We start from the raw sequence: 55,309 nt of genomic DNA, 5'->3' as shown, positions 1-55,309 counted from the left end.
CCCGCCCAGCAGTGACGGGGCGTCGGCGGCGTCGCGCGCCTCCTGGGCCGCCCAGAAGGCGCGGGCCTCGGCGAGTTCACGCTCCCGCTCCTCGGCGAGTGCGTCGGCGACCGCCGCGCGTATCTCCTCGGCGGGTGTGCCGGAGTTCCGGTTCTGCTGTTCGGGCACGGTCGCGAGAAGGCTTCGTCCTTCCGCCAGCTCCGTGCGCAGGGCTGTGACCTGCTTGCGCAGCCCGTGAACAGCGTGCAGAGCGGCGGCGCCGACGGCCGTGGCAGCGGCGGTGGTCAGCAACAGGGCAAACGGCATGGCGCTCACTGACATACTCCCGGTTTCAATCGACACCCCCGACTTCCTACATCAGCTTGTCCTGTGCCGACACCTGCTGTCAGTGCATTACGTCACGAATTGGACAGGACTTTGGGCCCGGTGTTTAGTCCTGTGGCTGGTGTGACCTGCGAAAACGACTCTCCCCCGGGATGCAGATCACATCCTGGGGGAGATTCGGTCACGATCGGACCTCGGGCCGGTTCGAGCGGGCCCTCGCGCGGGAGGGCGGGGCGGGCGCAGGCGCCCGGAAGCGCGTCCGCTCCGGGCGGTCCGCCCCGGCCTTCGGCCGGGGGTCCCCCACGCTCCGCTCCGGCTCAGCTCAGCCGCTCCGTGCTGATGGTCGCGCTGGGCTTCGCCTCCGCTGCGGGCAGGTGCCGCCCTCGTTCCTCGGACGACCCCTACCCTCCGCTCCGGCTCAGCTCAGCCGCTCGATGACCATGGCCATGCCCTGGCCACCGCCCACGCACATCGTCTCGAGGCCGAACTGCTTGTCGTGGAACTCCAGGCTGTTGATCAGCGTGCCGGTGATGCGGGCGCCGGTCATGCCGAAGGGGTGGCCCACGGCGATCGCGCCGCCGTTGACGTTGACCTTGTCGAGCGGCAGGCCGAGGTCCCGGTAGGACGGGATGACCTGGGCGGCGAACGCCTCGTTGATCTCGGCCAGATCGATGTCGTCGACGGTCAGCCCGGCGCGCTTCAGCGCCTGCTTGCTGGCCTCGACCGGCCCGTAGCCCATGATCTCGGGGGACAGGCCGGAGACGCCGGTCGAGACGATCCGGGCCAGCGGGGTCAGGCCCAGCTCGCGCGCCTTGGTGTCCGACATGATCACGAGCGCGGCGGCGCCGTCGTTGAGCGGACAGCAGTTGGCCGCGGTGACGAGTCCGTCGGGGCGGAACGCGGGCTTCAGGCCCTGCACGCCCTCCAGGGTGACGCCCGCGCGGGGGCCGTCGTCCTTCGAGACGACCGTGCCGTCCGGCGTGGTCACGGGAGTGATCTCGCGCTCCCAGAAGCCGTTCTTGAGGGCTTCCTCGGCGAGGTTCTGCGACCGCACGCCGAACTCGTCCATGTCCTGGCGGGTGACGCCCTTGATCCGGGCGAGGTTCTCGGCGGTCTGCCCCATCGAGATGTACGCGTCGGGGACCAGGCCCTCCTCGCGCGGGTCGGTCCAGCTCGTCCCGGACTCCTCGGCGCGGGCCGCCGTGCGGGCCTCGGCGTCGGCGAAGAGCGGGTTGTGCGTGTCCGGCAGGCTGTCGGAGTTGCCCTTCGCGAACCGGGACACCATCTCGACACCGGCGGAGATGAACACGTCGCCCTCTCCGGCCTTGATGGCGTGCAGCGCCATGCGGCTGGTCTGGAGCGAGGACGAGCAGTAACGCGTGACCGTGCAACCGGGCAGGTGGTCCATGCCCATCTGTACGGCGATGATGCGGCCCAGGTTGTTGCCCTGCTCGCCGCCGGGGAGGCCGCAGCCGAGCATCAGGTCGTCGATGTCCCTGGGGTCGAGCTCGGGGACCTTGGCCAGCGCGGTCTGGATGATGGTCGCGGTCAGGTCGTCCGAGCGCAGGTCCTTGAGGGACCCCTTGAAGGCCCGGCCGATCGGCGAACGGGCAGCAGAGACGATCACGGCTTCGGGCATCACGCGGCTCCATGAGGGCTGGAAGGCAGGAAAGGCTGGGCTGCCTTGGAAGTTACCCGGACGTATAGCTGAGGTCACCCGACAGGCGATGTGATGCGGACCTCTTTTCTAAGCAACCGCTCAGTCGCCCGCATTGTTCCTCCGGCGGAGGAACGCCGCGGTCATGCCCGTCGCCCCGGACCCGTGTCCGCGCGGCGGCCCGTCGTCCGTGCCCGTCCCCCCGTCCTCGTGCGGCACCGGTTCCGTGTGGGCGGGCAGGCGCCGGCGCCTGCGGTGCTTGAGCAGGGCCCATGGTGCGCGTGCCGCCGTCACCTCGGTGCCCGCCTCCCGCGCCGCCCTGGAGGCCGCCTTCGCGACAGGCAGCATGCCCTCGTGGCGCGAGCCGTCCAGCCGGTCGGACTCCGGCCACAGGCCGAGGGATGCGCACAGGGTCGGCAGCATCGCCATCGAGGCGGTCGCGTACCCCTCGGCCGACGGGTGGTAGTTGTCGGGGCCGAAGAGCTCCCGGGGGTTCGCCTCGAACTCGGGGCCGAGCAGATCACCCAGCGAGACCGTCCGTCCGCCCTGTTCCACCGCGCCGATCGTCTGGGCCGCGGCCAGCTGCCGGCTCACCCGCCTGGCGAGCCACCGCAACGGCTGGTACACCGGCTCGATCGTGCCCAGGTCCGGGCAGGTGCCGACGACCACCTCCGCGCCGGCCGTGCGCAGCCTCCGTACGGCCGTGCTCAGGCAGCGCACCGACAGCGTCGCGGGCATCCGGTGGGTCACGTCGTTCGCACCGATCATGATCACGCAGACGTCCGGCACCCCCGAGGGATCCGCCACCACCAGGGACACCTGCCGCTCCAGGTCGTCCGACCGGGCACCGGGCAGGGCCACGTTCCGAAGATCCACCGGCCGCTCGGCGACCGCGGCCAGCCCGGACGCCAGCAGTGCCCCCGGCGTCTGACCGGCCCTGCGCACCCCCTGGCCCGCCGCCGTGGAGTCACCCAGCATCACGAAGCGCAGCGGGTGCGAGGGGCCGGCGAAGGCCACCCCGTACCGTCCGTCGGCGCTCGGCGGGACCGGTGCCTTGCCACCGCCCACCTGCCGTTTCGCCAACTGCACCTCGGCCATCACCAGACCCACGGTCGCGGCCCCGATCAGTCCGACGCTGCCGCCCCCGTAGGCCGCGCCCGCCGCGATCCGCCGTGCCACCCTCGCTCTCGACACAGTCCGGTCCACCTCCTCCGTGCCGCACAGCCGTACACAGCACTACCTGCCCCGTGGAGGGCGTTACTCAATCGCTTCGTCCAATCTCCTGCCCGTACGCATACTCTTGCCTGACCATCTCGGAGACCCCGGAGTACACGGTGCAATTCCACGATTCGATGATCAGTCTTGTCGGCAACACCCCGCTGGTCAGGCTGCGCAATGTGTCGGCAGGCATTCAGGCGACGGTCCTGGCCAAGGTCGAGTACTTCAACCCCGGCGGGTCGGTCAAGGACCGCATCGCGCTGCGCATGATCGAGGCGGCCGAGGAGAGCGGTGAGCTCCTGCCCGGCGGCACGATCGTGGAGCCGACCAGCGGCAACACGGGCGTCGGCCTCGCCATCGTCGCCCAGCAGAAGGGCTACAAGTGCATCTTCGTCTGCCCCGACAAGGTGTCCACGGACAAGATCAACGTGCTGCGCGCGTACGGGGCGGAGGTCGTCGTCTGCCCGACGGCCGTTGACCCGGATCACCCGGACTCGTACTACAACGTCTCCGACCGCCTGGTCCGCGAGACGCCGGGGGCCTGGAAGCCCGACCAGTACTCCAACCCCAACAACCCGCGCTCGCACTACGAGACGACGGGTCCCGAGCTCTGGGAGCAGACGGAGGGGCGGATCACCCACTTCGTCACCGGCGTCGGCACGGGCGGCACGATCAGCGGTACGGGCCGCTACCTCAAGGAGGCCAGCGAGAACCGCGTACAGGTCGTCGGCGCGGATCCGGAGGGTTCCGTCTACTCCGGCGGATCCGGACGCCCGTACCTCGTGGAGGGGGTCGGCGAGGACTTCTGGCCGAGCGCCTACGACCGTACGGTCACGGACGAGATCGTCGCGGTCTCGGACAAGGACTCCTTCCAGATGACCCGCCGCCTCGCCAAGGAGGAAGGGCTGCTCGTCGGCGGTTCCTGCGGCATGGCGGTCGTCGCGGCCCTCGAGGTCGCCAAGCGCCTCGGCCCCGACGACGTGGTGGTCGTCCTGCTGCCGGACAGCGGCCGCGGCTACATGAGCAAGATCTTCAACGACGAGTGGATGGCCGACTACGGCTTCCTCGAGGACACCGGCCCGTCCGCGCGGGTCGGCGCCGTCCTCGACTTCAAGGAGGGGCCGCTGCCCTCCCTCGTCCACATGCACCCCGAGGAGACGGTCGGCGAGGCCATCGACGTCCTGCGGGAGTACGGCGTCTCCCAGATGCCGATCGTGAAGCCGGGCGCCGGGCACCCCGACGTGATGGCCGCCGAGGTCATCGGCTCCGTCGTGGAGCGTGAACTCCTGGACGCGCTGTTCACCCGGCGGGCCACACTGACCGACCCGCTGGAGAAGCACATGTCGGCCCCGCTGCCGCAGGTCGGCTCGGGGGAGCCGGTCGAGGACCTGATGGCCGTGCTCGGCGGCACGAACGGTGCCGACGCGGCGATCGTCCTCGTCGAGGGCAAGCCCACGGGCGTCGTGAGCAGGCAGGACCTGCTGGCCTTCCTGGCGAGGGACGCCGCCCCGAAGCAGTGAGCGCGGTTCCCGGGGCTTCGTGAAAACGGTACGAGCGCGACACGTCGACGCAGCACCGGCTTAACACGGCTCCGGCAGAGTAATGGGTGTCGGCAGGGAAACCCGCTGGCACCACATACGGCGACACGGACTACGGAGCGGCTCCCGGACCTCCACCGTCGCCCGGACGCGACATCCGGCCCTGACCCGGGTACCGCGTCCCTCGCGGGGACCGCCGTCGTCCCGCCCCCCGGGTGACCGGGGGTGCGGCGGTCCCCGCGACCATCCACGCGCGCGGAGGGTCCCGCCGCTGCCGTCCCTCTCAGTCGTCCCGGTGGGGTGAGGTCCGCCTCCTCGGGGTCCACGGCCACACGCGTGCGGCGTGCACGGCGTTCACGCCGAAGATTCCCAGCCAGGCCACCACGAGCCCGTCGATCCCGGCGTTCGCGACGCCGATCGCGGACAGGGGAATGGCCAGGACCAGCGATACGGCCGCGAAGCCGAAGCGCTCCCCGAAGGCCCCGGCCGGCCCGGCGGGCCGCTGACCGCCCCGGGCGGCGGCCGTCCGTCGTTCGGCGAGGTGCCGCATCGTCTGCCGGTCGTACGCCCCTTGGCCGTGCGTCCCGGCCAGCCGCTGGTCGACCTTCTCCAGGAACGAGTCGATGAGCGCGGACTCGTACTCCGGCCCCAGCTCGCTGCGGGCCTTCAGGGTGGCGTCCAGCTCTCGCCTGAGCTCAGGGTCACGGGCTTCCATGCGCTTCACGTTACGAACCCCGGGCTTCCGCGTCAGTGGGGTTAGCCCCCCTGTTGTGGGGTCAGCCCCCCTGTTCCGGAGGTTCCCGCGCAGGGCGGGCCGTGCCCCGGCGGCGTAGCGTTGTTGCCGGAAGACGGGAGGCGCTCATGGCCACCACGACCACGTCCGCCCGTGCCATCCCCCGCACGTACGGGGTGAGGGCGCGCCGGGTCAACGAGGCGGAGCTGCGGGCGACGCTCTCGACGTTCCGTGAGCTCTCCGACGAGGACTGGCGACGCCCGACCGTCTGCACCGGCTGGACGGTCCGGGACATGCTCGCCCATACCGTCGGCCAGTACGAGGAACTGCCGCGCCCCTGGGTCGCCGTCCGCCGGATCCGGCGGGCCGCGCGGACCCATCCGCGGCTCGGCCGGCTCGACGGGCACAACGAGGTCCAGATCGAGGACCGGAAGGCCGTCCCGGGGAGGGAACTGATCGGAGCCCTGGCCCACTTCGCGCCCCAGGGCCTGATCGCCCTGCGCCGCGTGCCCGCGGCGGTACGGCGCAGGACACGGCTGAGCCTGCTCTATCCGGAGGCGAAGGCCCTGCCTGACGACTCGGTGGACTACCTCGGCAACGTCCTCGTGGTCCGCGACACCTGGATGCACCGTATGGACCTCGCGGACGCCACCGGGGCCGAGCCGGTCCTCGACGGGCACGACCGGGAGATCGTGGACCAGGTGGTGCTGGACCTGGCCCTCGCCTGGACGGGTCCTGCGGTGGAGATCGACCTCCACGGGCCGGCGGGCGGGCGCCGTCTGCTGGGCATCGGCACCCCCGCGGCCACGCTCCACGCGGACGCGGTCGACTTCGCCAGGCACCTGTCGGGGCGGCCCGCGCGAGGCCGCTTGGAGCTGGAGGGCGAGCTGGGGGCCCAGGCCGCCCTGACGGCGGCCCGTGTCGTGTTCTGACAACCGCCGGTACACCGTGTCGGCCTGCCCTGCCCTGCCCGGCCGGGAGGCTCAACAAAGCTCTGTAGGCTGCGTGTTGACGATGCGCCAGCTCAACTCCACCAGGAGGACCAGTGCCCGAACAGGCGGACCGGATCAACACGTCGCAGCCGCACACCGCCCGGATCTGGAACTACTGGCTGGGCGGCAAGGACAACTACCCGGTCGACCAGGCGGCCGGTGACCACATACGTACGCTGCACCCGGGCATCGGCGACTACGCGCAGGCGGACCGGCTGTTCCTGGGGCGGGCGGTGCGCCATCTGGTCTCGGACCTCGGGGTCCGGCAGTTCCTCGACATAGGCACCGGCCTGCCGACGGCGGACAACACCCACGAGGTCGCCCAGCGGCTGGCACCGGAGTCCCGCATCGTCTACGTCGACAACGACCCGCTGGTGCTCGCCCATGCGCGCGCGCTGCTCACCAGTACGCCGGAGGGCAGGACCGACTACCTCGACGAGGACCTGCGCAACGTCGACGTCATCCTGGAGCACGCGGCGAAGACCCTGGACCTCAGCCGGCCGGTCGCACTCGTCCTGCTCGGCGTGGTCATCTTCATCGAGGACGACGACGAGGCGTACGGTCTCGTCCGCCGGCTCATGGACGCCCTGCCGTCCGGGAGCCACCTCGTCCTCTCCCACACGATCACCGACCCGTCGATGCCCGACGTGGACGCGGCCGTCGCGTTCTGGAACGAGAACGGCACGCCCAGGCTGACACAGCGGACTCCCGCCGACGTCACCCGGTTCTTCGACGGTCTGGAACTCCTCGAGCCCGGAGTGGTCTCGTGCAGCCGGTGGCGCGCCGAGCCGGACGGCCACGGCCTGCCGGACGAGGTGGCCATGTTCAGCGGGGTCGCGCGCAAGGCCTGACGGCCGACGGCCGGACCGGTCCTCACCCGGCGGCCACCTCGGCGAGGAAGGCCTCGGGCGTGACCGCGTAACCCAGGGAGTTGATGACGGGGACCGGGACCCGGTCGATGAGGACCGTGGGTGTGGACCGTACGCCGCTCGTTTCGAACGCCGCCGCCACCTGGGCCGCCCAGGGCAGGTAGGTGCGCTCCATGACCTTCTGCCGGAAGGCGTCGGTGTGCAGGGCCTCGACCTCGCCGGCCAGCCGCAGCAGGAAGTCCCGGTCGGCGAAGGCGTCGACGTCCTCGCTGGGCTGATCGGCGTACAGCGCCCGCAGGAAGAGCATGAACGGCTTCTGTCCCTCGTCGGCTGCGGCTCCCAGCGCGGCCAGTGCCTCCAGGGAGCCGCTGCCGCCCGCGGAGTCGTCGATGAACGTGCCGAAATGGTGGTCCACCGCGAATCTGCCCTCGTCGGCGGCGCGCTCCATCACGGCTCCGAGGCCCAGCTCCATGCGCTTGCAGTAGGGGCACCGCAGATCGGCGTAGACGCTCAGCACGTGCGCGGCATCGGTGTCGCCGTAGCGGACGATGACGCCGCCCGGCCCTCTCGTATTGGCTGGGATCATGATCCCAGGGTCGGCAGAGGGGAGCGGTCCCGCAATGCGAGGGACCCGCCCGGCACGCCGGCCGCGGCCGTGTCCGGACCGTGGGCTGTATATGGACATGCAGACCGACGGCTGGCTGAATGGATTTCTCGGTGTCGGACCGGTCCGACAGTCCGACGGATCCCTGGAGGGGACAGCATGAGCGGGAGCAGCCCGGCTGCGCGGTTGCAGCGGCTCTTCGAGGGGCGGCGGCTCACGCCCACCCAGCGGCGGATCGCGCACTCCATGGTGCGGCGGGCCGTCGACGCCCCGTTCCTGTCGAGTGTGGAGCTGGCCGAGCTGGCCGGGGTCAGCCAGCCGTCCGTCACCCGCTTCGCCGTGGCGCTCGGCTTCGACGGGTACCCCGCGCTGCGCAGACACCTGCGGGAGGTCACGCCTGCCGGAACGGCCGGCGGGGGCGGTGTGGAGGACAGTCTCAACGAGTACCAGCAGGCGGTGCGGGCCGAGATCGAGAATCTGCGGCAGTTGTCCGACCTGCTCGCCGATCCGGCCCCGGTGGAGCGGGCCGGGCGGCTGCTCGCCGGGTCCAGGCCCCTGATCGTCCTCGGGCTGCGGGCCGCGTCCTCGCAGGCCCGGGGGTTCGGATACTTCGCGGCCAAGGTGCACCCGGACGTACGGGTCGTCGACGAGGGCGGCAGCATGCTGCACGACCGCATCGACGCTGCCAGGCGGGCCGGCGCGAGTGCCCTGATGTGCTTCGCACTTCCACGGCACCCGCGTGAGGCCGTGGACGCGCTGGCATACGCGCGTGAGCAGGGTCTGACCGTCGTGACCGTGGCCGACTCGGCGTTCGCCCCGGTGGCGGCCCACAGCGATCTGCTGATCCCGGCCGCAGTGGGGACCGGGCTGGCCTTCGACACCGCGTGTGCGCCGATGCTGCTGGGGCGGGCGCTGCTGGAGGCCATGTGCGACGGACTGCCCGAGGCACAGGCCCGGCTCGAGGAGTTCGACGCGAGGGCCGCCGCGCGGGGGCTGTTCGTCGAGTAGCCGCAGTCGCGGTGGCCGGGAGGGGCGGTGCCGTCGGGCCGTTCCTCGCGGCGGTCGCGAGCGCGTACGTACGGCCGTGTGCCGGCGGGCTCGTGACGGCCGGGGCCGCACCGTCGCCGAAATGATGACCGGGTGGAGCGTGCCGCCACGGGCACGCGGATGGCGGCCTGCCGGACGACCGGACCCATGGCGGGTGACGCCGCACCCGTCGGGCGCGGCGTCACCGCCGGTGAGCACTCCGGGTCAGACTTCCAGTTCCGCTTCGATCTTCCGCAGCTGGTGGCGCGCCATCGCGAGGTTGGCTCTGCCGCCGTCCAGCACGAGGTAGAGGAACAGGCCGTTGCCGCCACGGGTCTTGAGCAGCCTGATCAGGTGGTACTGGGTGCCGAGGGTGATCAGGATGTCCTCGATCTCATCCTTGATGCCCAGGTGCTCCATGGTCCGGAGCTTCGCCCGGACGACGTCCGTGTTGCCGGCCGCCGCGACCTCCAGGTTGAACTCCTTGCCTCCGCCGAGTGTGCCCAGTGCCATGCCGCTGGTGTAGTCGACGAGTGCGACACCGACGGTGCCCTCGATCGACGCCATCGCGTTCTTCAGTGACGTTTCGGTGTTGCCCATAGTGCTCGTTTCCTTTCCCTGGCCGGCCCGGTGGCCGGTCCGTTGCTGGGTGGTGCGTTGCCGAGTGGTGCGCTGCCGGCCGGTGCGCTGTCCGCTCGTGGCGGGTGCGTCGCCGGATTCGGGTGTCACGTGGGATCCGGTGTGGTGCGGCGGGGCAGGGCCCGGGACTGCTGTGTGTGTGGAGGCGGCACGGGGCGGTCGGCGCCGGACTGCGCGGCGTCCACCACTTCGCCGATGCGTGCGCCCGCGCGGCGTCCTTCGAGGTGGAGGCGGCCCACATTGATCCGGTCCTCGGCCAGCAGTGTGAGGACGGCGGAGGAGCCCGCCGCGTAGGTGGCGATGTAGCCGTTCTCGCCGCGGACGAGGAGTTCCCGGAAGTCTCCTCGTCCGGTGGCGTCGGCCATCCGGATCGAGACACCGAGCGCGGCGGCTGTCAGCGCGGCGACGCCCTCGGCTTCGATCCCCGGGGTGTCGTGGGCGACGACCAGGCCGTCGGTGCTGGCGGCCAGTGCGCCGGTCAGGAGCGGAACCCGGGCACGTAACCGCTGGAGCTCGTCGAGGACATCCCGTACCTCTGCCTCGGGCACCATCAGCTGTCTCCTCCCGGCACGCTGTCTGAGCGCGCGTATCACAGTGCCTCCAATGCGTCTCTGAGCCGGCGCAACAGGGCGACGTCGGGGTCGGCCGTGACCTCGGGCAGCGCGATACGGCTCCGCCCGGACACCGATGCGGACCCGGCGGCGGCCGGGCGGACCGCTTCGACCAGTCCGGCGGCGGTCAGCCGGCGGAGGTCGACCAGGGTGTGGAAGGCCGAGCGGCCCAGCTCCTGGGCGATGTCCGTCGCCGTGCGCTCGCCGTTCACCAGATCCAGGACACGGCGCTGGCGCGGGGGGACCGGGGCGTCCACCCGGTGGGTGGTCGGGGCGAGCGGCGCGCTGTCGGTGAGCGCGTCCGGCCAGATCCGGTCCAGGAGCTCCCGGCGCCGGAGCGTCTCGCGCTGGACGGAGTGGACGGGCACGGGACGGACGGGGCCGATCCAGTGCGAGACCCCGTAGCGGAAGCGGGCCGGTGTGTGCGTGGGGGCCAGTGCGAAGAAGGCCGCGTCGTACAGGGCGCCCAGGTGGCAGAGCTCCAGCGCGCCGCCGGGGACCCGGCCGCTGTCCACGAGGTAACGGCCGACCCGCTGTCCGGCACCCGCCTGGGCGACCGCGTCCCACCAGCCCTCGGAGCGCAGGGCCCCGCCCGCGGTGAGCAGGACGTCGATTCCGGGGGTCGCGGGGCTCTCCGCGTGGACGACCTGGCCGTCGGCCAGATACAGGGTGCCGCGGTCGCGCATCAGCGCGCCGGTCGCGCGCTCCGCCGCGAGCCGCTGCAACATCGGTGAAGGGGTTGCCTGTTCGGGTAAGCCGGGCCGGGCGGTGACGGAGGGGCTCATGCCAGGACCAGCCGCTCCGCCATCTCGCCGAGCCGTATGCGTGCCAGGGCGAGGTTGCCTTCCGCGCGGTCCAGCCAGAGGTGGAGGAAGACGCTGCTGTCGAAGTCCGTCCGGACGAAACGGAGGATGTGGTAGCCGGGAGCCGTGGTGACGATGACGTCCTCGACGGCGGGGGCGGGTGGGCCCGGTGCGCCGGTGGGCGCGTCCGCCTGGGCGAACACCGGTTGTTCCGCGGCCATCCTCGCCACCTCCGCCGTCTCGGCGGCAGTCGCCTCGTGATCGCCGTTGGGCGACTCGCCGACGGTGCCGAGCGCGAGACCGCTGGTCCAGTCGACCACCGCGGCACCCCGGGCACCGGGCAGCCTCATGACCTCGACCAGGCACTCGTCGATTCCGGGCAACTCGGACTCCCCTCCCGACGTGGTGTACGGATGTAATGGAGAGGCTACGCAACGTGTGCGCGCCTGGTGGGAGTTCTGGCATTTTCCACAGGTACATGCGGCGGGCCGTGTACAGGGCGGCAGGTGGAGGCGCGGAACCGGCCGGAACGTGTCCGGCGGACGTCCGTCCGCGGCCGTTCCCGCCCGTCCTCGTCCGCCGCGGGGCCACGTGCGGCCGCCGGTCGACGGCCGGTCCGGATTCGGAGCCGCCCCGACCTGTTGACTAGGAGTATTCAGACGGACAGGATGTGAATAGGAGAGTCACAGACGCGAGGAGGCATCCCCCATGTCAGGACCCCGCCCCGTACGGGCACCGCGCGGTACGGAACTGAGCGCCCTGGGATGGCAGCAGGAAGCCGCCCTCCGCATGCTGCAGAACAACCTCGACCCCGAGGTCGCCGAGCACCCCGACAAGCTCGTGGTCTACGGCGGCACGGGCAAGGCCGCCCGTGACTGGCGCTCCTTCGACGCCATGGTCCTTACGCTGCGGACGCTCAAGCAGGACGAGACGATGCTGGTCCAGTCGGGGCGGCCGGTCGGCGTCATGCAGACCCACGAGTGGGCGCCGCGCGTCCTGATCGCCAACTCCAACCTGGTGGGCGACTGGGCGAACTGGGAGGAGTTCCGACGCCTGGAGGCCCTCGGGCTCACCATGTACGGGCAGATGACCGCGGGCTCCTGGATCTACATCGGGACCCAGGGCATCCTCCAGGGCACCTACGAGACCTTCGCCGCGGTCGCCGCGAAGCGCTTCGGCGGGACACTGGCGGGGACCATCACACTGACGGCCGGACTCGGCGGCATGGGCGGTGCCCAGCCGCTGGCCGTCACGATGAACGACGGTGTGGCCCTCTGCATCGACGTCGACCCTCGCGCCATCGAGCGCCGCATCGAGCACCGCTTCCTGGACGTCCGTGCCGACTCCCTCGAACACGCCCTCCAGTTGGCGGTCGAGGCCCGCGACGCACGGCGCCCGCTCTCCATCGGCCTGCTCGGCAACGCCGCGGAGCTGCTGCCCCGGATGCTCGCCGAGGGCGCACCCGTCGACATCGTCACCGACCAGACCAGCGCCCACGACCCTCTCGCCTATCTGCCCGTCGGCGTCGACTTCGACGACATGGCCTCCTACGCGGCCGAGAAGCCCGCGGACTTCACCCTGCGCGCCCGCGAGTCGATGGCCGCGCACGTCGAGGCGATGGTCGGCTTCATGGACGCGGGGGCCGAGGTCTTCGACTACGGCAACTCGATCCGCGGCGAGGCCCAGCTCGCCGGATACGCGCGGGCGTTCGACTTCCCGGGCTTCGTGCCCGCCTACATCCGGCCGCTCTTCTGCGAGGGCAAGGGCCCCTTCCGGTGGGCGGCGCTGTCGGGCGAGGCCTCGGACATCCACAAGACGGACAAGGCGCTGCTCGAACTCTTCCCGGAGAACGAGTCACTGCACCGCTGGATCAAGATGGCCGGTGAGCGGGTCCACTTCCAGGGACTGCCGGCCCGGATCTGCTGGCTCGGCTACGGCGAACGCGACAAGGCCGGTGAGCGGTTCAACGACATGGTGGCGAGCGGGGAGCTCGCCGCGCCCCTGGCCATCGGGCGTGACCACCTGGACTGCGGGTCGGTCGCGTCGCCCTACCGCGAGACCGAGGCCATGCTGGACGGCTCGGACGCGATCGCGGACTGGCCGTTGCTCAACGCCATGGTCAACGTGGCCTCGGGCGCGTCCTGGGTGTCGCTGCACCACGGGGGCGGTGTCGGAATGGGGCGCTCGATCCACGCGGGGCAGGTCTCGGTCGCGGACGGCACGGCGCTCGCGGGCGAGAAGATCCGGCGGGTGCTGACGAACGACCCCGGGATGGGCGTCATCCGGCATGTCGACGCGGGCTACGACATCGCGGAGTCCGTCGCCGCGGACAAGGGCGTGCGGGTCCCGATGGCGGAGGACGAAGTCCGTTGACCGGCGCGGTGAACGACGGCCCGGGGCGCGGGGCGGGCACGTCCGTGTCGGACCGGGGGGCGGGTGCGTCGCGCCGGCCCGGCGAGGCCGAGTCCTTCGACGCGATGTGGCGCGGTCTCGGACCCCTCGGCCGTGACCCGGGCAGCGGCGGCTACCGCCGCTACGCCTGGACCGGTGCCGACCAGGAGTGCCGGGAGTGGTTCCGTGCCCAGGCCGAGACGCGCGGGCTCGTCCACGAGACCGACCGCAACGGCAACCAGTGGGCCTGGCTGGGCGATCCGCTTGCCGGGGATGCCGTGGTCACCGGCTCCCATCTCGACTCCGTGCCCGACGGCGGAGCCTTCGACGGTCCGCTCGGCGTGGTGTCCTCCTTCGCCGCCCTTGACGAACTCCGCCGCAGGGGAGCGGAGTTCGACAAGCCCTTCGCCATCGTCAACTTCGGGGACGAGGAAGGGGCGCGCTTCGGGCTCGCCTGCGTCGGCTCACGGCTGGCCGCCGGCCGGCTGAGCGTCGAGGACGCGCACCGGCTCCGCGACGTGGACGGCGTCTCGCTGCCGCAGGCCATGGAGGCCGCGGGACACGACCCCGGCGCCATCGGGCCGGATCCCGAACGCCTCGCCCGGATCGGTGCGTTCGTGGAGTTGCACGTGGAGCAGGGGCGCGCCCTCGACCTGAGCGGTCACCCGGTCGGGGTCGCCTCGGCCATCTGGCCGCACGGCCGCTGGCGGTTCGACTTCCGGGGCGAGGCCAACCACGCCGGCACCACGCGGCTCGCGGACCGGCGGGACCCGATGCTCACCTACGCCGAGACCGTGCTCGCGGCCCGTCGTGAGGCGGAGCTCGCCGGGGGGCTCGCGACCTTCGGCAAGATCGCCGTCGAGCCGAACGGGGTCAACGCGATCCCTTCCCTCGTGCGGGGCTGGCTCGACTCACGGGCCCCCGACCAGGCCACTCTCGACGCCGTCGTGAGCGGTGTCGAGCGGGCCGCGCGGGAGTACGCCGAGCGGGCCGGTATCGATATCGACGTCGTACGCGAGTCGTTCACACCGGTGGTGGACTTCCAGCACGCGCTGCGGGACGAGATCCGCCGGGTGCTGGAGGAGCGGGGCTGCGGCGGCGCTGACGGTGACGGGCGCACCGTGCCCCTGCTCGGCACGGGGGCGGGACACGATGCGGGTATTTTGTCCGCTTCCCTGCCGACCGCCATGCTGTTCGTACGGAACCCCACCGGGATCTCGCACTCTCCCGCCGAGCACGCCGCCGAGGACGACTGCGTGGCCGGGGTGAGGGCACTCGCCGACGTACTGGAAGGTCTCGCGTGCAGCTGACGACGCAACCGACGGGCACACCGGATACCGCGGCCTACTGGATGTCGCACGCGTGGCTCGGCACCCACGTCGAGCCGGGCGTCCTCCTGGACGTGGCCGGCGGGCGCATCGCCGGTGTCCGGACGGGCATCGACGTGCCGCCGCCCGGCGCCACCGCGCTGCACGGGCTGACCGTCCCCGGACTGGCCAACACCCACTCGCACGCCTTCCACCGCGCGCTGCGCTCCACCGTCCAGGTGGGCTCCGGCACCTTCTGGACATGGCGCGAGCTGATGTACCGGACGGCCTCCCGTCTCACCCCCGACACCTACTACGACCTGGCGCGCGCCACGTACGCCGAGATGGCACTGGCGGGGATCACGGCGGTGGGCGAATTCCACTACCTGCACCACGCGCCCGGCGGCACGCCCTACGACGACCCGAACGCCATGGGCGAAGCACTCGTCGCCGCCGCGGCCGAGGCCGGTATCCGCATCACCCTGCTCGACACCGCCTATCTCGCCGCCGGGTTCGGGGAGGAGCCGAGCCGGCACCAGCTGCGCTTCTCCGACACCACCGCGGACGCCTGGGCCGAGCGTGCCTCCCTCCTCAAGGGCGACGGCGACCTGGTGGTGATCGGCGCCGCGATCCATTCCGTCCGGGCCGTCCCGGCGGGGCAGCTCTCCGTCGTCGCGCGGTGGGCTCAGGAACGGGGCGTCCCGCTCCACGTCCACCTCTCCGAGCAGACCGCGGAGAACGACGCCTGCCTCGCCGCCCACGGCCGCACCCCCGCCCGGCTCCTCGCCGACCACGGGGTCCTCGGCCCGCACACCACCGGCATCCACAACACACACCTCACGGCCGGGGACATCGAACTGCTCGGCTCCTCCCGGACGGGCACCTGCATGTGCCCCACCACCGAACGCGACCTCGCCGACGGCATCGGGCCCGCCACCGCGCTCCAGGGCGCGGGCTCCCCCCTCTCGCTGGGCAGCGACAGCCACGCCGTGATCGATCTCTTCGAGGAGGCCCGGGCGATGGAGCTCAACGAACGCCTGCGCACCCATGTGCGCGGTCACTGGACGGCGGGGGCCCTGCTCAGGGCCGCTTCCGCCCAGGGCCACGCCGCGCTCGGCCGGCCGGGCGCGGGCGTGCTCGAACCGGGCGCGCCCGCCGATCTCGCCACCGTCGCGCTGGACTCGGTCAGAACGGCCGGGCCGGTGCCCCGGCTGGCAGCCGAAGCGGCCGTGTTCGCCGCCACCGCGGCCGATGTGCGGCACACCGTGGTCGCGGGACGGCACATCGTCCGGGACGGCCGGCACACCCGTGTCGAGGACGTGCCCGGAGCGCTGGCCTCGGCCGTCGCCGCCCTGCACGGCTGAGCGGCCGGCGGGGCCCGGAACCGGGACCCCCGCCCGGCCACGCACCGGAGACCCGGCCGCCTCCTCTGCCGGACGAAGACCCCCGGCCGACACCCCCGGCAGTTCCGCCGGGCGAACCCGACGAAAGCTGTGCCCGGATGACGACGACCGCCACGACCGCCATCACCCACATCGCGAACCTGGTCACCAACGACCCCTCACTCGGCGACGGGACCCCACTGGGCCTGGTCCGGGACGCGGCCGTCGTCATCGAGGGCGACCGCGTCGTCTGGACCGGTGAGACCGGCAGAGCACCCGCCACCGACGACGCCGTCGACGCGGGCGGCCGCGCGGTGATCCCCGGCTTCGTGGACTCCCACTCCCACCTGGTGTTCGCGGGCGACCGCACCGCCGAGTTCAACGCCCGTATGTCCGGGCGCCCTTACTCCGCGGGTGGCATCCGCACGACCGTGGCCGCCACCCGGGCCGCCTCCGACGAGGAGCTCTCCGACAACGTCGCCCGCTATATGGCCGAGGCGCTCCGTCAGGGCACCACCACCTTCGAGACCAAGTCCGGCTACGGCCTCACCGTCGAGGACGAGGCACGCTCCCTGCGCATCGCCGCCAGGCACACCGACGAGGTCACCTTCCTCGGCGCCCACATCGTGTCCCCCGACTACGCCGACGACCCCGCCGGCTACGTCGACCTCGTGACCGGGCCGATGCTCGACGCCTGTGCCCCGCACGCACGTTGGATCGACGTCTTCTGCGAGCGGGGCGCCTTCGACGAGGACCAGGCGCGCACGGTCCTCACCGCGGGTCTGGCCAGGGGCCTGCACCCCCGCGTCCACGCCAACCAGCTGGGCCACGGCCCCGGGGTCCGGCTCGCCGTCGAGCTGGACGCGGCGTCCGCCGACCACTGCACGCACCTCGACGACGCCGACCTCGATGCGCTCGGCCAGGGCCGCACCGTCGCCACCCTCCTCCCCGGCGCCGAGTTCTCCACCCGCGCGGCCTGGCCCGACGCCCGCCGGCTCCTGGGTGCGGGCGCCACGGTGGCGCTGTCCACGGACTGCAACCCGGGCTCCTCCTTCACCTCCTCCATGCCGTTCTGCATCGCCCTCGCCGTACGGGACATGGGTATGACGCCCGACGAAGCCGTGTGGTCCGCCACCGCCGGAGGCGCCGCCGCGCTGCGCCGCTCCGACATCGGCCGCATCACCCCCGGTGCACGCGCCGACCTCGTGATCCTCGACGCGCCGAGCCACGTCCACCTCGCCTACCGGCCCGGAGTCCCTCTCGTCGGCGCGGTGTGGCGGGGCGGGAGGAGGGTCGTGTGACAGGCCGGCAACGCGGAAGGACCCGCCCGTCGGCCCGGGCAGGTCCTTCCGCAAGGGGGTACCGGGAGTTCCGGTGACGCCGGGTCACTCCTCCACGGTCAGGCCCTTCCTGAGCTTGACCAGAGTCCGGGACAGGAGCCGGGACACGTGCATCTGCGAGATGCCGAGCTCCTCGCCGATCTCCGACTGCGTCATGTTGGAGACGAAGCGCATGGAGAGGATCGTGCGGTCGCGCAGGGGGAGCGAGGCGATGAGCGGCTTGAGGGACTCGACGTACTCGATGCCCTCGATGCCGTGGTCCTCGTAGCCGAGGCGGTCCGCGAGGGCGGCCTCGCCGCCGTCGCCGTGGTCCTCGGGCTTGGCGTCCAGCGAGCTCGCGGTGTACGCGTTGCTCGCGGCCATGCCCTCGACGACCTCGTCCCTGCTGAGGCCGAGGCGCTCGGCGAGCTCGACGACGGTGGGCGCACGGTCCAGCTTCTGGGCCAGCTCGTCACCCGCCTTGGCGAGGTCCAGCCGGAGCTCCTGCAGCCTTCGCGGGACGCGGACGGACCAGCTGGTGTCACGGAAGAAGCGCTTGATCTCGCCGACGATGGTGGGCATCGCGAACGTCGGGAACTCCACACCCCGGCTGAGCTCGAAGCGGTCGATCGCCTTGATCAGGCCGATGGTGCCGACCTGGACGATGTCCTCCATGGGCTCGCTGCGGGAGCGGAACCGGGCAGCGGCGAACTTGACCAGGGCCAGATTGAGCTCGACGAGCGTGTTGCGGACGTACGCGTACTCGTGGGTGCCCTCGGCGAGGGTTTCGAGCCGTGCGAAGAGCGTCTTCGACAGGGCCCTGGCGTCCACCGCGCCGACCTCGGCGTAGGGAGGGATCTCGGGGAGTTCCTCGAGACCCTCGAACCCCTCGCTCGGAAGGTGGTCGTCGGCGGTCGGGTCGGTGGTGGTGCCGGTCGTGCTGGTGCTGGTGCGCGGGCCGGGTACGGCGATCGCGGCAGCGGAGTCGGAATCGGTCGGTCCCTGAGGACATGCCGACGTCGCGATGTGGGTACGCGATACGTCGAGCCGGGGTGACATGGTTCTCCTCCATCGTTCTCGGCATATGGCTGCCGATGCCCATACGTGTTCCTGCGGTGAAGCGGCGCCTCCGAAGCCGATCGCAATTCCTGGTGCAGATGTCTCTTCTACCCTTACCCGGTTCCAGCCACGAGTTACAAGCGCCAAATAAGCCTGTATGTCCGGTTTGTGGAGTTCTCCGACTACCGTGTGGCGAGGGAAACGCGTAATGTTTCCCCCACGTCGGGGGTAGCCACGATGAAGCCGCGCACACCAGGAGCGCGGGTAGTGACGGACGGCGAAGAGGGACGGGCATGGACCGCGGGACGGTCGGCAGCGCGAACCGGGGTCGACTTCAGGTCGACGTCCGGACCGATGGCCGAAGTGAAGTCGTGACGCCGGTGGGTGAACTCGATCACCACACCGCCGATCTGCTGCGCGAGCCTCTGGAGAGCGCGGTCGACGAAGGGCGTACACGCCTGGTGGTCGACTGCTCGCGACTCGACTTCTGCGATTCCACAGGGCTCAACGTGCTGCTCGGCGCCCGCCTGAAGGCGGAGGCCGCAGGGGGCGGGGTTCACCTGGCCGGAATGCAGCCTGTGGTGGCGCGCGTCTTCGAGATCACGGGTGCGGAGGCGGTCTTCACCGTCCACGCCTCGCTCGAAGAGGCACTGAACAGCTGACAGTGGTCTCCTGTGCGCATCCGAAGCCTCGGGATCCCGACTATCGCGCGAGTCACGCTCATGGCGCGCACGAAGTGGGTGTCGTCACCGATCCGCCGGGCAGGAGACACCCTGTCGAGGTCGTTCAAGCCCTCACGCTCTGTATCTGATCAATATCTGTTCGATGGCAACACACGGTGAATCGGTGAGGTGAAGCGCTGATGGGCACCACCCGGCAGCATCCGCCGGGCGACCTCGGCCGCGAGCCGGACGGTACGGGCCCCGCCCCTGCCGTGCCCGCTGAACGGCAGTGGCGCACGCTCTCGCTGAGAGAGGCCAGCGGCATCGTGCCGATGGCCCGCGACTTCGCCCGGCAGGCACTCCACGACTGGGGCTGGCTGCCCGCGTCGGGCGCCGACCGGCGGGCGGCGGCGGAGGACGTCCTGCTGGTCGTCTCCGAGCTCGTCACGAACGCCTGCCTGCACGCGGACGGTCCCGAGGAGCTCCGTATCGCCCTCCTGTCCAAGAAGCTCCGGGTGGAGGTCGCCGACGGCGGTGCGGGGCAGCCCGCGCCGCGCACCCCGCACCGCCCGGGGCGTCCCGGCGGGCACGGCATGTTCATCGTGCAGCGGCTCTGCCTCGACTGGGGTGTGTCGCGTACGCCCGAGCAGCCCGGCAAGACCGTCTGGGCGGAGCTCGCGGCGCCCGCGTAGCCCTCGGCTCCGTGGGCGGGCCGCCCCCGGTCCGCTCACATCCCTCCACGCGTACGACTCAGGCCCCGCACCGGTGACCGGTGCGGGGCCTGAGTCGTGGCGGCGGTGTCCGTGTCAGCGGACGTTGCCCATGAGCGTCTTGACCTTGCCGCGGTACATGAAGATCGCGACACCCGCGGCGACCGCGAGCGCGGCCTGGAGTGCCACCACCCCGGTGCCGTTGAGCTCGACACCCGCGAGGGACAGCAGGCCCGTGGTGCAGTCACCGGCGGTCACGGCCAGGAACCAGACACCCATCATCTGGCTGGCGTACTTGGCCGGGGCCATCTTCGTGGTGACCGACAGGCCGACCGGGGACAGCGTCAGCTCGCCGACGGTCTGGACGAAGTAGATCGCGACCAGCCACATCGCGGCGGCCTTGTGGCCGTCGCCCGCGATGGTCAGCGGCGCCAGGAAGAGGAAGAACGACGCACCGACCAGCACCAGGCCGGAGCTGAACTTCACGACCGTGCTCGGCTCCTTGCCCCTACGGTTCAGCGCCATCCAGAAGGCGGCGAAGACCGGGGCCAGCGCCATGATCAGGACCGGGTTGACCGACTGGTACCAGGACACCGGGAAGTCCCAGCCGAGGACCGAGTTCTCCGCCGAGGAGTCGGCGAAGATCGCCAGGGTCGAACCGCCCTGGTCGTAGATCATCCAGAAGATGGCGGCGGCCACGAAGAACCAGATGTAGCCGGACATCTTCTTCTGCTCGGTCTCGCTGAGCTCCTTGTCGCGCTTGATGCGCGTCAGGACCATGACCGGGATGACCAGGCCGGCGATCGTGATCGGGACCAGCAGCCAGTTCAGCGTGTAGACGCCGGTGACGACGGTGCCGATGTAGAAGACGGCCGCGATGCCCAGCCAGATCATCGACTTGCGCAGCGTGGACGCGCGCTCGTCGGCGGACAGCGGCTTCGGCACGACGAGGCTGCGCTCGTTCAGGTGGCGGGTGCCGAGCAGGAACTGCACGACACCGAGTCCCATGCCGACCGCCGCCAGGGCGAAGCCGAGGTGCCAGTTGACGTTCTCGCCCACGGTGCCGATCACCAGAGGCGCCGCGAAGGCACCCATGTTGATGCCCATGTAGAAGATCGTGAAGCCACCGTCACGGCGCGGGTCGTCCGGGCCGTCGTAGAGGTGGCCGACCATCGTCGAGATGTTCGACTTCAGCAGACCGGAGCCGATGGCCACCAGGCCGAGCCCGGCGAAGAAGGTGCCCTCGGCGGGCAGTGCCAGCGTCAGGTGGCCGAGCATGATGACGCCGCCCGCGATGGCGACGGTCTTGCGGGGGCCCCAGACGCGGTCGCCGAACCAGCCGCCGGGCATGGCGAGCAGGTACACCAGCGACAGGTAGACCGAGTAGATCGCAGTGGCCGTGGCGGGGTTCATGTGAAGCCCGTTGGGAGCGATCAGGTAGAGCGGGAGAAGGGCGCGCATGCCGTAGTAGCTGAAGCGCTCCCACATCTCCGTCATGAAGAGAGTGGCCAGGCCGCGGGGGTGGCCGAAGAAGGTCTTCTCCGAACCAGGAGTACTGGCCGAGTCCTTCGTCAGGCTGGACGCCATGGTCGATCCTTGCTGGTCGGGACGCGCCGCCTTGTGAGCGGTACGCGCCCGGTGGGGGGTGGCCGGCACCGGGCGGACGCACCCCACCCCTGACGCCTCGAGGGGATCCGATCCGGCCGCCCGCTCCGTGAGGAGTTCGGGGGCGGGGTCGTGGGGCAGACCGCTCCGGGATCCACGCCCGGCGCGCGTTCTCGCGTTCCGGGCCCGGCCCACAGGTCATTCACTGATCGGGGCCGGCGGGAACCGACCCGTACACAAAAGAGACCCTTGGCGCGAAAAGCTGCCCAAAGGTCCTTCGGCGGTGCAACAGGCGTCGAGCAACCATACGACACGACACGCGGGGATATGGAAGGACTTGAGACATGGATCACAGGTGTACGTGGAACCACGTTCCCATATTCGAAGGAGGATGACCGATTCGTGTCCCTGACCCGCAGGGCCTGACCAGCGCTTCACCCCGGCAGGCCCGCGCGGACTACCATCACTGCATGACCCGTGTACTGCTCGCCGAGGACGACGCTTCCATCTCGGAGCCACTGGCTCGCGCCCTGCGTCGTGAGGGTTACGAGGTCGAGGTCCGCGAGGACGGCCCGACCGCACTCGACGCCGGACTCCAGGGAGGCATCGACCTGGTCGTCCTCGACCTGGGGCTGCCCGGCATGGACGGTCTGGAGGTCGCCAGGCGGTTGCGGGCCGACGGCCACGCGGTGCCGATCCTGGTGCTCACGGCCCGGGCCGACGAGGTCGACACCGTGGTCGGCCTGGACGCCGGGGCCGACGACTACGTCACCAAGCCCTTCCGCCTCGCCGAACTCCTCGCCCGGGTCCGGGCCCTGCTGCGCCGCGGCGCCACCGAGCCGGCGCCGCAGCCCGCCACGCACGGCGTGAGGATCGACGTCGAGTCGCACCGGGCGTGGATGGGGGACGAGGAACTCCAGCTCACGGCCAAGGAGTTCGACCTGCTGCGCGTGCTCGTGCGGGACGCCGGCCGGGTCGTCACCCGCGACCAGCTGATGCGTGAGGTCTGGGACACCACCTGGTGGTCCTCCACCAAGACCCTCGACATGCACATCTCCTGGCTCCGCAAGAAGCTCGGCGACGACGCGGCCAATCCGCGCTACATCGCCACCGTCCGGGGCGTCGGCTTCCGGTTCGAGAAGAGCTGACGTACAGAACACTCATGCGCCGCCGACTGATCAACTCCACGCTCGCCGTGGTGCTCGTCGTGATCGCCGTCTTCGGCGTCTCCCTCGTCATCGTCGAGACCCGCACCATCAGCAACAGTGCCCAGGAAAGCGTCGACGCCGAGGCCTTCCGGCTGATCAGCGTCGTCGAGAGCCGGCTGCTCGGCGCGGAACGGATCACCCCGCAGGTCCTCGCCGAGCAGGTGGACCCCAGCCGCTACGCCCGGGTCGAGATCCCCGGGCGGTCCCCCATCGAGGTCGGCGAGCGTCCCACGGACAGCGACGTCACCCGCGCCACGGAGACGGGGGAGCAGGGCGAGAAGGTCACCGTCGAGGAGTCCCGCTCGGCCGTGACCCGTGAGGTCGGCCGGACCCTGCTGATCATCGGCGCGGTGGCGCTGCTCGCCATCATCTCCGCCGTACTCCTCGCCGTACGCCAGGCCGACCGGCTGACGTCCCCGCTCACCGACCTCGCCGAGACCGCCGAGCGCCTCGGATCGGGCGACCCCCGTCCCCGGCACAAGCGGTACGGGGTGACGGAGCTCGACCGGGTCGCCGACGTCCTGGAGTCCTCCGCCGAGCGGATCGCCCGGATGCTGACCGCGGAACGGCGACTCGCCGCGGACGCCTCGCACCAGCTCCGCACCCCTCTGACCGCCCTCTCCATGCGGATCGAGGAGATCTCCGTCACCGACGACCCGGAGACGGTGAAGGAGGAGGCGAACATCGCGCTCACCCAGGTCGAGCGGCTCACGGACGTGGTGCAGCGGCTGCTGACGAACTCCCGCGACCCGCGCACCGGCTCCGCCGTCGTCTTCGACCTCGACGAGGTCGTCAAGCAGCAGATCGAGGAGTGGCGCCCCGCCTACCGCAGCGCCGGCCGCGCCGTCGTCTGCTCCGGCAAGCACGGACTGGAGGCCGTCGGCACCCCGGGCGCCGTCGCCCAGGTGCTCGCCGCGCTGATCGAGAACTCGCTGATGCACGGTGGCGGCACGGTCGCGCTGCGTACCCGCGTCACCGGCAACCAGGTCGTCGTCGAGGTCACGGACGAGGGCCCGGGTGTCCCCGCCGACCTCGGGGCGCGGATCTTCGAGCGCACCATCAGCGGCCGCAACTCCACCGGAATCGGCCTCGCCGTGGCCAGGGACCTCGCCGAGGCCGACGGCGGCCGGCTCGAACTGCTCCAGCAGCAGCCGCCGGTCTTCGCCCTCTTCCTCAGCCGGGTCGCGCCGAACCGCAGGGAATCCGTACGGCCTGTGCGCTGAGCGCCCGGGGGGCCTGGTACGGCCGGGCCCGCTGAGCGTCGGGGGCCGTGGGCGGCCGGGTTCGCCGAGCGTCGGGGGCCGTGGGCGGCCGGGTTGGCCGAGCGTCCGGGAATCCCTGCGGCCGGTGCGCCGAGCCTCAGTGGGGCACGGGGCCGGGTGCTACCTCGTCGGAGGGTCGCCGCTGTTCCAGAAACCGTTCCGCGCTGAGCACGGCCTCCTTGGCCGGCAGCGCCCTGAACACCCAGGTGCGGTACGACCAGAAGCGGAACAGTGTGGCGATGCCGATTCCGACGATCTTGAAGACGTTGCTCTGGACCGGGCTGTCCCAGCCGAAGCCGTACGTCGCCACGTAGAGCACGCCGGTCTCGATCACCGCGCCGACGGCGCTGAACAGCAGGAACAGCATCAGTTCCCGCGTCCGGCCGGTCTTGTCGCGGTCCCGGTAGGTCCAGTAACGGAAGCCGACGTAGTTGAAGAGGATGGCGACGACCGTCCCCATCAGCCCGGCCCGCACCACCGGGATCTCCGTGGTGCGCCAGATCAGGTTGGAGACGACGATGTTCACGACCAGCCCGGCCGCGCCGACCGCGCCGAACTTGGCGACCTCCCGGGCCAGCAGCTCAAGCCGGGTCCGCAGTGCGCCCCGTTCGCTCATGGTGATCGCTCAGCCCCGTCCGGTCGGTTTCGTCAACCCGGCCATGCTAACCAGCCCTCCCGTGCGATGTCCGTGTGCCTGCCGGACCACGTGACGAGGCCGCCCCCGGGGAGCCGCCGGAGACCGCTGGTAGAGGGGAGCCCCCGCACGCCCGATACCCTGGACAGGTGACGTTCCCTGTAGTCGGCATGGTCGGCGGCGGCCAGCTCGCCCGAATGACCCACGAGGCGGGCATTCCCCTCGGCCTGAAATTCAAGCTCCTCAGTGACACCCCCCAGGATTCGGCCGCCCAGGTGGTCGGCGAAGTCGTCGTCGGCGACTACCGCGACCTGGAGACACTGCGCGACTTCGCACGCGGCTGCGACGTGATCACCTTCGATCACGAGCATGTGCCGACCGAGCACCTGCGGGCTCTGGAGGCGGACGGCATTCCCGTGCGCCCCGGCCCCGACGCCCTCGTGCACGCCCAGGACAAGGGGGTGATGCGCGCCAGACTCACGGAGATCGGCGCGCCCTGCCCCCGCCACCGCATCGTGAAGGACACGGCCGACGCCGCCGCCTTCGCCGAGGAGGTGGGGGGCTTCCCCGTCATCCTCAAGACGGTCCGCGGCGGCTACGACGGCAAGGGCGTCTGGGTGGTCCGCTCCGAGGCGGACGCCGCCGAGCCCTTCCGTGCCGGCGTCCCCGTCCTCGCCGAGGAGAAGGTCGACTTCACCCGCGAGCTCGCGGCCAACATCGTCCGCTCTCCGCACGGCCAGGCCGTCGCCTACCCGGTCGTCGAGTCCATCCAGGTCGACGGGGTCTGCGACACCGTCATCGCCCCGGCGCCCGACCTCGACGAACGGCTCGCCGGCGAAGCCCAGCAGCTGGCCCTGCGGATCGCCGCCGAACTCGGTGTGGTGGGCCACCTCGCGGTCGAGCTCTTCGAGACGCGGGGACCCGACGGGAAGCCCGGCATCCTCGTCAACGAGCTCGCGATGCGCCCGCACAACTCCGGGCACTGGACCCAGGACGGGGCGGTCACCTCGCAGTTCGCCAACCACGTGCGGGCGGTTCTCGACCTCCCGCTCGGTGATCCCCGTCCGCGCGCCACCTGGACGGTCATGTCCAACGTCCTCGGTGGCGACTACCCGGACATGTACCAGGCGTACCTGCACTGCATGGCCCGTGACCCGCAGCTCAAGATCCACATGTACGGCAAGGACGTGAAGCCCGGCCGCAAGGTGGGCCACGTCAACACCTACGGCGACGATCTGGCGGACGTGCGGGAGCGCGCCCGGCACGCGGCCGACTACCTGCGAGGAACGATCACCGAATGACCGCACCTGGTTCCGCCCCCGTCGTCGGCATCGTCATGGGCTCCGACTCCGACTGGCCCGTGATGGAAGCCGCCGCGAAGGCCCTGGGCGAGTTCGACATCCCCTACGAGGTCGACGTCGTCTCCGCCCACCGCATGCCGCACGAGATGATCGCGTACGGCGAGTCGGCGGCGGACCGTGGCCTGAAGGCGATCATCGCGGGAGCGGGCGGAGCGGCTCACCTGCCCGGCATGCTCGCCTCCGTCACCCCGCTCCCCGTGATCGGCGTCCCCGTGCCGCTGAAGTACCTCGACGGAATGGACAGCCTGCTGTCCATCGTCCAGATGCCGGCCGGGGTCCCCGTCGCCACGGTCTCCGTCGGCGGCGCCCGTAACGCCGGCCTGCTCGCCGCCCGCATCCTCGCCGCCCACGACGGCGAGCTGCTCACGCGGATGAAGGACTTCCAGCAGGAGCTCAAGGACCAGGCGACGGAGAAGGGCAAGCGGCTGCGCGCCAAGACCCAGGCCGCGGACTCCTTCGGCTTCGGGAAGTAGGCACTCCGTGACCAGTCCTCGGAATCTCGACCGGGCCCGCCTCCTCCTGGCCGCCCACCCCGTCGTCGACGGCCACAACGACCTCCCCTGGGCCCTTCGCGAGCAGGTCGGCTACGACCTCGACGCCCGCGACATCTCCCAGGACCAGACCGGCATCCTGCACACCGACATCGCGCGGCTGCGGGTCGGCGGTGTCGGCGCGCAGTTCTGGTCCGTCTACGTCTCCACCCGGCTGACCGGCGACGACGCGGTCAGCGCCACGCTGGAGCAGATCGACGTGGTCGGCGAGATGCTGACCCGCTACCCGGACGACCTGCGGCGCGCCCTGACCGCCGACGACATGGAGAAGGCCCGTGCCGAGGGCCGTATCGCCTCCCTGATGGGGGCCGAGGGCGGCCACTCGATCAACAACTCCCTGGCCACCCTGCGCGCGCTGCACACCCTCGGCGTCCGCTACATGACGCTCACGCACAACGACAACACCGACTGGGCGGACTCGGCGACCGACTCCCCGCGCGTCGGCGGCCTGTCGGAGTTCGGCCGTGAGGTCGTGCGCGAGATGAACCGCGCCGGGATGCTGGTCGACCTCTCGCACGTGGCTGCCACCACGATGCGTGACGCGCTCGCCACCTCCGTGGCGCCGGTGATCTTCTCGCACTCCTCGTCCCGGGCGGTCTGCGACCACCCGCGCAACATCCCCGACGACGTGCTGCGGATGCTCGCCGCCAACGGCGGCCTGGCCATGGCGACCTTCGTACCGAAGTTCGTCCTGCCGGCGGCCGTCGAGTGGACGCTCGCCGCCGACCGCAACATGCGGGAGCACGGCCTGCACCACCTGGACACCACCCCGGCCGCCATGCGGATTCACGCGGACTTCGAAGCGCTCAACCCGCGCCCGATGGCCACCGTGGGGACGATCGCGGACCACCTCGACCACATGCGCGAGATCGCCGGGATCGACCACATCGGCATCGGCGGCGACTACGACGGCACGGCGTTCCTCCCGCTGGAGCTGGAGGACGTCTCGGGCTACCCGTACCTGATCGCGGAGCTGCTCACGCGCGGCTGGTCGGATACCGACGTGGCCAAGCTGACGTGGCAGAACGCCGTACGGGTCCTGCGCGACGCGGAAGCGGTGTCCCGCGACCTGAGCACCCGGGTCGGTCCGTCCCACGCGACGATCGGCGAGCTGGACGGGCCCCTGCGCTGACCTCCTGACCGGGCAGGGTGGCGGGGGCGGGGGGCTGACACAGCCCCCCGCCCCCCGCGCGTGTCCCGGTCCTCAGCAGGCGCACAGACAGAACGGGTGCCCCGCGGGGTCGGCGTACACGCGCCAACCGCGTGACGGCTCGCCCGCCTCCAGCAGTGTCGCCCCCAGCGACAGCACCTCCCGCTCCGCCGCGTCCAGGTCCTCCACCGTCAGGTCGAGATGGAACTGCTGCGGGGCGTCGGCCCGCGGCCACCGCGGCGGTACGTGACCGGGCGCGGCCTGGAAGGCCAGCGCCGTGCCGTCGTCCGTCTTCAGGTCGACCCAGCCCTCACCGTCGTCCTCGGTCCTGCCGCCGAGCACCTGGGCGTAGAAATCGGCCAGGGCGACGGGGTCGGGGCAGTCCAGGACGACGGTACCCAGCTTGGCGACGGTCATGGCGTCTCCTTCTCGGATCGGAACCGCGACGGGAGCGGCGGACTGCCGTCACCCGGTTACCGTCTCATGCTTTCAACAGGTAACGGTTACTGCATGCTCCCGCAAAGGCGGTAACCTCGCAACCATGAATGAGGAGGCGGCTGCCCCCGGGGGACTCGCCTTGATCGAGAGCCTGGTCAACACGCTGGACGTGGAGACCGGCGCGGACACCCTCGGTACGCAGGAAGGGCGCGCGGCCTTCGGCCTGACCGAGGCGGACGTGGCGGAAGCGCGAATCCTGCGCGAGGCGCTGCGCGCGGTCTGCCTCACGCACGCCGGACACCGCCCGCCGGAGGGCTCGGCGTCGCCCCCGCTCGACCGTCTCCTCGCCGCCGCACCGCTCCGGGTCACCGTGGACGCCGCCGGTGGCGCCGCGCTGCGGCCGGTCGCCGAGCCTCCGGGGCTGACGGCCCGCGTCGCCGCGGCCGTCGCGGAGGGCGCGACCGGCGGCACCTGGGCACGGCTCAAGGCGTGCGAGGCCGAGGACTGTCGCTGGGCCTACTACGACCGCAGCCCGGCGGGTCGCCGCCGCTGGTGCTCCATGTCGGTGTGCGGAGCCCGCGCCAAGATGCGCACGTACCGCGCCCGACGGGACACGGGGGCGGGCTGAGGGCGGATCCGCCCCCGCAGCCCTGCCGCGTCAGGCCTTCGGACGGCCCATCGCCCGGTACGTCCACCCGGCTTCGCGCCACACGGTGGGGTCGAGCGCGTTGCGGCCGTCCAGGATGATCCGCTTCCCCGCGGCCTCACCCAGCGACACCGTGTCCAGCTCCCGGAATTCGCGCCACTCCGTCAGGTGCAGCACCACGTCCGCGCCACGCACCGCGTCCAGCGCCGTGTCCGCGTAACCGAGCGTCGGGAAGAGGCGGCGGGCGTTGTCCATGCCCTTCGGGTCGAAGACGGTGACCTGGCCGCCCTGCAGGTGGATCTGTCCGGCGACGTTCAGGGCCGGGGAGTCGCGCACGTCGTCCGAGTCCGGCTTGAAGGTGGCGCCCAGAACCGCGACGCGCGTGCCCAGGAACGACCCCCCGCCCACGGCCTCGCGGGCCAGCTCCACCATGTGGCCGCGCCGCCGCATGTTGATGGAGTCGACCTCCCGCAGGAAGGTCAGCGCCTGGTCCGCGCCCAGCTCACCGGCGCGCGCCATGAAGGCCCGGATGTCCTTGGGCAGGCAGCCCCCGCCGAAGCCGATCCCGGCCCGCAGGAACTTCTTCCCGATGCGCTCGTCGTGGCCGATCGCCTCCGCGAGCTTCACGACATCGCCGTCGGCGGCCTCGCAGACCTCGGCCATGGCGTTGATGAAGGAGATCTTGGTCGCGAGGAAGGAGTTGGCGGAGGTCTTCACCAGCTCGGCAGTGGGGAAGTCCGTCACGACGAAGGGCGAACCCTCGGCGATCGGGCCCGCGTAGACCTCGCGCAGCAGCTTCTCGGCCCGCTCGCTCTCCACGCCGACGACGACCCGGTCCGGGTGCAGCGTGTCCTTCACCGCGAAGCCCTCGCGCAAAAACTCGGGGTTCCAGGCCAGCTCGGCGTCCGCGCCCACCGGTGCCAGCTCTGCGAGCCGCGCCGCCAGCCGGGCGGCGGAGCCCACCGGCACGGTGGACTTGCCCACGACCAGGGCGGGACGGGTCAGCTGGGGGGCCAGCGACGCGAAGGCGCTGTCCACGTAGCTCATGTCGCAGGCGTACTCGCCGTGCTTCTGAGGAGTGTTCACGCAGACGAAGTGCACATCACCGAACGCGCCGATCTCCTCCCAGGAGGTGGTGAACCGCAGTCGCCCGGTGGACCCCTCGATGCCCGCGACGTGCTTCTGCAGGATCTCCTCGAGCCCCGGCTCGTACATGGGCACCCTGCCGGCCGAGAGCATCTCGACCTTCTCGGGCACGACGTCGAGCCCGAGGACTTCGAAGCCGAGTTCCGCCATGGCCGCGGCATGGGTGGCGCCGAGGTAGCCGGTGCCGATCACGGTGATCCTGAGGGCCATGGGTGCTCCTGAACGATGCGGACAGACGTGCGGACCGAGCATATCCGGGGCCTGTGGGGCACCTGTTCCGAGACGGCTTCCGCAGCTGTCGGCAAGCTCACGTGCCCCGCCCGTATGCCTCCGCCCGCCCGGGACACTAAAATTGGGTTACTTAACGGTAGTTAGCATTCTTGGGGAGTGAGCGTCTTGGCGGGTTCGACCGATTTCGACCTGTACCGTCCGGCCGAGGAGCACGACATGCTCCGCGAGACGATCCGTTCGCTCGCCGAGGCGAAGATCGCCCCGCACGCCGCCGCGGTGGACGAGGAGGCCCGCTTCCCGCGGGAGGCCCTGGACGCACTGGTCGCCTCGGACCTGCACGCGGTCCACGTCCCGGAGGAGTACGGCGGCGCGGGCGCCGACGCGCTCGCCACGGTCATCGTGATCGAGGAGGTGGCCCGTGTCTGCGCGTCCTCCTCCCTCATCCCGGCCGTGAACAAGCTTGGCTCGCTCCCGGTGATCCTCTCCGGCTCCGAGGACCTCAAGAAGAAGTACCTGGGTCCGCTCGCCAAGGGCGACGCGATGTTCTCGTACGCGCTCTCCGAGCCGGACGCCGGCTCGGACGCGGCCGGCATGAAGACCAAGGCCGTCCGGGACGGTGACTTCTGGGTCCTCAACGGTGTGAAGCGCTGGATCACCAACGCGGGCGAGTCCGAGTACTACACGGTGATGGCCGTGACGGATCCGACGAAGCGCTCCAAGGGCATCTCGGCGTTCGTCGTGGAGAAGTCCGACGAGGGCGTCTCCTTCGGCGCCCCGGAGAAGAAGCTCGGCATCAAGGGCTCCCCGACGCGCGAGGTCTACCTCGACAACGTCCGCATCCCCGCCGACCGGATGATCGGCGAGGAGGGCACCGGCTTCGCCACGGCGATGAAGACCCTGGACCACACCCGCATCACGATCGCGGCCCAGGCGCTCGGCATCGCCCAGGGCGCCCTCGACTACGCCAAGGGCTACGTCCAGGAGCGCAAGCAGTTCGGCAAGCCGATCGGCGACTTCCAGGGCATCCAGTTCATGCTCGCCGACATGGCGATGAAGCTGGAGGCCGCCCGTCAGCTCACCTACTCGGCGGCAGCCAAGTCCGAGCGCCTCGACAGCGACCTGACCTTCTTCGGCGCCGCGGCCAAGTGCTTCGCCTCCGACGTCGCGATGGAGGTCACCACGGACGCCGTCCAACTGCTCGGCGGCTACGGCTACACGCGGGACTACCCGGTGGAGCGCATGATGCGCGACGCCAAGATCACCCAGATCTACGAGGGCACGAACCAGGTCCAGCGGATCGTCATGGCCCGCAACCTGCCGTAACAGTCTCCTCCCTGTGCGTCTCTCGGCCCCCGGCCTCGAGCCGGGGGCCGTACCCATGGGCGCGGCGGGTACCAAGTGGCCTGTGGGGCACCGCCGTCGGGGCTCCTGTGGGTGCGCACCGTACGCCGCTGATAAGGTCCGCAGAGGCTGACCGCGACGTGATGGAGTTGGTTCGTGAAGCTGCTCCCGCTGTTTCTCAGACGGCCCATAGAGGCGGTGTACGAGCGCCGACTGGCCTCCACGCTGGTGGGGTTGCCACGCCCGCAGCACGTCGGGGTCATGCTCGACGGCAACCGGCGCTGGGCCCGGCAGGCAGGCCACACGGACCTCCGCGAGGGGTACCGGGCCGGCGGCGCCAAGGCGACCGAGTTCCTGGACTGGTGCACGGCCGCCGGAATCGAGCGCGTGACCCTCTTCATGCTGTCCGACGACAACCTCGGACGCCCCGCCGAACAACTCGGGCCGCTGATCGAGATCATCAAGGAGACCGTCCAGGACATCACGGCCGCCGGCCGTCCCTGGGAGGTCCAGGTGATCGGCTCGCTCGACCTGCTGCCCGGCGCCACCGCCGAGGTCCTCAAGGACGCCACCGCCACGACGGCCGGGCGCACCGGGCTCAAGGTGGACATCGCGATCGGCTACGGCGGACGGCGCGAGATCGTCGACGCGGTCAAGAGCGCCTTCGCGGCGCACATCGCGGCCGGCGGTGACCCCGCCGAGCTGGCCGAGCGGTTCGACATCGACGACATCTCCCGGCACCTGTACTCGCCGACCGCCGACCACACCGACTTCATCATCCGGACGTCCGGGGAGCAGCGGCTGTCGGGCTTCCTGCTCTGGCAGTCCGCGTACGCGGAGATGCACTGGGTGGACTGCTACTGGCCGGCGTTCCGCCGTGTGGACTTCCTGCGCGCGATCCGCTCGTACGCCGGAAGGCAGCGCCGGTTCGGCAAGTGACCGCCTGCTGACGCCCGGCCGGAACGGACGGAGGTCCCTCACCCTGCATGGGTGAGGGACCTCGGGGAACAGCCGGGCGCCGGCTCCGGCCCCCGGGCTCATCGGCGGCGAGCACCGCAGGCCGGGATCACTCCTCGGCGAAGACGTCCTCGGCGGTGGTGGCGGTGACGGCGCCGGTGAACCACCGGTCCAGGAGGTGCAGGTCGTCGCAGCCGGCGATCTTCTCGCGGGCCTCGTCGGGGACGGGGACGCCGCGCAGCCGGAGCAACCGCAGGATGTCTTCGGCTCGGCCTGCGGCTCGGCCTGCGGCTCGGCCTTCGTCCCGGATTTCCTCGGAGAGCGGTGAGGTGTAGAAGGAGAGGTCCACGGCCACCAGGTTCCTCCATTGTCGTGCGGCGGGGCGGTTGCCCAGGCCTTGCGCGGTGAGTTCGACGAGCGGGTTCGCGATGCTTTCCGGTGTGTCCCGCAGGGTGGTCGACAGCGTTTTCAGTATGGCACCGATGTCCGGATCGTCGGCGTGCGTGATGAGGGCCAGCGTGGTGAACGCCGGGTCCTTGCGGGCCTCGGCCACGTCGGTGATGACAGGCATGTTGTGGGGCCCGGCGACGAGGGGGCGCAGGGTGAGCGCCGGCCACTGCGGTGCGCCCAGGGGGACGGGGCGGGCCGCCCATGCGGCGGTGCCGCGGTCCTGGCAGACGACGAGCAGGGTCGTGGGGAGCCGGTACTTCTCCAGGAGGTGGGCGAGGTAGTAGGCCCAGCTGGTCGGCTTGTCGGGGTCCTTCCTGCCCTGGGCCTCGACGGCGAGGAGGAAGGGCCCGTCGTTCTCGGTCTCGATGCGCAGGAGGGTGTCGACGCGACGTTCCAGCGGCCGGTTCTCGGTGAGGTCGGTGGTCATGACCTTCGCGGAGGTGGCGGGTGGGAAGGTGACGCCCAGTGCCTCGGAGACGCTGGTGAACAGGCTCGGGTATTCCTGGAAGACGCGGTGCATCGCTTCGTGCGGTGCGCTGACCATGGGGTTCCGTTCGGGATCAGGCTGCTGTGGGCAGGTCGGTGCGGCAGCCGCGGCAGTGGCCCGGGTGGCGTGAGCGGAAGGCGCGGTCGCAGCGGTCGCAGTTCTGGAGCGGGATGACGACGACGCTGCGGCGCGCGGGAGCGAGGTCCTGCGCGCCGGGCAGCGGGGGCGGCAGAAGTGTGGTGACGCGGTGGCGCAGCAGCTTCGCCGGATGCCTGAGCGGGACCGGCAGGTCGTGGGTGAGGGCGCGGCGGATGGTGTCGGGGTGGGCGTCGCGTTCGAGCCAGGCCGCGACACCGGGGGCGAGGGTGTTGATGTCGTGCTCGGAGAGCGTGAGTTGGGGTGTGTGACGGCGCAGGTCGGCGAGGAGCGCGGAGGCCGCCCGCTGGAGCTCCTGGGTGGACGCCTGGGGCTGAGGCAGCGGCGGGGGTGGGGCAATTCGGGCGGTCGGGGGCGGCACGAGGACGGGGGCGGGCTGCGTGTGGGGTGCGGGGGTGGCAGGTGCTGCGGGTTTCGGCCGCGGCGTCGCGACGACCAGGGGTGCGGGCGGCTTCGGCGCAGGGCCGGGCACGTCGGCGGCTACCGGATCGGGCAACGGCCGGGGCGGCTCGGCGGCGGGCTCGCTCGGGCGGGTCGTGTGCTGCGGAGGGGCGGGCCGCCTTGGCCTGGTCTGCGGCCGGGGCGTGGTGGTGGGCGCGTCCGCGCCCGGCTGGTTGTACGAGAGCGTGCGCGTCACGATGCGGCCGCCCGGGAGGCGTACGCGGCTGCGGTGGAGGTAACCGGTGGCTTCCAGCTCCCGCAGGGCGGCGGCGATGCGGGTCTCGCTCTCCGGGAAGCGGTCGGCGAGCCGCTTGATGCCGATCCTCGCCCCGGTGGGCAGCGACTGGATGTGCACGGCGAGCCCGATCGCGACGAGCGAGAGGCCGCGATGCTGGGCGAGATGGTTACCGATGACCGTGAACCCGGCGGTGTGCCGGATGTTGAGGTGGATGACACCGGACGACGGTGTGACGTCCCCGGATGACGGGGGCGGGGCGCACGGGGGCGCGATAACCTGCTGGGTATCCATCGGGAAGCTTTCTCTTCCTCGGTGGTCAGGCCCTCGATCGGGATTCGCAGTCCCGGCCGGGGGCCGTCGCATGTCTGTGGTGGTCGAGGTGAGCATATGCCCGGCAACCCACCCGAAATCCAGCCGAGTTGCCCTATGTCACCCGCGCGAGTGATGGGGACGGAGTGGGGTCGGGTTGGGGTGGGGAGGGTGATTTCACCGCGTTCTTTCAAGCCTTATGCGTCGTGGGACGCCGTGTCGCGGCCCACCGGGTCGTGGGTTCCCGCGACCCGGTGGCGGTGGTCACGGTGCGAGGTCGAGTTCGGCCCAGACGGTCTTGCGCGGGACGGGCCCGACGTCCACGCCCCAGCGGTCCGCGAGTGCCTCGACGATCAGCAGGCCGCGCCCGGATTCCGTCTGGTCGGCCGGTGGTGACGGGAGCGGTAGCCGCTCGCCGCGCGCGTCGGTCACCGCGATGCGAAGGAGTCCGTCGTCGTGGACGGCGAGGCTCAGTTGGAAGTCCCGGCCCGGTACACGGCCGTGAACGGTGGCGTTCGCGGCCAACTCGGCGACGATGTGCGCGGCCGACTCCGTGGGCAGTCCCCAGTCGCTCAGGTGCGCCGTGGCGAGGAGGCGGGCGAGCCGCGTACCCCGGCGGGTGGGGGAGAGCAGCACGGTGAACTGCCGGGTGGGAGCGGAATGTTCGGTTCGGGTGATTTCTTGGGTCACATCACTCAGCGTGGCCGCGCGTGCGTACGGTGAACAGTGACGAGACCCTTACGTACGGTGATTGTCCCGCGCTTGTCCAGTGCTGTCCCGGCTGTCCGGGGTGACCGGCTGGGGACGTACAGGGTTGAGCAGGGACGGCATGCACGTCGGAAGTGGGGCACGGATGAGCGTGGACGAGGCCGGTACGCAGCGGGTGGAGGGCGGCGGGGCGGACGAGCCCGGCTGGGACGTCGATCCTGACGACGAGTCGGGGGTGGCGGTGGTCGCCGCCGTGGGCCGCCAGATCAAGGCCTGGCGGGAGGCGGCCGGGATGCGGGCCGGCGAGTTCGGGGCGGCGATCGGGTACGGCGAGGACCTGGTCTACAAGGTCGAGGGAGGGCGGCGGATTCCACGGCCGGAGTTCCTGGACCGGGCGGACGAGGTACTGGGGGCGGGCGGGAAGCTCGCCATGATGAAACGGGAGATGGCGGAGGTCCGGTACCCGAAGAAGGTGCGGGAGCTGGCGAAGCTGGAGGAGCGGGCAGTCGAGATGGGGTTGTACGGCAACCACAACATCCACGGCTTGTTGCAGACGCCGGAGTACGCGCGGGCGTTGTTCGAGATGCGGCGGCCTGCGTACTCAGAGGACGAGGTCGATCGGGTGCTGGCCGCGCGCATGTCCAGGCAGCGAGTCTTCGGAAGGACACCGGCACCAGCGCTCAGTTTCGTCCAGGAAGAAGTGACCCTGTGCCGTCCTGTGGGAGGCACAATGGTGTTGCGACGGCAGCTGCAACGCCTCCTGGAAGTGGGGCAGTTGCGGAACGTTGAGATCCAGGTGATGCCGACCGGCCGTGAGGAACATGCGGGGATGGACGGGGTGATCGAGGTGCTGAAGTTCGAGGACGGGGCGGCGGTGGGGCGCTCGGACGGCGCTTTCGCCGGTCGACCGGTGTCCGACCCGAAACAGCTCAGGATCCTCGAACTGCGCTATGGAATGATCCGGGCTCAGGCGCTCACGCCACGGGAGTCGCTGACCTTCATCGAGCACATGCTGGGAGAGACATGATCCGCGAGACCTCTGCCGGGGGTGCTTCAGGGCTGGATTGGTTCAAGAGCAGCTACAGCAGCAGCAGCGAAGGTGATTCCTGCGTCGAGGTGGCGAGGACCGTCGGCACGATTCTCGTCCGTGACTCGAAGAGTGTGCCAGGGCCGCACCTCGGCTTTGAGCGGACCGCCTGGACGAACTTCGTGGCGCACGCGGCTGGGAGCTGAGCAACTCGCGCCCCGTAGCCGAGCTTGGGCTCGGCTACGGGGCGCGATGCTCCCCACCGTCAACTGTCCGAACCCTAAAAGGCGGTATGGCGCACGCCGAAACGAAAGGTCCGGACGGAGAACCGTCCGGACCTTGTCGCCGAGCCCGCGGTCAGCTGCCCTTGACCGTGACCTTCTCGTCGTTCTTCAGCTGCTCCACGAGCTGCTTGACCTTGTCCTTGTCCCAGACGAGGTTGCCGTTCACGCTCTGGCCCGAGAGCGGGATGTTCATCGACTTGCCCTCGCCGCCGGTGACGCCCTTCATCGCGAAGAACATGTTGCCGAGCGACCAGAGCGACATGTCCTTGTCCACGACCACCGTGTCCAGGCCCGCGCCCATCGTCGGGTAGAGCTTGAACGGGTTGAGGATCGTCGACGGGGTCGCCGTCTGGGAGGCCAGGGCCGCGAGGAACTTCTGCTGGTTCTTCGTGCGGTCCAGGTCACTGCCGGCGAACGCGTACCGGGTGCGGACGAAGGCGAGGGACTGCTCGCCGTTCAGCGTCTGCTTGCCGGCCTGGAAGTCGGCGCCGGACTTCTTGTCCTTGAACGCCTTGGGGATGTCCATCTCGACGCCGCCGATGGCATCCACGATCTTGGCGAAACCGCCGAAGCCGATCTCGACGTAGTGGTCGATGCGCAGTCCGGTGTTGAACTCGACCGTACGGACCAGCAGCTCCGGGCCGTCCTCGGCGTACGCGGCGTTCAGCTTCGTCGTGCGGCCCGTCCCCGCGAACTTCTTGCCGGACTCGGAACCGACGAAGCTGGGGATCTCGACGTTGGAGTCGCGGGGCAGGGAGATCATCGTCGGGCCGTTGGAGCCGTCGTGCAGGATCATCATCGAGTCGGTCCGCTTGCCCTCGGCGGAGCCGGTGTGCAGCTTCTTCTTGTCCTCGGCCGTCATGCCCTCGCGGCTGTCGGAGCCGACGATGAGGTAGTTCGTGCCGTCGCCCTCGGAGGGGCGCTCGATGACCTTGGAGAGGTCGACCTCGCGCTTGAGCTTGCCGTCAGCCCAGAAGTACGTGCCGATGGAGACCGCGAGCAGCGCGACCACGAGGGTCAGGGTGCCGACCTTGAGGCGCCGGCCCCAGTTCGGGGCGGGGCGGGGCTGGACGTAACCGCTGTCACCGCCACGGCCGCCGCCACCCTGACCGCCGCCGCCGTAGACCTGGCCCGTGTTGTAGCCACTGTCGTAGCCGGGGGCCTCGCCGTGACCGCCGTACCCCTGGCCCTGCTGGGGCGGGATGTGGGGCGGGGACTGCGGCGGCGCGGGGCGCCGCCGGACGTGCGGCATGGCGCGGGCACTCTCGGGCCGCGGGCTCGCACTGCCCCGTCCGTAGCGCTCGTCGGGTCCGCCGTTGCGTCCTTCGGGCCAATCGCTCATACCGAACAGTGTGCCGTCTCGACCAGTGCCTCTTACAAGGTGTACGGGAGATCGGGGCACGGCTGTTGCGAAGCTGATGCAATGCGGACGGGTGCAAGCCCCCGCATAAGGTGGACGGCATGACAGATCAGCCCCAGACACCGGAGGGTGACGTTCCGGTCAAGCCGACCTCGGCCTCCCGGACCACCCTCAGCCACATCATGACCGGCAACGACACCAACCTCCTGGGTACGGTGCACGGCGGTGTGATCATGAAGCTGGTCGACGACGCGGCCGGGGCGGTCGCGGGCCGGCACTCCGGTGGCCCGGCCGTGACGGCCTCCATGGACGAGATGGTCTTCCTGGAGCCGGTGCGCGTCGGTGACCTTGTTCACGTCCGAGCCCAGGTGAACTGGACCGGCCGCTCCTCGATGGAGGTCGGCGTCCGGGTCATGGCGGAACGGTGGAACGAGTCGACCCCGGCCCAGCAGGTGGGGAGCGCCTATCTGGTGTTCGCGGCGGTCGACGAGGAGGGCAAGCCGCGGCGCGTACCGCAGGTGGCCCCGGAGACGGAGCGTGACAAGCGCCGCTACCAGGAGGCGCAGATCCGGCGCACGCACCGCCTCGCCAGGCGGCGCGCGATCAAGGAGCTGCGGGAGCAGCGCGCCGCCGAGGGCATCGACGACTAGCCGGCCACCGATTCACCGATTCGGTCGTTGGGAAGTTACGGACGGTCGAAGTGGGGCACATCGGGCGCAACGGCGTCCGTAACTTCCCCATGACCACGCCGACTCACGGGCAGGTCACCTGGTCGCCTGTCACCGTGCCGAACTCGCCGCGCTGCGGATCCTCGGCCTTCACCCGCTGCACCTTGGTGAAGTCCGATCCCGCCGTGACCTTCATCGTTCCGCCCTGCCCCTGCACCGCTTTCAGCTCACACCCGGGCAGTGCGGTGGCCAGGGATTTCGCCGACCGGTCCCAGCGCGGGTCGTAGCTGACCAGCGTCCGTCGAAGATCCTTCGGTCCGCCGTTCAGCGGGGAGCGGGTGGTGTTGAAACCGGTACCGCGCAGCGCCGCGTCGACGTCCTGGCCGAGCCCGTCCCTGGGTGTCCCGTTGTAGACCTGCACCCGGATCTGCTCCGGGGCTACGTCGACGAGCGTCGCCTTGGGCTGCTTCGGCTGATGCGGGGCGAGCGATCTGTCCTCGCGCAGTGCCTGGAACATCTTCTTCGACTTCGCGGCGTCCCACTTCACCGTGGAACCGATGCCCTTGACCTGGAAACCCTTCTCCTCCAGGGGGACGGAGGCGAATTCGGACGAGGCAGGGGTGAAGCCGCGCAGGGCCTTGCCGAGTCCCAGCATCTGTTCCGTCCCGAAGCCCTTGTCGGCGCGGACCGACTCGAGCATCGACGAGGCCACCTGCTGGAATCTCATCGGGTTCATCAGGACACCGCTGCTGGTCGTCTGCTTGATCAGCGCGGCCATGAACTTCTGCTGGCGCTGCATCCGGCCCAGGTCGGCCGCCCCGTCGAGATGCCGGGAGCGCACGTACTGAAGGGCCTGCCCGCCGTCGAGCCTGTGGGTGCCTGCGGCGAGGTCCAGTCCCGTGTAGGAGTCCTTGAGCGGCTTGGCGGTGCAGATCTCCACCCCTCCCAGGGTGTCGACCGTCTTCATGAAGCTGGTGAAGTCGACCTCCAGGTAGTGGTCGATCTTGACTCCCGTCATCTGCTCGACGGTCCGCACCGTGAGCTGGGGCCCGCCCTCGGCGTAGGCGGCGTTCAGCTTCACCGGGTGCGGGGAGTGCTCCTTGCCGGTGGTGCCGTCGGTGTGGGCGGGGAGCTCGGCGTAGCTGTCACGCGGCAGACTGATGACGCTGGCCCGCTGCTTGTCGGCGGAGAGGTGCACGAGCATCAGGGTGTCGGTGCAGTGGCAGGGGGCGCCGCCCAGCTTGTACTTCTTCTTCTCCGCCGGGCTGATCCTGTCGCGGCCGTCGGTACCGACGAGCAGGAAGTTCATGCCGTGGCCGCCCGGGGGGCGGTTCTTCATGTCCTTGAACGGGTCGACCCGGTCGATCCCCGTCTCCAGACCGCTCACGACGGCATGGCCGATCCCGCCGGCGCCGAGCACCAGCACGGACAGCCCGGTGACGACCCGCATGCCCCATCGGGGCGGCGGCTTCCGTCCGCCGCCGGCGCGGCTGCGTTTCCGGTCGCCGGATGCGGGCTGCCGAGGAGCTCTGCGCTGCGGGGGAGCGGTGCGGGGGCGTGGGGGACGGGGCGATCGGTGCGGCGTGGGCACGGGGGACACCTCCGCGGTGCGAGTAGGACTTTCGCACGGTAGGCCCATACGATCTGCGGACCGGGATGAGGTACGGCGGCGCGCGCCGCTGTCCCCCGTTCGCGGTAACGTGGCGGCCGAATCACGCCGCCTCCTGGGGTGCGAAATCCCCCGAGGACCCCCGAGGACCCCCGAGGACCACATGTCTGCCGCGCAGTACCCCGCCGTCTCCGTGATCATGCCGGTGCTCAACGAGGAACGCCATCTCAGGAACTCGGTCCGGCACATCCTGGAGCAGGAGTACGCCGGTGAGATGGAGGTGGTGATCGCCCTCGGCCCCTCGAACGACCGTACGGACGAGATCGCTGCCGAGCTGGTCCGGGAGGACTCCCGGGTCCACACCGTCCCCAACCCGACCGGTCGCACCCCCGCCGCGCTCAACGCCGCGATCAAGGCGTCACATCACCCGATCGTGGTACGGGTGGACGGCCACGGCATGCTTTCGCCGAACTACATCGCGACCGCCGTGCGGCTCCTCGAGGAGACCGGCGCGCAGAACGTCGGCGGCATCATGCACGCCGAGGGCGAGAACGCCTGGGAGGACGCCGTCGCCGCCGCGATGACGTCGAAGATCGGCGTCGGCAACGCGGCCTTCCACACCGGAGGCAAGGCCGGCCCGGCCGAGACCGTGTATCTGGGGGTCTTCCGCAGGGAGGCGCTGGAGCGTGCGGAGGGCTACAACGTCGAGTTCGTCCGCGCCCAGGACTGGGAGCTCAACTTCCGCATCCGCGAGGCCGGCGGCCTGATCTGGTTCTCGCCGGAGCTGAAGGTGCAGTACCGTCCGCGGCCCAGCATCCGGGCCCTCTCCAAGCAGTACAAGGAGTACGGCCGCTGGCGCCACGTGGTGGCCCGCTACCACTCCGGCTCGATCAACCTGCGCTACCTGGCCCCGCCGGCCGCCGTCTGCGCGATCGCGGCGGGCGTCGTCGTGGGCGCCGCCGTCACTCCGTGGGCGTTCGTCGTGCCGGCCGGGTACGCCGCGGCGATCGTCGCCGGTTCGCTGCCCGCCGGGAAGGGCCTTCCGCTGAAGGCGCGGGCGCAGATCCCGGTGGCCCTGGCCACCATGCACATGTCGTGGGGATACGGCTTCCTGACCAGCCCCCGTTCGCTGGCGAAGAAGGTCATCGCCAGCCGCCGCCCGGCCGTCCGGGAGCAGACCGTCTGACCGCCTCACGCACGGAGACCCACGTGGAAGGGGAGGGTCCCGCCGTCGCCGGCGGGGCCCTCCCCTTCCACGTACGTCAGAAGGTGAAGCCCGGGTTGACCTTCATGCAGGCCTTCTCGTCCGCGCCGTTCAGCGGGTTCGCCGAGTCCGGCGTCTTCTCCTCCGCGGCCTTGGCCGGGTACGCCTCGTCCTTGCGCCAGTCGGCTCCCACGGACAGGACGACGCCCGAGACGTCGGTCGACTTCTTCACCTGGGCCACCGGGATCCCGAGGGCCTTGGCGACCGCCTGCGCGTCGCCCTCCAGGTCCGCGCTGGGATACAGGATGCCGGTTCTGGCTGCCGGTTCGACGTTCTGCGAGTCGACCGATGCCCTGGCGAAGCCCGCCTCCGTGAGCAGGTCCTTGACCGTGCTCGCCCGGCCCTGGGCCGGGCCGAGGGCGTCCGTGGAGGTCGCGTTGCGCACACTGACGGCGATCTCGGCGTCCGGGGCGGCCCGGTCCGCGACGACGGGCGTCTTGCGCTTGGACGCCTTGCCGTCCAGCGGGATGTCCTCGCGGATCATCCGGAAGAGCTGCTCGGCCTCGTCGGCCTTGGGGTACACCCGGCCGCTGAACTGCCCCGTGCCGTAGACGTTCGGCATGGTCGTCATCGTGATGCGGTCGGTCGGGGCCTTCTTGAGCTCCTCGGCCAGGTCGTACAGCTTCTTGACGGTGTCGAGGTCCTTGTCGACCGTCAGCGCGCTGGTGGCCGCCTCCGCGAGGTCCATCAGCTTTCCGGGATCGCTCAGTTTGGTGCCCTTGCGCAGCTCGCGGACCATCGAATTCAGGTACTGGTGCTGGGCCTTGGTCCGGCCGAGGTCGGTGTTGTCCTCGAAGCCGTAGCGGGTGCGCAGCCACTGGAGGGCCTGCTCGCCCTTGACGGAGGTGGTGCCCTCCTTCAGCTTCAGCCCGGACCCCTTGCCCTGGCTGGTGTGCGAGTAGATGTTGGCGTCGACACAGACCGGGACGCCGCCGACCGCGTCGGCCATGGAGACCACGCCCGCGAAGTCGATCATCATGAAGTGGTCGATGGTGATGCCGGTGAGCTCGTACCAGGCGGCCACCGTGCACCCCGGGCCGCCGCGTCCCAGGCTCTCGTTGGTCTGCACGTCGACCGTGCTGGCCCGGTAGACGTCCCCGGTGTCGGGGTCGGTGCACTTGGGCATCTTCAGCATGGTGTCGCGCGGCATGCTGATGACCGAGATGTTGCTGCGGTCCGCGGACAGGTGGAGAAGCATCTGCACGTCGGCGAGCGGCGGGCCTCCGAAGGTCTCCTTCGCGCCGCCCAGCTTCTGGTTGGCCTTGGAGTCCCGGGCGTCCGATCCGATGAGCAGGATGTTCAGAGGTGTCTGCCCGGCGGCGTTGGCCTTGTGGTCGGCCATCTCCTTGTCGCCGAGGGTCAGATCCTCTTTCCTGATGTTGCCGTTGAGGTGCTTGTAGTACAGGTAACCGGCGCCGCCGGTGCCGAGTATCAGCAGCGCGAGCACGGACGCCACCCAGCGCAGTACGCGTCGCTTCCCGCCCCTGGCCGCCCGCCGGGTACGGCGGTTGGGCCCGTCGGGGGGATGTCCGCCCTCCGGCGCGGCGGACCGCTCCCGTCGGCCGTGACCGCTTCGCCCGGCCCGTGCGGCCGACGCTTCTCCGCCGTCGCCCGGCGGCCCGTCGTGCCTGCCGCGCGCCCGTGTCCCCTCCCCGCGCATGCTGCTCCGTCCCACCAGGACCCCCCTGCTCCTCAGAATTCCGCTGTGGCGCGACGACCCGTCGTCACTTCGCGCATTCCGCCTTGTCGGCGCTTGCTCTCTGCATGTCTTCCGGCGCCTCCGCCGAACCGGTGAGGGGCACCCCCACGCCCTCGTAGTCCGCTCCCAGGGTGAGCACCATCGCCTGAAGCCCGGTGCCGGCCGCTCCCTGCTTGAGCGCGGTTGCGGGCAGCCCCATGATGTCCGCGAGGGTGCGGGCCCGGTCCGCCTGGTCCGGCGCGTACGCCAGCGTCGTCTTCTCGATCTTCGCCGGGGCGTTCGCCTTGTTCGCGGCCTGCGGGACACCCTGTTCGCCCTGCAGCCAGGCGACGGTCGCGCTCGCCGCGCCGGCGAGGTCCCCGCCGTTGAGGACGTCGACACGGATGTCCGCGGCTTCGGCCCTGCTGCCCTCGAGCACAGCTTCCCGCTTGCTCTTCGCCGCCTGCTCCTTCTTCTTCACCCCCGTGAGGGAGGTGTCGGAGCGCATCAGCGCGAAGAGCTGCTGGGACTTCCGCGGATCCACGACCACGGTGACCGGCGTCGGTTCGGCCGGGTTGTCCTTCACCGGCATGGTGACGAAGGTGATGTTCTTGGTGTCGATCCGGCCGAGTTCCTGGCCGAGCGAGGTCAGCTTCTTGATCGACCCGATGCCGGAGTCGACGGTGAGGGCCCTGGTCGCCGCGTCGGCGAGATCGTAGAGCTTGCCCGGGTCGGTCAGTGTGTCGTCGGACTTCATCCGGCGGATCATCGAGCCGATGAACTGCTGCTGGACCTCGATCCGGTCGAGGTCGCTCTGGTTCCCGAAGCTGTGCCGGGTGCGGACGAAGGCCAGCGCGTCCTCGCCCTCGACCGTTGACTCGCCCGCCGGAAGGTCGAGGTGCGAGTCGGGGTCCTTGACCGCCTTGTCCAGGCACACCTTGACCCCGCCGACGGCCGTGGAGAGCGTCTTGACCGCGTTGAAGTCGACCATCATGAAGTGGTTGACCGACAGGCCGGTGATCTTCTGCACCGTGCGCATCGTGCAGCCCGGGTCGCGTCCCTCTTGGCCGAGGCTGACGTTGAAGCGCACGTTCTGCGAGCCGGGTACGACCTTCTGCGAACCGTCCGCCTGCTTGGTGGCGCAGTCCGGGATGTCCGTCATCAGGTCCCGGGGGATGCTCATCGCCGTGGCGTTGGTGCGGTCGGCGGAGACGTGGAAGAGGATGTTCGTGTCGGCGTGGCCCGTGCTGCCCTTGTCGCCGTAGCCCTCGTTGCCCTCACCGGTTCGCTTGTCCGTGCCGATGATCAGGATGTTGAGCGGACCGTCGGACGCGACGTTCTTGCTGCCCGCGTCACCGACGTCGACGGTGTCGAGGTTGCCGTTGAGTTTCTGGTAGAGCGCGTAGGCCCCCGCCGATCCCGCGACGATCACGAAGGCCATGACCCCGCCGGACACCAGCAGGGCCTTCCGTCGCCGCGACTTCGGCTGCCTGCGGCCCCGGCGGGCATCCGGCGACTCGTGGCCGCGGCCGTTCGGGGAGGGACGGCGGGTCCGCTGGGAGGGCACCTCGCTGTGGGGCGTCACGAATTCACCCCGGCCACCGGACCGGCGCGGTGCGCGGGAAGGACCGGACGACTCTCCTGCGGAGTGGTTCGGTCGCAATGCGTCATTGCCGGTCTGCTGGTTGAGCACCCACTGGTCGGCGGGACCGGTCTCGTCCGCCCGCCCACGGCTATGCGCGTCCACGGTTGCCTGAATCCTCCGTCGGTGCCACGCGAGGCGCGCCCCGTTCAGGGCGCTCGATGGCTCGTTCCGGCCGTGCGCGGCCGGGTGGCCAGGCGCGGCCTGGTGGCCGTGAGCACCGGATCGCGTCACACTATCCGGCGTAATAGGCCACAGGGGGCGCGCGTGACACATTCCACGCTCCTTACAACCGGGCATTACGCCTATTCCGCTCCGATTGCCGCCGATGGCTTGGGAATTGTTTTACGAGCCGCACAGGTCGTCCGCCGCATTCGACCCCGAATAGGTGGGGGCGGGGGTCGGACTCCCGTCCGTATCGCCGGGCTTCCCGCCGGACGGATCCGCCTCCGAGCTGTGATCCGCCTGTGAATCCCGGGTGTTGTCCGTTTCGGCGGGAACGACGGCGACGGGCTCGTCCTTGCGCAGCTGGGTGAACAGCCTTTCCGCGTCCGGCTGCACGAGCTCGTCGCGGTTCGGGTCGAGGTGGTACGCCGTTCTGGGCACGGTCAGGAACTGCACCTTCTCCGTCGGCACGTTCCGCATTCCGCGGACCAGGTCGTACAGGTCCCTCAGCGAGTCCAGGCCCGGGTCCGTGGTCAGCGACTTGGTCGCCGCGTCCAGCACCGGGTAGAGCCGTGTCGGGTTCAGCAGCACGCCGTTGCTCTGCATCTTGTTGACGAGGGCCCCCAGAAACTTCTGCTGACGGTCCATGCGCTCGGTGTCGCTGCCGTCACCGATCGACTTGCGGGCCCGTACGTATCCCAGCGCTTCCTCGCCGTCGAGCTTCTGGCGCCCTGCGGGGAGCTTGAGATGGGCGTCGTCGTCGTCGACCGGCTCCTTGAGGCACACCTCGACGCCGTCCACGGCGTCGACCATGTCCTTGAAGCCGTTGAAATCGATCACCATGTGGTGGTCGACGCGGATGCCCGTCATCTTCTCGACCGTACGGATCGTGCAGGCCGTGCCGCCGAGCTCGAAGGCCCAGTTGAACTGGGCGAACTGCTTCTTCGTCGCTTTGCCGTCGCCCGTGTGGCAGCTCGGGATCTCGGCCATCAGGTCGCGTGGGATCGACACCGCCGTGGCGCTCCGGCGGTCGGCCGCGAGGTGCAGCAGGATCGTGGTGTCCGAGCGCTGGCTGCCGCCGTCGTCACGCCCGTAGGCGCTGTTCTCCCCGGAGCGGGTGTCGGAGCCGATGAGCAGGATGTTCCTGGCGTCCCGCGCGATCGGAAGCGGTCGCTCCTTCTCGTACGCCTTGAGCTCGGCGGCGGCGCTCGTGTCGGTCGTGATGTTGCCGTCGAGCTTCTTGTACAGCCACCAGCCGGCCCCGGCCGCGACCAGCACGAGGAACGAGGCGGCGAGAGCGCTCCAGCGGAGCCAGTGGCGCCGGCCGTCCCGAGGTCCGTGCTCGGGCCGCTCGTCCCAGGTCCCGGGCGCGGAGCCGTCGGTCCCGTTCCCCGGTCCGTTGCCGTCGGTCTCGTTCCCCGGTCCGTTGCCGCCGGTCTCGTCTCCCGGTTCGTTGCCGTCGGCCGCCGGTGCCCCGGCGGAGGCGTCGTCCCGCGGGGTCGCCCCGGATACGTCCCGCGGCGCGTCCGGCCCGCCCCCGGCCGGGGGGTCCGGGCGGTCCGGCTCGGACGGGGTGCCGGGACTGTCGCTCACGTCTGCGTCCATCCTTCACGTTCGGCGGCGCGATGGGCCGCCGGTCGCAGAAGTAGACGGCTGAACCTCACGCTTGGTTGTGCATCCGGACGACGTTCCCGGCGGTGCTCCGTACCGCACGATCATGTACCGCCTTCGGAGCTCAGTCCCGGGGGCTCGGCCCGCCATGGGCCGGACGGGTGGCCCTCGGGGCGCTTGTCATACCGCGGTGGCGGTGATCCGCTCGCTCTCGACGCGTGTGGCCAGCCCGCTCACGTCCGAACGGTCCATGTGACGGCACAGGACCACGGACCCCCCGGCCGCCAGTGGTGCGAAGAGCCCGGCGGACAGGCCCTCCCAGGTGTCGTACGTACGGCCCGTCAGCAGCCTGGAACCCGGGCCGAGTCCCAGGCGGGCCGCGTCCTCGCGGGCCCGTGCCACCAGCTCGTCCGCCGTCAGGCCGGCACCGCCGACGGTCAGCGCGGGTGCCCCCGGGTCCACCGGGGCGTACGGCGCGAAGCGGTCGCCCTGGCCCGGCACCTCCACCGCGTAGTCCGCGAACCCCTCGGGGGGCTGCGGGAACCGGCCTCCCATGGGCCGCAGTGCCAGCGCTACCCGCTCGCCGCGGCAGGCGCGGGCCCGGTCGAGCGTGTCCGGCCCGCTCACGACCAGGTCGGCCGACGCCGGGTCGCCCTGCACCTCGGCGACGACGCCCACCGACGAGCAGGCGAGGAGCCAGACGGCCGACTGCCAGTGGGCGGGGAGCAGCAGAGCGAGCCGGTCGCCCGGCTCGGCGGCCAGGTCGCCCTGGAGCAGATTGGCGGTCTTGGCCACCCAATTGGCGAAGGTGGCCACCGACAGTTCGACGCGCTCTCCGGTTGCGTCGTCGTAGAACGTGACGAGGGGGCGGGCGGGGTCCGCGGCGAGCGCGGATCGCAGCAGGTCGGCCGGGGTGCGATCACTGGCGTTCATCCGCGCAAGGGTACGCGGCGTCCGCGGCCCGGCCGCGGTGACGGGTGCCCCGTACACCGGTTCGGCAGACGGTGCGTCAGCTGGAGGCGGCTTTACTCCAGTAGCCGGAATTGCCGGACTCTGACAAAGATTTCCTATATGCGTGCACTTCTTGCAACTTCGATCGGCGTCACCTGTGCGACGGCACTCACCCTCCCGCTCGCCGCACCCGCTCCCGCCGCCCCCGCCCTGTCCCCGGTCGCACAGGCGCCCGCGGCCGCCCCCGCCGAACCCGCGGGTTCGACCCAGTCCATGCCGCTGCGGCCGCTCGCCGACGCGGCTCCCCGGGCCACCGGTAAACCCACCGAGTCCATGACGCCGTCGGCCGCACGAGGGCTGCTCCGGCGTGACACGCACCGCTTCTCGCTCGTGGGCGTGGTCTGGGACGACGCCGACGCCGAACTGCACGGCACCGTCCAGGTCCGCACCCGCGCGACCGGCACCGCCAGGTGGTCCGGGTGGCAGTCACTGGAGACCCACAACACCGACCACGCCGCCGACGCCGGCAGCCCCGAGCGCGATTCGGGCAGGGTGCGAGGTTCCACCGCCCCCCTCTGGGTCGGCGACTCCGACGGCATCGAGGTGCGCGTACGGTCCGAGAACGCGGGACCGCGAAGCGGCGCCCCCGACACCTCGCCCCTTCCCGCGGGCCTCCAGGTGGAACTCGTCGACCCGGGCGAGGACCCCGTGGAACCGCGTGCCGAGGGCACCCCGGCCCCCAGCACCTCGTCGGCCGTCACCGCCGGCACGTCGTCGGCCGGGACCGCGACGCCCGCGACGGCCGCGCAGCCGGGCGCGCTCCCGGAGTCCGCCGGTCTCACCATGGCCGCGGCCGAGAGCTCGGCGGTCAACGCCGACCTCGCCCCACTGGGTGCCACCGAGATCACCGCTCTGAGCAAGGCCGAGTCGGAGGAGCAGGCGGTCGTCGGAGCGGGCGCCAAGCCCTTCGTGGGACCGCGCCCGGGAATCGTCACCCGCAAGGGCTGGGGCGCCGACGAGAGCCTGCGGGAGCGCGCCTTCGCCTACACCTCGACCGTCAAGGCCGCCTTCGTGCACCACAGCGCCACCGGCAACAACTACACGTGCGCCCAGGCGCCCTCCGTCCTGCGCGGCATCTACCGCTACCACGTCAAGAGCAGCGGCTGGCGCGACTTCGGCTACAACTTCGCCGTCGACAAGTGCGGCAAGATCTACGAAGGCCGCGCCGGGGGCGTGTCGAAGGCGGTCCTCGGGGCCCACACCCTCGGGTTCAACTCGAACAGCATGGGCATCGCGGTACTCGGGACGTACAGCTCGAAGAACCCGCCCGCCGCCGCGGTCACGGCGATCGCCAAGCTCACCGCCTGGAAGCTCGGCCTGTTCGGCCGCAATCCCAAGGGAAAGGTCACGCTCGTCTCCGGCGGCAGCGGCAAGTACAAGAAGGGCGCGAAGGCCAAACTCAACGTCATCTCCGGGCATCGCGACGGGTTCGCAACCGAATGCCCCGGAATCCGTCTCTACAAGAAGCTCGGCACCGCCCGTACCAGTTCGGCGAAGCTGCAGGGCCGCTGACCGGGAGGCTCCGAACGGTCTGCATACACTGGCCAGCCGAAACGAGGCCCGGCCCCAGCAGGAAGCAGAGACAGTGCTGTGACAGAGGCAAAAGAAGCGATCCTCCTGGTCGGTGGCAAGGGCACCCGGCTGCGTCCGCTCACGGTGCACACCCCCAAGCCGATGGTCCCGGCGGCGGGGGTGCCGTTCCTCACGCACCAACTGGCGCGTGCCCGGGCGGCCGGGGTGGAGCACATCGTGCTCGCGACGTCCTACCTGGCGGAGGTATTCGAGCCGTACTTCGGTGACGGTTCGTCGCTCGGCCTCTCCATCGAGTACGTCACCGAGGACGAACCCCTCGGTACCGGCGGGGCCATCAGGAACGTGGCGTCGCGCCTGGCCTCCGGCCCGGACGAACCCGTCATCGTGTTCAACGGGGACATCCTCACCGGCCTCGACATCCGGGCCCTGGTCGCGGCGCACGCCACCTCCGGAGCGGACGTGTCCCTGCACCTCACCAGGGTGGAGGACCCGCGTGCCTTCGGGCTCGTGCCCACGGACGACACGGGCCGGGTGACCGCCTTCCTGGAGAAGCCGCAGACACCCGAGGAGATAGTCACCGACCAGATCAACGCGGGGGCGTACGTCTTCCGCCGGTCGGTCATCGACACGATTCCCGCCGACCGGCCGGTCTCCGTGGAGCGCGAGACCTTCCCCGGGCTGCTGGCCTCCGGCGCCCATCTCCAGGGCATGGTGGACTCCACCTACTGGCTGGACCTCGGCACCCCGCAGGCGTTCGTCCGCGGCTCGGCCGACCTGGTCCTCGGCCGTGCCCCGTCCCCCGCGGTCCCCGGCCGCTGCGGTGACCGGCTCGTCCTGCCCACCGCCTCCGTGGCCGTCGACGCCAAGCTCACCGGCGGCACGGTCGTCGGCGAGGGCGCGCTGATCGGCGAGGGCGCCAGGATCTCGGGATCCACCGTGCTGGACGGCGCCGTCGTCGAACCGGGCGCGGTCATCACCGACTCCCTGGTCGGAGCGGGTGCCCGCATCGGCAGCCGTTCGGTCCTCACGGGTGCGGTGATCGGCGACGGCGCCCGGGTCGGCGCCGACAACGAACTGCGCGACGGCATCCGCATCTGGTGCGGCGCGATCCTCCCGGACGCCTCGGTCCGCTTCTCGTCCGACCAGTGAACGGTCCCTCCACCGGCCGGTGAGCAGTCCGCACCGGCCGGTGGAAGGTCCTTCCCGGCGGCTGCGGGGCCGGCTCCCGGCCGGTGGACGGTCCACGTCGGTATTACCCTCGACAGGCACCCCCGACGACCGAGGACCTCACCCGTGGCAGGACGCTTCGTACCCCGCACCACCGCCGTGCCCCGCCAGGAGCCGGTGGCCACGGACGCGCCCGCCCCGGCACTGACCCGGATCTGGGCTCCACCGCGCCCGGTCGATCTGCGGCTCGTGCTGAGCCCGCTGCGCCGCGGTCCGGCGGACCCCGCCTACCGGGCGCTGCCCGACGGAACCCACTGGCGGGCGACCCGCACCCCGGCCGGCCCCGGCACCCTGCGCGTCTCGGCGTCCCCCGACCACCGGGTCTCGGCCACGGCCTGGGGACCGGGCGCGCAGTGGCTGCTGGACGGGCTCCCGGCACTGCTCGGCGCCGACGACGTGCCGGAGGACTTCCGCCCGCGCCATCGGCTGCTCGCCCTGACCCAACACAGCCGGCCCGGTCTGCGCCTGCTGCGCACCGGGCTGGTCATGGAGTCGCTGATCCCGTCGATCCTGGAACAGAAGGTCACCACCGACGAGGCCTACCGCGCCTGGCGGCTGCTGCTCCGCACCTACGGCACCCCCGCCCCCGGTCCCACCGACGCGGCGTTCGGCTCGCACGGCCTGTACGTCATGCCGGACGCCAGGACCTGGTCGCTGATCCCGTCCTGGGAGTGGCACCGCGCGGGCGTGGACGCGAAGCGCTCCGCCACGATCCTGCGCGCCGTCCGGGTGGCCCGGCGCATGGAGGAGGCCGCCGCGATGGAGCTCACCGCGGCGATGGAACGCCTGCAGCTGATCCCGGGCATCGGCCCCTGGACCGCTGCGGAGACCCTGCAGCGCTCGAACGGCGCGGCGGACGCGGTGACCGTCGGCGACCTCCACCTGCCGGGCATCGTCGGCCACGCGCTCGCGGGCAACAGGAACGCCGACGACGAGGAGATGCTGGCGCTCCTCGCCCCGTACGAGGGCCAGCGCCACCGCGCGACCCGGCTGATCATGCTGTCGGGCCGGACCCCGTCGCGCCGGGCTCCCAAGATGACGCCGCGCGACATCGCCCGGCTGTAGCCGTCCGCCTCAGCGCACCGCGATGAACGCCCCCGCGTCCCGGGCGGCCCTCGCCGGCGGTGCCCCCTTCGGGTGCCCCACGGCCACCGCGCCCAGCGGATCCCAGGAGTCCGGCAGGTCCAGCACCTCACGCACCACGGACCGGCAGAACATCGTCGAGGACACCCACGCCGAGCCGAGCCGCTCACCCGCCAGCGCGACCAGGAAGTTCTGCACGCCCGCGCCGGCCGCGACCACGAACATCTCGCGCTCCGCGGTGGCCCGGCGCTCGTCCCCGTAGGTGTGCGAGCCGTCCATCACCAGGCACGGCACCGCCAGGTACGGCGCGTCGCGCAGGACGTCGCCCCGCCGTACCCGCTTGGCGACCGACTCCTCGCTGCGTCCGTCCGCGCGCAGATCCGCGATCCACGCGTCCCGCATGGCGTCGAGCAGCCGGTGACGTGCCGGTGCCGACTCCAGCAGGACGAAGCGCCAGGGTGTCGTGTGGTGGGGCGCCGGGGCCGTCACCGCCGCTGCCACCGCACGCCGTACGGCTCCGGGGTCCACCGGCTCGTCGGTGAACTCCCGTACCGTGCGGCGGAGGTTCAGTGCTTCCCGCACGGCCTCGGAGGTTCCCAGCCGGAACATGTCGTCGGCCGCGACCCGCACCATCGCCCGGGCGCCCTCGTCCTCGGACGCGTCCGCCACCACATGGGGGAGCCCTCGCACCACGGCGACCGGCAGTCCGGACGCCTTGCCCTTCACCAGGTCACCCGCCGACGCCAGTTCGTCGGCGGTGGCCACGACGGTGGCGCTCAGGGGATTGCCGTGGCCGTCGGTACCGCCCCGCAGGTCGTCGAGGACCCTGACGCCCGCGGCGCCGATCGCGACGTCCGTCAGGCCGTTGCGCCAGGGGCGGCCGAAGGTGTCGGTGACGACGACCCCGACCTCGACCCCCAGCGCGTCCCGCAGCCCGTCCCGGATCAGTCGCGCCGAGGTGTCCGGGTCCTCGGGCAGCAGCAGGACCGTCCCGGCCGGGGTGTTCGAGGCGTCGACCCCGGCAGCGGCCATGACGAGGCCCTGACGGTTCTCCACGATCCTGAGCGTCCCGCGCCGGGCGACCACACGGACGGTCTCGGCGTCGATCGCCGCCTCCCGGTCCGTGGCCTCGACGATCCGGCCCTCCGCCTTGGAGACGATCTTCGAGGTGACCAGCAGGACATCGCCGTCGACCAGACCCGGCTCCGTGGCCGCGATCAGCTTCGCGAGGTCGTCGCCCTCCCGGACCTCGGGCATCCCGGGCAGTGCCCACACCCGGTAGGAGGGCGCACCGCCGGCCGGCCCGCCGCTCATGCCCGTACCTCTTCCGCCAGCGCCAGGGCCTGCCGGGCCATCTCCGCGGTGGCGTCCACGTCCGTCATCATCAGTGGCACGGCGCGGCAGCGGATGCCGGCCGCCTCGACCTCGTCGACCACTCCGGCGTCCACGGTGTCCACGAGCCACCCGTCGAGCAGGCCCGAACCGTAGTGCCGGGCGACCGCGGCGGCGGTGGACTCGACGCCCACCGCGGCGAGCACCTTGTCGGCCATGCCCCGCACGGGCGCGTCGCCGACGATGGGGGAGAGCCCGACGACGGGGACCCCGGCCTCGGCGATCGCCTCCCGGATGCCCGGCACGGCGAGGATGGTGCCCACCGACACGACGGGGTTCGACGGCGGGAAGACGATGACGTCGGCCTCGGCGATGGCCTCGAGGACGCCCGGCGCGGGCTTGGCCTGTTCCGCTCCCACGGGTACCACGGCCTGCGCGGCCACGGAGGCGCGCATCTTCACCCAGTACTCCTGGAAGTGCACGGCCCTGCTCTCGCCGTCGACGTCCACCGCCACGTGCGTCTCGACGCGGTCGTCGGACATCGGGATCAGCCGGACCCCCGGCTTCCACCGCGCGCACAGCGCCTCGGTGACCGCGCTCAGCGGATAGCCCGCGCCGAGCATCTGCGTACGGACGATGTGGGTCGCGAAGTCACGGTCGCCGAGACCGAACCACTCGGGACCCACGCCGTACGCGGCGAGTTCGTCCTTGACCCGGAAGCTCTCGTCGGTACGTCCCCAGCCCTGATCCTCGTTGATGCCACCGCCGAGGGTGTACATCACGGTGTCGAGGTCGGGACAGACCTTCAGTCCGAACAGATGGATGTCGTCGCCGGTGTTGCCGATCACCGTGATGTCCGCGTCGGGCGCGGCCTGTTTGAGGCCACGCAGGAAACGAGCACCACCGATACCGCCGGCCAGAACCACAATGCGCATACCAACAGTCTGTCAGGCGGAGCCTGATCCTTGTGGGGGTGGTGGTGGGCGACGGGTGGGTCTGTCAGGCGGAGCCTGATCCTTGTGGGGGTGGTGGTGACGTGCTGGTCGTCGGCGGTCAGGCCGGTACGACGTCCTGGACGGCCGGAGCGCACTGTGCCGAGTGCATCGGCATGTCGGTCAGGCCGGGGAAGTAGACGTGCAGGCTGACGGCTGGTTCCAGTGAGTCGTTGACCACCTCGTGGACGTAGCCGGGAGCGAAGACGCGCTGCGCGCCCGGACCCAGGGACTGCGCGCCGCGTGCCGTGCGTTCGGTCAACTCGCCGTCCAGGACCGTGAGTACGCCGGACGAGAGTCCGTGGTCGTGGAGTCCGCTGCCCTGGCCGGGGACCCAGCTGAGCAGCCATACCTCGTAGCCGATCGGGGCCTCCCCCGCTCGGACGGAGCCGAGAGCCTGGGGAACGGTCTGCAGCCGGTGGTACCAGCGGGTGGTGGTGTCGTACCGGACGAGCGGGGCCCACCGGGCGCGGTCGGCGGCGATGGAGCGGGCGAGTCCGACGAACCCGGCCACGGTGGAGGGATGAGGGCTGGCCGGCTGCAGAAGGTGCTGGACCTCAAGGATGTCGCCGGCGATCGAAAGGTCGCTGTCGCTGTTCATGGGTGCGGTGGTTCCTCGGCAGGTGGATGCGCGTGCGGGGGGTGGTGACGCGGAGACCGAAATGCGGTGAAACGGAGCTGGATCAGAGCTGGAGCGTCAGGGCTTCAACAGCTGTGACAGCTGGAACAGCAACAGCGGGCCTGGACAGCCGTACGGAACCCACGGCTGTGGGTTGTGTACGTCGCTGCGGTCGCGTGCATGCGGATAAGGAGACCGGGTCGGTCCGCCCCCTGTCAACCCAATGACCGTTTTGGCGGAATTGTTTCACTCCATCCGGTTACCCATGGTGGAGAAAGGTTTTAGCGGCCGCGAGAGAGGCAAGGTGGCGCATCAACTGTGTCCGTAAACGCGATTGAGGGCCCGTGACCCTACTGTGATCTTGGTCGCTTCGGTGATCAAATCGAAACATCCGAACGGCCGCGCTCGTCCCACTCGGTGAGAAGCGCCAGTCGGTGGCAGCGGTGGCATATGTCAGATTTTTGGTGATTTGGACACTTTTCGCTTACGCTTGGTTCCGAAGGGTGAATACCGGGGTCAATAGCAGATCTCCGCTTGACTGGCCCGAAGCTACACACTTGTAATTTCACTCGTGTCGTTTGGCGCAGCGGTAACGGCCGCATCACGGGGACGCACGAGACAGACGAGGGGCGCACATGACCGAGCTGTTCCAGCAACTGCTGGTCGAGGACGCGGACGAGGAACTCGGCTGGCAGGAGCGCGCGCTGTGCGCCCAGACCGACCCCGAGTCCTTCTTTCCTGAGAAGGGCGGCTCCACCCGCGAGGCCAAGAAGGTCTGTCTCGCCTGCGAAGTCCGTTCGGAATGCCTCGAGTACGCCCTCAACAACGACGAGCGGTTCGGGATCTGGGGCGGCCTCTCCGAGCGTGAGCGGCGCCGCCTGAAGAAGGCGGCCATCTGACGCCGGGCCCCCCGGCGCCGGACGCGGCGATGGCCCGGGGGCCGCACCTGCCCGCAGCTCGTCGACCGTGCCCGGTTCGGCCTCGGCCGGGATACCGAGGGCGGCGTCGTGAGTGGCGCCGGACAGGGACCGCAGGGCCGCT

52 protein-coding genes (1 of these 52 cut by a window edge) are annotated in these 55,309 nt (G+C 70.9%); 26 read left to right on the top strand and 26 right to left on the bottom strand.

Going from position 1 to position 55,309, the window contains the following annotated elements; genetic code table 11:
• The 3 genes from ABZ441_RS10745 to ABZ441_RS10735 all read right to left on the bottom strand — a co-directional run.
• On the bottom strand, positions 1-321 hold the 5' end (the start) of the coding sequence (locus ABZ441_RS10745; RefSeq protein ID WP_358970769.1) for a hypothetical protein. Its footprint begins 525 nt before the window's first position; 321 of the gene's 846 nt are visible here — the first part of the coding sequence; the start codon lies at positions 319-321; the stop codon falls past the left edge of the window.
• Between the two features lie 421 nt (positions 322-742).
• Positions 743-1,963: an acetyl-CoA C-acetyltransferase gene (locus tag ABZ441_RS10740; protein ID WP_358970767.1), complete on the bottom strand. Its 1,221-nt coding sequence runs from the start codon at positions 1,961-1,963 to the stop codon at positions 743-745.
• Positions 1,964-2,083: 120 nt separating this feature from the next.
• A complete protein-coding gene (locus ABZ441_RS10735; RefSeq protein ID WP_358971127.1) occupies positions 2,084-3,160 on the bottom strand; it encodes an SGNH/GDSL hydrolase family protein in 1,077 nt (358 codons plus the stop codon).
• A gap of 155 nt (positions 3,161-3,315) precedes the next feature.
• Between ABZ441_RS10735 and ABZ441_RS10730 the strand changes: the two genes are divergently transcribed.
• On the top strand, positions 3,316-4,719 hold the full coding sequence (locus ABZ441_RS10730) for a cystathionine beta-synthase (protein ID WP_358970765.1): 1,404 nt from the start codon (positions 3,316-3,318) through the stop codon (positions 4,717-4,719).
• Positions 4,720-5,020: 301 nt separating this feature from the next.
• Here the strand turns inward: ABZ441_RS10730 and ABZ441_RS10725 are convergent, their stop codons facing one another.
• The gene (locus ABZ441_RS10725) at positions 5,021-5,452 is read right to left on the bottom strand and encodes a hypothetical protein (protein ID WP_358970761.1); all 432 of its coding nucleotides are present in this window, start codon (positions 5,450-5,452) and stop codon (positions 5,021-5,023) included.
• A gap of 146 nt (positions 5,453-5,598) precedes the next feature.
• On the opposite strand from ABZ441_RS10725, the gene ABZ441_RS10720 reads away from it, so the two are divergent.
• Positions 5,599-6,402, top strand: a complete 804-nt coding sequence (locus ABZ441_RS10720; protein ID WP_358970758.1) for a maleylpyruvate isomerase family mycothiol-dependent enzyme — start codon at positions 5,599-5,601, stop codon at positions 6,400-6,402.
• A gap of 113 nt (positions 6,403-6,515) precedes the next feature.
• Complete coding sequence (locus ABZ441_RS10715) at positions 6,516-7,313, top strand: SAM-dependent methyltransferase (RefSeq protein WP_358970755.1); 798 nt, start codon at positions 6,516-6,518, stop codon at positions 7,311-7,313.
• Between the two features lie 22 nt (positions 7,314-7,335).
• On the opposite strand, the gene ABZ441_RS10710 is transcribed toward ABZ441_RS10715, so the two are convergent.
• On the bottom strand, positions 7,336-7,917 hold the full coding sequence (locus tag ABZ441_RS10710; RefSeq protein WP_358970752.1) for a thioredoxin domain-containing protein: 582 nt from the start codon (positions 7,915-7,917) through the stop codon (positions 7,336-7,338).
• 177 nt (positions 7,918-8,094) lie between these two features.
• On the opposite strand from ABZ441_RS10710, the gene ABZ441_RS10705 reads away from it, so the two are divergent.
• Positions 8,095-8,943, top strand: a complete 849-nt coding sequence (locus tag ABZ441_RS10705) for a MurR/RpiR family transcriptional regulator (RefSeq protein ID WP_358970749.1) — start codon at positions 8,095-8,097, stop codon at positions 8,941-8,943.
• Between the two features lie 243 nt (positions 8,944-9,186).
• Here the strand turns inward: ABZ441_RS10705 and ABZ441_RS10700 are convergent, their stop codons facing one another.
• From ABZ441_RS10700 to ABZ441_RS10685, 4 genes are all read right to left on the bottom strand, one after another.
• Positions 9,187-9,561, bottom strand: coding sequence for a hypothetical protein (locus ABZ441_RS10700; RefSeq protein WP_205022813.1), 375 nt, complete (start codon positions 9,559-9,561; stop codon positions 9,187-9,189).
• A 125-nt stretch (positions 9,562-9,686) separates the two neighbouring features.
• Positions 9,687-10,151, bottom strand: a complete 465-nt coding sequence (locus ABZ441_RS10695; protein WP_358970745.1) for a roadblock/LC7 domain-containing protein — start codon at positions 10,149-10,151, stop codon at positions 9,687-9,689.
• 38 nt (positions 10,152-10,189) lie between these two features.
• Positions 10,190-10,996 carry a helix-turn-helix domain-containing protein gene (locus tag ABZ441_RS10690; RefSeq protein ID WP_358970742.1) on the bottom strand — a complete coding sequence of 269 codons (807 nt, stop codon included), beginning with the start codon at positions 10,994-10,996 and terminating at the stop codon, positions 10,190-10,192.
• Positions 10,993-11,397, bottom strand: coding sequence for a hypothetical protein (locus tag ABZ441_RS10685; RefSeq protein ID WP_358970739.1), 405 nt, complete (start codon positions 11,395-11,397; stop codon positions 10,993-10,995). Before ABZ441_RS10685 ends, ABZ441_RS10690 begins: the two co-directional genes overlap by 4 nt.
• Positions 11,398-11,722: 325 nt before the next feature.
• On the opposite strand from ABZ441_RS10685, the gene hutU reads away from it, so the two are divergent.
• From hutU to hutI, 4 genes are all read left to right on the top strand, one after another.
• Positions 11,723-13,387, top strand: a complete 1,665-nt coding sequence (hutU, locus tag ABZ441_RS10680; RefSeq protein ID WP_358970736.1) for a urocanate hydratase — start codon at positions 11,723-11,725, stop codon at positions 13,385-13,387.
• 104 nt (positions 13,388-13,491) lie between these two features.
• Positions 13,492-14,715, top strand: a complete 1,224-nt coding sequence (locus tag ABZ441_RS10675; protein ID WP_358971124.1) for an allantoate amidohydrolase — start codon at positions 13,492-13,494, stop codon at positions 14,713-14,715.
• Positions 14,706-16,076 (top strand): formimidoylglutamate deiminase, encoded by a 1,371-nt coding sequence (locus ABZ441_RS10670; protein WP_358970733.1) that lies wholly within the window; start codon positions 14,706-14,708, stop codon positions 16,074-16,076. Before ABZ441_RS10675 ends, ABZ441_RS10670 begins: the two co-directional genes overlap by 10 nt.
• A gap of 137 nt (positions 16,077-16,213) precedes the next feature.
• A complete protein-coding gene (hutI, locus tag ABZ441_RS10665; RefSeq protein WP_358970730.1) occupies positions 16,214-17,395 on the top strand; it encodes an imidazolonepropionase in 1,182 nt (393 codons plus the stop codon).
• Positions 17,396-17,479: 84 nt separating this feature from the next.
• Here the strand turns inward: hutI and ABZ441_RS10660 are convergent, their stop codons facing one another.
• Entirely contained in the window at positions 17,480-18,472 is a 993-nt protein-coding gene (locus ABZ441_RS10660; RefSeq protein WP_358970727.1) for an RNA polymerase sigma factor SigF, read from the bottom strand.
• 293 nt (positions 18,473-18,765) lie between these two features.
• Between ABZ441_RS10660 and ABZ441_RS10655 the strand changes: the two genes are divergently transcribed.
• Together ABZ441_RS10655 and ABZ441_RS10650 are read left to right on the top strand one after the other, a co-directional pair.
• Positions 18,766-19,134, top strand: coding sequence for an STAS domain-containing protein (locus ABZ441_RS10655; protein ID WP_358970724.1), 369 nt, complete (start codon positions 18,766-18,768; stop codon positions 19,132-19,134).
• A 200-nt stretch (positions 19,135-19,334) separates the two neighbouring features.
• Positions 19,335-19,826 carry an ATP-binding protein gene (locus tag ABZ441_RS10650; protein WP_358970721.1) on the top strand — a complete coding sequence of 164 codons (492 nt, stop codon included), beginning with the start codon at positions 19,335-19,337 and terminating at the stop codon, positions 19,824-19,826.
• 114 nt (positions 19,827-19,940) lie between these two features.
• Here the strand turns inward: ABZ441_RS10650 and ABZ441_RS10645 are convergent, their stop codons facing one another.
• Positions 19,941-21,431 (bottom strand): oligopeptide:H+ symporter, encoded by a 1,491-nt coding sequence (locus ABZ441_RS10645; protein WP_358970718.1) that lies wholly within the window; start codon positions 21,429-21,431, stop codon positions 19,941-19,943.
• Between the two features lie 488 nt (positions 21,432-21,919).
• On the opposite strand from ABZ441_RS10645, the gene ABZ441_RS10640 reads away from it, so the two are divergent.
• Both ABZ441_RS10640 and ABZ441_RS10635 read left to right on the top strand, forming a co-directional pair.
• Positions 21,920-22,597 (top strand): response regulator transcription factor, encoded by a 678-nt coding sequence (locus ABZ441_RS10640; protein WP_099177243.1) that lies wholly within the window; start codon positions 21,920-21,922, stop codon positions 22,595-22,597.
• Between the two features lie 14 nt (positions 22,598-22,611).
• Positions 22,612-23,880: an ATP-binding protein gene (locus ABZ441_RS10635; RefSeq protein ID WP_358970714.1), complete on the top strand. Its 1,269-nt coding sequence runs from the start codon at positions 22,612-22,614 to the stop codon at positions 23,878-23,880.
• Positions 23,881-24,016: 136 nt separating this feature from the next.
• Here the strand turns inward: ABZ441_RS10635 and ABZ441_RS10630 are convergent, their stop codons facing one another.
• On the bottom strand, positions 24,017-24,535 hold the full coding sequence (locus tag ABZ441_RS10630) for a GtrA family protein (protein ID WP_358970711.1): 519 nt from the start codon (positions 24,533-24,535) through the stop codon (positions 24,017-24,019).
• A gap of 167 nt (positions 24,536-24,702) precedes the next feature.
• On the opposite strand from ABZ441_RS10630, the gene ABZ441_RS10625 reads away from it, so the two are divergent.
• The 3 genes from ABZ441_RS10625 to ABZ441_RS10615 are packed head-to-tail and all read left to right on the top strand — an operon-like array spanning position 24,703 to position 27,597.
• A complete protein-coding gene (locus tag ABZ441_RS10625) occupies positions 24,703-25,854 on the top strand; it encodes a 5-(carboxyamino)imidazole ribonucleotide synthase (protein ID WP_358970708.1) in 1,152 nt (383 codons plus the stop codon).
• On the top strand, positions 25,851-26,387 hold the full coding sequence (purE, locus tag ABZ441_RS10620) for a 5-(carboxyamino)imidazole ribonucleotide mutase (protein WP_358970705.1): 537 nt from the start codon (positions 25,851-25,853) through the stop codon (positions 26,385-26,387). The genes ABZ441_RS10625 and purE overlap by 4 nt, the downstream gene beginning before the upstream one ends.
• 7 nt (positions 26,388-26,394) lie before the next feature.
• Positions 26,395-27,597, top strand: coding sequence for a dipeptidase (locus ABZ441_RS10615; protein ID WP_358970702.1), 1,203 nt, complete (start codon positions 26,395-26,397; stop codon positions 27,595-27,597).
• 72 nt (positions 27,598-27,669) lie between these two features.
• On the opposite strand, the gene ABZ441_RS10610 is transcribed toward ABZ441_RS10615, so the two are convergent.
• Complete coding sequence (locus ABZ441_RS10610; RefSeq protein ID WP_358970699.1) at positions 27,670-28,032, bottom strand: VOC family protein; 363 nt, start codon at positions 28,030-28,032, stop codon at positions 27,670-27,672.
• Between the two features lie 124 nt (positions 28,033-28,156).
• On the opposite strand from ABZ441_RS10610, the gene ABZ441_RS10605 reads away from it, so the two are divergent.
• Complete coding sequence (locus ABZ441_RS10605) at positions 28,157-28,681, top strand: CGNR zinc finger domain-containing protein (RefSeq protein WP_358970696.1); 525 nt, start codon at positions 28,157-28,159, stop codon at positions 28,679-28,681.
• A 30-nt stretch (positions 28,682-28,711) separates the two neighbouring features.
• On the opposite strand, the gene ABZ441_RS10600 is transcribed toward ABZ441_RS10605, so the two are convergent.
• Positions 28,712-30,055: a UDP-glucose/GDP-mannose dehydrogenase family protein gene (locus ABZ441_RS10600; RefSeq protein ID WP_358970694.1), complete on the bottom strand. Its 1,344-nt coding sequence runs from the start codon at positions 30,053-30,055 to the stop codon at positions 28,712-28,714.
• Between the two features lie 186 nt (positions 30,056-30,241).
• Here ABZ441_RS10600 and ABZ441_RS10595 point away from each other — a divergent pair, with 186 nt between their 5' ends.
• Positions 30,242-31,399: an acyl-CoA dehydrogenase gene (locus ABZ441_RS10595; protein ID WP_358971121.1), complete on the top strand. Its 1,158-nt coding sequence runs from the start codon at positions 30,242-30,244 to the stop codon at positions 31,397-31,399.
• A 174-nt stretch (positions 31,400-31,573) separates the two neighbouring features.
• Positions 31,574-32,356 carry an isoprenyl transferase gene (locus ABZ441_RS10590; RefSeq protein WP_205022794.1) on the top strand — a complete coding sequence of 261 codons (783 nt, stop codon included), beginning with the start codon at positions 31,574-31,576 and terminating at the stop codon, positions 32,354-32,356.
• A gap of 127 nt (positions 32,357-32,483) precedes the next feature.
• On the opposite strand, the gene ABZ441_RS10585 is transcribed toward ABZ441_RS10590, so the two are convergent.
• The 3 genes from ABZ441_RS10585 to ABZ441_RS10575 form a co-directional block, all read right to left on the bottom strand.
• Positions 32,484-33,368, bottom strand: a complete 885-nt coding sequence (locus ABZ441_RS10585; RefSeq protein ID WP_358970691.1) for a hypothetical protein — start codon at positions 33,366-33,368, stop codon at positions 32,484-32,486.
• Positions 33,369-33,384: 16 nt separating this feature from the next.
• On the bottom strand, positions 33,385-34,437 hold the full coding sequence (locus ABZ441_RS10580; RefSeq protein WP_358970688.1) for a helix-turn-helix domain-containing protein: 1,053 nt from the start codon (positions 34,435-34,437) through the stop codon (positions 33,385-33,387).
• Positions 34,438-34,719: 282 nt separating this feature from the next.
• A complete protein-coding gene (locus tag ABZ441_RS10575) occupies positions 34,720-35,145 on the bottom strand; it encodes an ATP-binding protein (protein WP_358970685.1) in 426 nt (141 codons plus the stop codon).
• A gap of 163 nt (positions 35,146-35,308) precedes the next feature.
• On the opposite strand from ABZ441_RS10575, the gene ABZ441_RS10570 reads away from it, so the two are divergent.
• Both ABZ441_RS10570 and ABZ441_RS10565 read left to right on the top strand, forming a co-directional pair.
• A complete protein-coding gene (locus ABZ441_RS10570) occupies positions 35,309-36,190 on the top strand; it encodes a helix-turn-helix transcriptional regulator (protein WP_358970683.1) in 882 nt (293 codons plus the stop codon).
• Entirely contained in the window at positions 36,187-36,396 is a 210-nt protein-coding gene (locus ABZ441_RS10565) for a DUF397 domain-containing protein (RefSeq protein ID WP_358970680.1), read from the top strand. Before ABZ441_RS10570 ends, ABZ441_RS10565 begins: the two co-directional genes overlap by 4 nt.
• A 151-nt stretch (positions 36,397-36,547) precedes the next feature.
• On the opposite strand, the gene ABZ441_RS10560 is transcribed toward ABZ441_RS10565, so the two are convergent.
• On the bottom strand, positions 36,548-37,816 hold the full coding sequence (locus tag ABZ441_RS10560) for an LCP family protein (RefSeq protein WP_358970677.1): 1,269 nt from the start codon (positions 37,814-37,816) through the stop codon (positions 36,548-36,550).
• 119 nt (positions 37,817-37,935) lie between these two features.
• Between ABZ441_RS10560 and ABZ441_RS10555 the strand changes: the two genes are divergently transcribed.
• Positions 37,936-38,484 carry an acyl-CoA thioesterase gene (locus ABZ441_RS10555; RefSeq protein ID WP_358970675.1) on the top strand — a complete coding sequence of 183 codons (549 nt, stop codon included), beginning with the start codon at positions 37,936-37,938 and terminating at the stop codon, positions 38,482-38,484.
• A gap of 103 nt (positions 38,485-38,587) precedes the next feature.
• Here ABZ441_RS10555 and ABZ441_RS10550 read toward each other — a convergent pair whose 3' ends face one another.
• Complete coding sequence (locus tag ABZ441_RS10550; protein ID WP_358970672.1) at positions 38,588-39,952, bottom strand: LCP family protein; 1,365 nt, start codon at positions 39,950-39,952, stop codon at positions 38,588-38,590.
• Positions 39,953-40,274: 322 nt separating this feature from the next.
• On the opposite strand from ABZ441_RS10550, the gene ABZ441_RS10545 reads away from it, so the two are divergent.
• On the top strand, positions 40,275-41,297 hold the full coding sequence (locus ABZ441_RS10545; RefSeq protein ID WP_358970669.1) for a glycosyltransferase family 2 protein: 1,023 nt from the start codon (positions 40,275-40,277) through the stop codon (positions 41,295-41,297).
• Between the two features lie 76 nt (positions 41,298-41,373).
• On the opposite strand, the gene ABZ441_RS10540 is transcribed toward ABZ441_RS10545, so the two are convergent.
• The 4 genes from ABZ441_RS10540 to ABZ441_RS10525 all read right to left on the bottom strand — a co-directional run bounded on the left by ABZ441_RS10540 (position 41,374) and on the right by ABZ441_RS10525 (position 47,404).
• On the bottom strand, positions 41,374-43,050 hold the full coding sequence (locus ABZ441_RS10540; protein ID WP_358970667.1) for an LCP family protein: 1,677 nt from the start codon (positions 43,048-43,050) through the stop codon (positions 41,374-41,376).
• Between the two features lie 49 nt (positions 43,051-43,099).
• Entirely contained in the window at positions 43,100-44,800 is a 1,701-nt protein-coding gene (locus ABZ441_RS10535) for an LCP family protein (protein WP_358970664.1), read from the bottom strand.
• Between the two features lie 240 nt (positions 44,801-45,040).
• Entirely contained in the window at positions 45,041-46,465 is a 1,425-nt protein-coding gene (locus ABZ441_RS10530) for an LCP family protein (protein WP_358970661.1), read from the bottom strand.
• Between the two features lie 186 nt (positions 46,466-46,651).
• Positions 46,652-47,404: a TIGR03089 family protein gene (locus tag ABZ441_RS10525; RefSeq protein WP_358970658.1), complete on the bottom strand. Its 753-nt coding sequence runs from the start codon at positions 47,402-47,404 to the stop codon at positions 46,652-46,654.
• A gap of 138 nt (positions 47,405-47,542) precedes the next feature.
• On the opposite strand from ABZ441_RS10525, the gene ABZ441_RS10520 reads away from it, so the two are divergent.
• The 3 genes from ABZ441_RS10520 to ABZ441_RS10510 all read left to right on the top strand — a co-directional run bounded on the left by ABZ441_RS10520 (position 47,543) and on the right by ABZ441_RS10510 (position 51,307).
• Entirely contained in the window at positions 47,543-48,994 is a 1,452-nt protein-coding gene (locus ABZ441_RS10520; protein WP_358970655.1) for an N-acetylmuramoyl-L-alanine amidase, read from the top strand.
• A 78-nt stretch (positions 48,995-49,072) separates the two neighbouring features.
• Positions 49,073-50,164: an NDP-sugar synthase gene (locus ABZ441_RS10515; RefSeq protein ID WP_358970652.1), complete on the top strand. Its 1,092-nt coding sequence runs from the start codon at positions 49,073-49,075 to the stop codon at positions 50,162-50,164.
• Between the two features lie 144 nt (positions 50,165-50,308).
• Entirely contained in the window at positions 50,309-51,307 is a 999-nt protein-coding gene (locus ABZ441_RS10510; RefSeq protein ID WP_358970649.1) for a DNA-3-methyladenine glycosylase 2 family protein, read from the top strand.
• 9 nt (positions 51,308-51,316) lie between these two features.
• On the opposite strand, the gene ABZ441_RS10505 is transcribed toward ABZ441_RS10510, so the two are convergent.
• The 3 genes from ABZ441_RS10505 to ABZ441_RS10495 all read right to left on the bottom strand — a co-directional run bounded on the left by ABZ441_RS10505 (position 51,317) and on the right by ABZ441_RS10495 (position 54,250).
• A complete protein-coding gene (locus tag ABZ441_RS10505; RefSeq protein WP_358970646.1) occupies positions 51,317-52,639 on the bottom strand; it encodes a coenzyme F420-0:L-glutamate ligase in 1,323 nt (440 codons plus the stop codon).
• Complete coding sequence (cofD, locus tag ABZ441_RS10500) at positions 52,636-53,592, bottom strand: 2-phospho-L-lactate transferase (protein WP_358970643.1); 957 nt, start codon at positions 53,590-53,592, stop codon at positions 52,636-52,638. The genes ABZ441_RS10505 and cofD overlap by 4 nt, the downstream gene beginning before the upstream one ends.
• A 118-nt stretch (positions 53,593-53,710) precedes the next feature.
• Positions 53,711-54,250 carry a cysteine dioxygenase family protein gene (locus tag ABZ441_RS10495; RefSeq protein WP_358970641.1) on the bottom strand — a complete coding sequence of 180 codons (540 nt, stop codon included), beginning with the start codon at positions 54,248-54,250 and terminating at the stop codon, positions 53,711-53,713.
• A gap of 653 nt (positions 54,251-54,903) precedes the next feature.
• Between ABZ441_RS10495 and ABZ441_RS10490 the strand changes: the two genes are divergently transcribed.
• Positions 54,904-55,167 carry a WhiB family transcriptional regulator gene (locus ABZ441_RS10490; RefSeq protein ID WP_031093859.1) on the top strand — a complete coding sequence of 88 codons (264 nt, stop codon included), beginning with the start codon at positions 54,904-54,906 and terminating at the stop codon, positions 55,165-55,167.
• Positions 55,168-55,309 lie beyond the last annotated feature (142 nt).

The organism is Streptomyces sp. NPDC005752, assembly GCF_040630715.1.
Lineage (GTDB): Bacteria > Actinomycetota > Actinomycetes > Streptomycetales > Streptomycetaceae > Streptomyces.
Note: the sequence above shows the minus strand (reverse complement) of the source record. Positions and strands in the feature narration are given on the sequence as shown.

What these genes read in the sequence shown, in the direction of transcription:
- ABZ441_RS10740 (WP_358970767.1), bottom strand. Translation starts at nt 1,963, where the DNA reads ATGCCCGAAGCCGTGATCGTCTCTGCTGCCCGTTCGCCGATCGGCCGG.
- ABZ441_RS10725 (WP_358970761.1), bottom strand. Translation starts at nt 5,452, where the DNA reads ATGGAAGCCCGTGACCCTGAGCTCAGGCGAGAGCTGGACGCCACCCTG.
- ABZ441_RS10720 (WP_358970758.1), top strand. Translation starts at nt 5,599, where the DNA reads ATGGCCACCACGACCACGTCCGCCCGTGCCATCCCCCGCACGTACGGG.
- ABZ441_RS10710 (WP_358970752.1), bottom strand. Translation starts at nt 7,917, where the DNA reads ATGATCCCAGCCAATACGAGAGGGCCGGGCGGCGTCATCGTCCGCTAC.
- ABZ441_RS10705 (WP_358970749.1), top strand. Translation starts at nt 8,095, where the DNA reads ATGAGCGGGAGCAGCCCGGCTGCGCGGTTGCAGCGGCTCTTCGAGGGG.
- ABZ441_RS10700 (WP_205022813.1), bottom strand. Translation starts at nt 9,561, where the DNA reads ATGGGCAACACCGAAACGTCACTGAAGAACGCGATGGCGTCGATCGAG.
- ABZ441_RS10695 (WP_358970745.1), bottom strand. Translation starts at nt 10,151, where the DNA reads ATGGTGCCCGAGGCAGAGGTACGGGATGTCCTCGACGAGCTCCAGCGG.
- ABZ441_RS10690 (WP_358970742.1), bottom strand. Translation starts at nt 10,996, where the DNA reads ATGAGCCCCTCCGTCACCGCCCGGCCCGGCTTACCCGAACAGGCAACC.
- hutU (WP_358970736.1), top strand. Translation starts at nt 11,723, where the DNA reads ATGTCAGGACCCCGCCCCGTACGGGCACCGCGCGGTACGGAACTGAGC.
- ABZ441_RS10675 (WP_358971124.1), top strand. Translation starts at nt 13,492, where the DNA reads ATGTGGCGCGGTCTCGGACCCCTCGGCCGTGACCCGGGCAGCGGCGGC.
- hutI (WP_358970730.1), top strand. Translation starts at nt 16,214, where the DNA reads ATGACGACGACCGCCACGACCGCCATCACCCACATCGCGAACCTGGTC.
- ABZ441_RS10660 (WP_358970727.1), bottom strand. Translation starts at nt 18,472, where the DNA reads ATGTCACCCCGGCTCGACGTATCGCGTACCCACATCGCGACGTCGGCA.
- ABZ441_RS10655 (WP_358970724.1), top strand. Translation starts at nt 18,766, where the DNA reads ATGGACCGCGGGACGGTCGGCAGCGCGAACCGGGGTCGACTTCAGGTC.
- ABZ441_RS10650 (WP_358970721.1), top strand. Translation starts at nt 19,335, where the DNA reads ATGGGCACCACCCGGCAGCATCCGCCGGGCGACCTCGGCCGCGAGCCG.
- ABZ441_RS10645 (WP_358970718.1), bottom strand. Translation starts at nt 21,431, where the DNA reads ATGGCGTCCAGCCTGACGAAGGACTCGGCCAGTACTCCTGGTTCGGAG.
- ABZ441_RS10640 (WP_099177243.1), top strand. Translation starts at nt 21,920, where the DNA reads ATGACCCGTGTACTGCTCGCCGAGGACGACGCTTCCATCTCGGAGCCA.
- ABZ441_RS10635 (WP_358970714.1), top strand. Translation starts at nt 22,612, where the DNA reads ATGCGCCGCCGACTGATCAACTCCACGCTCGCCGTGGTGCTCGTCGTG.
- ABZ441_RS10630 (WP_358970711.1), bottom strand. Translation starts at nt 24,535, where the DNA reads ATGAGCGAACGGGGCGCACTGCGGACCCGGCTTGAGCTGCTGGCCCGG.
- purE (WP_358970705.1), top strand. Translation starts at nt 25,851, where the DNA reads ATGACCGCACCTGGTTCCGCCCCCGTCGTCGGCATCGTCATGGGCTCC.
- ABZ441_RS10610 (WP_358970699.1), bottom strand. Translation starts at nt 28,032, where the DNA reads ATGACCGTCGCCAAGCTGGGTACCGTCGTCCTGGACTGCCCCGACCCC.
- ABZ441_RS10605 (WP_358970696.1), top strand. Translation starts at nt 28,157, where the DNA reads ATGAATGAGGAGGCGGCTGCCCCCGGGGGACTCGCCTTGATCGAGAGC.
- ABZ441_RS10600 (WP_358970694.1), bottom strand. Translation starts at nt 30,055, where the DNA reads ATGGCCCTCAGGATCACCGTGATCGGCACCGGCTACCTCGGCGCCACC.
- ABZ441_RS10585 (WP_358970691.1), bottom strand. Translation starts at nt 33,368, where the DNA reads ATGGTCAGCGCACCGCACGAAGCGATGCACCGCGTCTTCCAGGAATAC.
- ABZ441_RS10580 (WP_358970688.1), bottom strand. Translation starts at nt 34,437, where the DNA reads ATGGATACCCAGCAGGTTATCGCGCCCCCGTGCGCCCCGCCCCCGTCA.
- ABZ441_RS10570 (WP_358970683.1), top strand. Translation starts at nt 35,309, where the DNA reads ATGAGCGTGGACGAGGCCGGTACGCAGCGGGTGGAGGGCGGCGGGGCG.
- ABZ441_RS10565 (WP_358970680.1), top strand. Translation starts at nt 36,187, where the DNA reads ATGATCCGCGAGACCTCTGCCGGGGGTGCTTCAGGGCTGGATTGGTTC.
- ABZ441_RS10560 (WP_358970677.1), bottom strand. Translation starts at nt 37,816, where the DNA reads ATGAGCGATTGGCCCGAAGGACGCAACGGCGGACCCGACGAGCGCTAC.
- ABZ441_RS10555 (WP_358970675.1), top strand. Translation starts at nt 37,936, where the DNA reads ATGACAGATCAGCCCCAGACACCGGAGGGTGACGTTCCGGTCAAGCCG.
- ABZ441_RS10550 (WP_358970672.1), bottom strand. Translation starts at nt 39,952, where the DNA reads ATGCGGGTCGTCACCGGGCTGTCCGTGCTGGTGCTCGGCGCCGGCGGG.
- ABZ441_RS10545 (WP_358970669.1), top strand. Translation starts at nt 40,275, where the DNA reads ATGTCTGCCGCGCAGTACCCCGCCGTCTCCGTGATCATGCCGGTGCTC.
- ABZ441_RS10530 (WP_358970661.1), bottom strand. Translation starts at nt 46,465, where the DNA reads ATGGACGCAGACGTGAGCGACAGTCCCGGCACCCCGTCCGAGCCGGAC.
- ABZ441_RS10525 (WP_358970658.1), bottom strand. Translation starts at nt 47,404, where the DNA reads ATGAACGCCAGTGATCGCACCCCGGCCGACCTGCTGCGATCCGCGCTC.
- ABZ441_RS10520 (WP_358970655.1), top strand. Translation starts at nt 47,543, where the DNA reads ATGCGTGCACTTCTTGCAACTTCGATCGGCGTCACCTGTGCGACGGCA.
- ABZ441_RS10505 (WP_358970646.1), bottom strand. Translation starts at nt 52,639, where the DNA reads ATGAGCGGCGGGCCGGCCGGCGGTGCGCCCTCCTACCGGGTGTGGGCA.
- cofD (WP_358970643.1), bottom strand. Translation starts at nt 53,592, where the DNA reads ATGCGCATTGTGGTTCTGGCCGGCGGTATCGGTGGTGCTCGTTTCCTG.
- ABZ441_RS10495 (WP_358970641.1), bottom strand. Translation starts at nt 54,250, where the DNA reads ATGAACAGCGACAGCGACCTTTCGATCGCCGGCGACATCCTTGAGGTC.
- ABZ441_RS10490 (WP_031093859.1), top strand. Translation starts at nt 54,904, where the DNA reads ATGACCGAGCTGTTCCAGCAACTGCTGGTCGAGGACGCGGACGAGGAA.